Below are 57,671 nucleotides of genomic sequence, written 5' to 3'. Positions count from 1 at the left end.
TGTTAATTATTTCTTTTAAAGCAAATTACAACCTTAATAAAATAGCGATATTTAATATTGCAACATTGTAGCGTTATTATTTTTATGCTTATCCTCGAATCATTTCGATATGCTCAATGTCATCTTCAAGGTACATTTCACTTGATTGGACAAAACCATGACTTTCGTAAAATTTCTTTAAGTATAATTGTGCTCCAATTGTAATTTTATCTTTTCCAAAATTAGATTTTATTGCTGTAATTGCTTCACGCATTAGATCGTGTCCCCACTTTTTATCACGATAATTGGCATCTACGATTACTCTTCCAATTGAGGCATTGTCGAAACTAATTCCGGCATCAAATAAACGAGAATAGGCTACAACTTTCCCGTCATATTCTCCAATTAGGTGTAAAGCTTTCTTGTCTTTACCGTCAATATCCAAATAAACGCAGTTTTGCTCTACTACAAAGATTTCACTTCTTAGTTTAAGCATATCATATAGTTCGTTTACAGTTAATGCCTCAAATGGCTTTATTTTCCATTTTAATTCCATTTTGTATTTCTCTTTTAAATTTAATAATCAGAAAAGCAAAATTACATCAAATATTATCAAATAGAAATCCCGACTATAAAACTATAATCGGGATTTACTAAAGTTAGTCATTCTTTCTGCAAAATTTTAAAAACCTTACAGATCAAATATTGTATCATTTTTTCTTCATGACAATTTCCATGCTTTTATATTCAGAGCCTTCTTTGACATCGAACATTTCCATTTTACGGGTTGTGGCATCTACAATAGTATAAATTTCTCTGTAAGGTGCTTTCTTCCCAGTTACCGGATTTACTACTTCACCTTTAAATTCCATACTTTTTTTCCCTTCATCATATTTTCCTGTGGCAACCATCATTCCGGTTCCCATATTATCAATAAAAGTTGTGGTATATTCTTTACTCGCATTGTTATAGGCTAATGTGCTTTTTCCTTCAAATGGTGCTCCCATAATTTTTCCGACATAATTACCTTCTTGATAACGTCCGCCCAGAATCATTTTGATAGTGGCCACTGAAGTTGATTTTTCTGGTTTTCCATTTGGTTCATACCAAAACGTCATCTCACAATTCCATGTTCCTACTTCGTCTGTCATCAATTTGTGTGGTGCGCCAGGAGTTGCATAAGCTTGCCAGGCTTTCATTTCTGCTGCAGAATCTACTGGTGTTTCAGCTGCTGGTTCTTCAGTTTTAATACTGTCCGAATCTTTTGCCGTGACAACTTCGGTTTTTACATCTTTTTTACAAGAGATAAAACATAATGCAATAATTACTAATGTTGTGGTTACCTTTTTCATAAGTCTTTGTTTTTATGTTTGTTACAAAACAAAAGTAAGAAAAATAATAACTAGAGTTGTTTCTGGTCTCAAGTTTAAGGTTTATACTGGATGTATTTAACCGCAAAGTTCGCTAAAGGTTTTACGCAAGGCACGCTATTGAAGCCATATAAGTTATATAAGATAATTTCAGTTAACTTTAAAAAATAACTTTGCGTTTCTTTGCGTAAACCTTAGCGAACTTTGCGATTAAGAAAACTTGAAACCTGAAACTTAAAACAAATTAACGCTTATCTATTTTCACAGATTTTATGATGGCTTCAAGATCGAACATTAAATCTCGCTCCTGATTTGAAGGTGAATAGCAAAATCCTTCGATAACCAAGATTCGGTTATAAACGGGATCTACAATTGCGTAGTTAATGAAAGGTCCGGCCATGAAGTCGTTTTTTAGTTCCCAGGTTCCTTTGGTTTCAAAAGCTTCTTTTCCGTCTAATGATGTATTCGAAAAATAAGGCGCATAAGCTTCTCCGGTAATCATTCGGGTTTTTGGCTCTCTTCCCTTGATGTAATATCCAATTGAATCCCTCATTTTAATGATATTGCCAACTACATTTGCGCGGGTCTTGAAGTTGTGAAGCGGAATTTGATATATTAATAAACTGGTGTTTCCACTTATAATATCTTTTTTGAGCCAGATAAAATTCTTTTTGTGAAGCATATATTCATATCCTGTTGGAATCTGGATATCTATATGGAATTTGTTTTTTATAACAGCCGGGTTTAAAAGTGACTTACTGTTATCTTCCTGAATTTTCTCGATTTCTGCATCACGAATCATTTTGATGATTTGTGCCGAATTCAATTCGATACTGCAGATAATGTCATCAACCGACTTTCCATAAATACGAAAAGTGTTGTGCGGCAATGATTTATTGTGTGTTATTTCAAACTTATCTACAGCTGATTTTTTAACAACAATAATACTTCGGCTGTCGGTTACAAATCCTTCGAGAAGTTTAGCAGGATATTGATTGATTGTAAAAAGAGGTTCTTCCTGAGTTAAGCCCAGAACTGGCGATGCAAATTTGTTTCGGATACTGTCGCCAACTTCTCCATACCATAACTGATCGTCAATGATTATGGAGATTGTATTTGTTTTTCCGGAAACAGGCTGTTCTTGTTTATCTGTTTTTAAACAAGAAATTAGTAGAAACGGAAGTATTATAAACAAAAAATGGGTTTTATTCATTTTCTTAATTTATGAAATAAAACCCAAATTTAAATAAGATTTTTTATTATCCGTTTATTTTAAGTTTCATTCCGGGTTTAATATCTTCATCTTTAATACCATTCCATTTTTTAATATCTGAAATCGTTACTCCAGGATATTTTTTAGAAATACTGTATAAAGAATCACCTTTTTTAACGTAATAATCTTCCCCTGCATTTTTTGCTGAAGGTGCTTTCTTTTTGAAAGAATCAACAGAGTTAGATGCAATAGCAGTAGAAACCGGCTCACGTATCTCTGTAACTATTTTAGAAACTACTAATGTTTTTCCTAAACCAATATTATTAGAGCTAAGATCATTTAACTCTTTTAAGTCCGCAATAGTCGTACCGAATTTTTTTGCAATACTTCCTAAATTGTCTCCGGCCAATACAACGTACTCTACTGTTTGTATTGAAACTTTATCATTATCATCTGCAGAAGCAACTGCTTCCTCTGTGTTTTTCTCTATCGCTGGTATTGCTTTCGGCTCTTTAACAACTTTGGCAGAAGTATCAACATCTGATTTAATTTTTAAAGATCTTCCCAACGCAATTGCATTTGATTTAAGATTATTCCATTTTTTTAAATCGGAAATATTCACATTGTACTTGTCTGCAATAGCTCCTAAATTATCGCCTTTTTGAACTTTGTAGAACTGAATCTCTTTATCTTTAGATACTTCCAGAGATTGAGTGTTTCTAACCGGTCTTCCTTTTGGAGCAATTTTCATTGCTAAACGAGAAGGGATTGTTTTAAATTCTGATTCGTGTTTTACGTAAGCATAAATCTTGTCTTCATTTGAAACAAAGGCAGCGATTTTGTCTTTTGGTAACCTAAGGAAATTCTGTTCGCCATGGTAAGCCGGCACAACATTTAATTTATAAGATGGATTTAAAAGCTGCAGCTGCGATTGCGGCATGTCTAATAAATCGGCAATTTGTTTAAATGACATTTGATTTTTGATCGCCACTGTATCTGTCTCAAAGTTTTTAACGACTGCTCTTTCCGGATTGATTCCGTGTTCTTTGTGATATTCAAAAAGATACATTGTAGCATAAAATGCCGGAACATAACCTTGAGTTTCTTTTGGAAGGTAATTACGAATATCCCAGTACCCTGTTTTTCCGCCAGAACGACGAATTGCTTTTGTTACATTTCCCGGTCCTGAATTATAAGATGCTAAAACAAGTTCCCAGTCATTAAAAATGTTGAACATCCTGCTAAGATAATCGGAACATGCGGCTGTAGCTTTAAGAGGATCGCTTCTTTCATCAATATAAGAATCGATTTTTAAAGAGTATTGTTTTCCGGTTCCGTACATAAACTGCCAAAGTCCCGTAGCGCCCATTTTAGAAACTGCTTTAGGGTTTAAAGCAGATTCTACAACGGCTAAATATTTTATTTCCAATGGAACTTTTTCCTTAGCGAAAGTTTCCTCGAATATTGGAAAGTAGTATTCTGATAAAGCCATTAATCGAGAAAACGATTTTTTACGATTCTTAAGAAATGACTTTATTATGTTTTCTAATCCTTGATTGTATTCAATTTCAAAAGGCGATTTGGCATTCATTGCCGCCAAACGCTGCTTAAGCAATTCGGTTGGTAATTCTTCATCAACAGTAACGTCCTTGTTAATGGTTTGAATATCTTTTGTCAAATCATCGTAGATATCTAAACTTACTAACTCATTCATCCAAAGACTGTCAACTTTTGCTGCGAGGTCATCTTTTTTGAATGTGCTTTTAATAGAATCTAAGTAAGACAACTTTACTTCGGGCTTTAATTCCCTCGAGACTTCGGCAGTTTCCTGCGCAAACATCGAAAGAGAGAACAAAGCGGTTACCGCTAATGAAATTTTCTTTACAATCATATAACATTTTTTTAAAATTCTATAAATCAACCATTTATAGAATCATTATTTTTGCAAACTTAAAAAGTTTAAGGCTTAAATATACGCAAAAAAATGTTAATTGTGATTTTTTAGTCTAAAATTGCAGCAATTCCAGGTAAAACTCTTCCTTCTAACATTTCAAGCATTGCACCACCCCCAGTAGAAACATAGCTCATTTTGTCTTCAAAACCGAATTGTTTTACAGCCGCAACAGAATCACCACCTCCAACTAGAGAAAATGCACCTTTTTCTGTTGCTTCTGCAATAAAATCGCCTAAAGCAATTGTTCCTTTAGAGAATGTTTCCATTTCAAAAACACCTAATGGACCATTCCATAAAATAGTTTTTGATTCTAGAATCACTTTTTTGAAATTCTCTAATGATTTTGGACCTGCGTCAAGACCCTGCCATCCATCAGGAATTGCATTTACATCTACAACTTGTGTTTTTGCTGAATTTGAGAAATCATCTGCAGCAATTACATCAACAGGAATATGAATCTGAACATTCTTTTCTTTTGCTAATCTTAAGATTTCAAGTGCTAAATCCAATTTATCATCTTCACAGATTGAATCTCCCACTTTTCCGCCTTGAGCTTTAACAAATGTAAAAGTCATACCTCCACCAATAATCATGTGATCAACTTTGTCTAATATATTTTCGATAACTGTAATTTTAGAAGAAACTTTAGAACCTCCTAAAACTGCTGTTACTGGCTTTTCGCTGTTTTTTAATACTTTATTTAAGCTTTCTATTTCTTTTGCCAATAAAGTTCCGAAGGTTTTATCGTTTGGAAAAAATTGTGCAATAATTGTTGTTGAAGCGTGCGCTCTGTGTGCTGTTCCAAAAGCATCATTTACATAAATATCACCAAGTGAAGCTAATTCTTTTGCAAAAGCAACATCTCCAGCTTCTTCTTCTGCATGAAAACGTAAATTTTCAAGTAATAAAACTTCTCCAGGCTGTAGGTTTTTAGCAGCTGTTTGAGCTGGTTCCCCAACGCAGTTTTCAGCAAACTTAACTTGTACTCCTAAAATTTCTGAAGCTGTTTTTAAAATATGTTTTAAAGAATATTTTTCTTCAGCTCCTTTTGGTCTTCCTAAATGCGACATTAAGATTACACTTCCGCCTTGAGCTAAAATAGTATCGATAGTTGGTTTTGCAGCTTCAATACGTGTCGTATCAGTTACATTAAAATTCTCATCCAACGGCACATTAAAGTCTACACGGATGATTGCTTTTTTATTTTTAAAGTCGAAATCGTTTAAAGTTTTCATTTGATATTTTTTTAGTTTTTTTAGAAAGAAAAACAAATATAGGACTTTTAAAGTACTAATAAATTCGGATAAACTAAAAAAGAGACAACAAAAAGAACGAAAACGTTATAAATTCACAAATAAATTGGTTTATTAAGGATTAAAAACAATTATCGATAGTAATTTGATACCTGATGAAATGAAAAAAACTTTTTCTGTTAAGAGAAAAACAGAAAAGACAAAAAATGAATTAGATTATGAAACCTCGAAAATGTCTTTGACTTATTTGCTTTTTAGATATATTTGGATTAGCGCAAAGTCGGTCCCGAAAGCTTTCGGGACTGCGCAGCATTTATTCAAGGAATACCTTATAGTGAAGTGCCATATTTGAAAAAAAAATTATGAAAAATCAAATTTTAATATTCGTTTTGTTTACACTGATCTCTTGTAATAATCAGAAGCAAACATCTGAAAATATAAAGTTGGAATTGTTAAATCAGAAAGTTTTTTGCTCTTTAGATGATTTGAATAAAAATAAAAAATCGTTTACTAATAATGAAAAGGGTAAAAATGTAATTTTGTTCAAAATGACTAACAATTCTCAAAAAGATTATTTATTAGTTGTAAATGAAGACCAACTAGAAACCTTTTCTATTGAAACCTTGAATTCAACTTCTTTTTTTAGAAAAGCAAGAATGTGTTTTGTCATTGAAAGTTCTGATAATTCAAAAATTGAAAATTACACTATAAATGGTGATAGTTTTAAACGAGTTAATAAAGATTGTGTAAATTTTGATTCTGAAATTAATAGAATAACGGATATAAAATCTAAATTGAAAGAATTAGATTTTCCTGATATTGTTGATTTTGAATTTTCTAACTCCATAAGAAATAATTCATTTGTACTACATCCTGACGAAACTAAGTATTTTAAAGTAATTTTAAATTTACCTATTTATGATAATCAGCTTCAATCATATGGATTTCTATCCTATTATAAGTTTGATTCAAGGAAGAATTATAGTTTTAAACTAGAATATATATCTGATTCTAAAACAGTAAATAATAAATTACCTAAATATAAAAAGAATGAATTGGAAGAAAATCAAACAGAAATTTTTGATGGAATAATTGTTTCTAATAAAATTCCAGTTGTTTTTAGATAAGTTATATGAAATTCTGAAGTGGATTTGTACCCTCACTCCCTCCGAAATGTTCAAATGAAAAAGCTATCATCCATAAATAAAAAAACCTTTTCTGTCAACAGAAAAACAGAAAAGGCAAAAAATGAATTAGATTATTTTTTGTTTTTGGATCTTGAATTAGTCTTGTGTTTGAATGTAACAAATAGACAAATTGTTTTGAACTGGAAACATAATAGTTTCATATTCATTAGTGTTATCGATATTTTTTGAAATGAGATAATTCCCCTCAATAATTCCGAAGTAATTTAATAAAGGCGAATAAAAAGTAATGCCGATTCTGTGTTTGGATGCATCTGTAATGTCTGTATTGAAAATATCTAACTGATAATTGATAAAAGGAAAATAGTTGTTTCCTAAAACATCTGTTACACGATGGAAATTACCTTTTAACTGTTCAACATAACCGCTGGCAGCAATTCCGGTTAGAAAATGCAATTGATTTGCTTTTTCATTTTCGCTTAATAATTCTCTAAATGTATTTTTAGGATTCGATTCTGAATCAAACTGTTGAGACTGCATTTGGTATTCTTTGAAAGTGTCTTCAAAAACATATTTATCCCAAAGTAAAGCAGACGAGCTGTCTATCACTATACGATAGGCGAGTTTTATCTTCGTTATTTTCATTTAATTTGAATTTAGAGAAACTTCTATTACGAGCAGCATCGCATTTTGCGATAACGATTCCCATTCTATAGTTCCGGTTTTTTGGATTGCTAAACCATCTTTTGCTTCCAGAAGTCGGTTTTCGATTTCAAAAGCACCGTTAATTACGAAGACAAAAACGCCATTATTTGCATTCTTTAAAGTAAAGGTTCCTTCTTTTCTTCCGTCATAAATACCAATAAATCCAAAAGTATTTTCAAATTCAAATAAGGAATGCAGCTTATTATGTGAACTTAAGTCGAATTTATATTGTTGAAAATCGTTTTTAAAATGCTGTCTTTCCATTTGAAATTCAAATTCCAAATAACTCACATTTTCTTTTTCGTATGGATTAAAAATTTCAATGGTTAACTCCTCAACTGCAGCCAGAATCCCAATTTGCTCTACATGCAAAAATTCCTCATTACCAATATTATCCTTATATTCTATTCCGCCAAATAAAGGCAGGATGATAACATTTGTGTTTGAATTTATAAATCGAGTAATACTTTGTTGGGGAGCCAGAATTACTTCATTTAAAACTTTTAAGGATCCAAATGCATTTCGGAATAAATCTTGGTAATGTTCAAAATTAAAAGTTGAGAAGCAGTTGTGCTTTTCTGAATTGAAAAACCCTCTTGAATCTGACTTATAAATTTGTGCCGGAATTTGAGCTATCATAATGAATTATTTAAAATTAACCTGCAACGTTTATGGCGTGAGTCAAAACAAAACCTTCGCTTACGCTACCTGTTATTGCTGCTAATTCATTTGCCACAGAATCTGAAAAAACATTATCTGAAGAATTATAAGTGTAACCGGACATTCCTTTTGTATAACCGCTGGCACTAGAAGCGTTTACTAAAGCAACTGCACTATTTGTTCCTTCGGGAAAAGCAATTTGTGTTACAAGCAATGAAGTTCCGCTGGCGTTATAAATATGAACGTGAATATGAGTTGCTCTTCCAGAATACCAGCCCGGGAAAATGGAGGTAAAGTTAACCAGACCGTTTGCGTCGGTGGTTTGTCTTCCTCTTAAAAAGTGCACTGTAGTATAATTTACAGACTGCATTGAAGTTCCTCCGTATTCAGAATAATAGCCGTCTTTGTCACAATGCCAAATATCTACAATGGCATCTTTTAATACGGCGCAGCTTGCATTTGTATTTTTTATGGTAATTTTTATGGTGAAAGCTACGCCTGTTCTGTCCATAGTAATGTCTGATTTTACTAAAGAAGATGGTGTAATGGTTGGAAATGGCCCTGCAGTTTCTGATGGTGTAACTGAACAATCGCCTGAAGATGATCCTGAACCGGAAGATGAATCTGTGTTGGATGAAGAATCTGATGAACCATCATCATTATCCTGACTACATGAGTTTATGATTGGAATTGCTAATGAACCAATTCCTATTAAACCCAAACCTCTTAAAAACTCTTTTCTTTTCATTGCCTTTATGTTTAAATGTTATTTTAATTGAATGAATAACAGCTGTTTTCAAGTAAAATTATTCGAAATTAAAGCGTTGTAAAAAGTTTGAGGTAAAGGTGATTATTTATGAGGTAAACGGATGAATATTTATTTTTTGTAGTAAAAATCTCTAAACCAAAAAGGGTGTTATTTTTGGTCAAAAAGTTTCAAAAAGGATTCTTCGTAACTGACACTGAGTGGAATTTCGGCTTGACCGATAAAAATTATTTTATTTCTTATTTTAGAAATTTTAGAAATAGGAATAATAAAAGAACGATGGACTCTTATAAATTCTGTTTCAGGCAATTTTTGAAGAATTGCTTTTAAGGTCATTCGGGCTACAACTGTTTTTTGGTTTTGGATGTGAATTTTTAAATAATCGTCTAAACCTTCGATATATAAAATATCTGAAAACAAGATTTTAATCAAACTATAATCGGCACGAATAAAGAGATACTGCTGTTCGATGTTTTGGTTTTGCAGTTTCCATTGTGAAAAAGCTTTTTCGGCTGCTTGCTGAAATCTTGAAAGCGAAATTGGTTTTAACAGATAATCGGTTGCGCTAAGTGTAAAGCCTTCAACGGCAAATTCAGAATAAGCTGTTGTAAAGATTACCATTGTTTTATGGGACAGCTTTTTGTAAAAGTCTAAACCGGAAATCGACGGCATATTGATATCGAGAAATAATAAATCGACAGGATATTTTTTTAAGTATTTGAATGCTTCATCAGACTTCGTAAAGGTTTTATTCAGTTCTATGTACTCAATAGTATCACATAAACTCTGAAGAATTTCTAATGCCAATGGCTCGTCATCTAATGCTATTGCTTTTATCATCGTATTTTAACGCTCAAGTTTACAATGTATTTCTCTGCTGAATCTTCGATTTTCAAATGGTGCTTATTAGGATATACTAACTTCAATCTTTCGATTGTATTGTGAAGTCCAATTCCAGAATCTGATTGTATAGAAAATGTCTTTTTATTAGAAACGTATAAAGTCAGCATTTCATCTTCGATATCAATTTTGATACAAATTTCGGAAGTCTGATCTGGATTTACTCCGTGTTTGAATGCATTTTCGATAAATGAAATTAAAATGAGCGGCGTAATTACTTTTCCAAAAGTGTTTCCGGTTACATTATAATCTACGTTTACTGTGTTTCCTAAACGTGTTTTTTGAAGTGAAATGAAATTATTAATGTAATTGATTTCCTTGCTTAATTCAATAACCTCATCGTTTGAATTGGTCATTATATAACGCATTAACTCAGACAGCTGAACTACAGCGTCTGCCGTTTTATCGTCTTTTTTTAAGGCCAATGCATAAATGCTGTTTAGGGTATTAAATAAAAAATGCGGATTTATCTGGGCTTTTAAAAATGCCAGTTCCGATTTTACTTTTTCTTTTTCGACATTTTGCAATCTTCCTGAAATGGCAAAAAGCAAACTTGAAACTACACCAATTAAATAAACAAGTGTTGTATGTCCGTATTGTGTTGGCGGACCTCCAGTGAATCCAAAAGACATTGGTTCATTTCTATGTGGCGGGGGCGGAAATCTTCCTTCGAATGGTTTTGGATGAACCGGAAATTTTCCGGAATGGTACTCAAAATCCAAAAAGTTTCGGCTTGGATGATCTAAAACAGTAGATATCCAAAGAAAGAATAAAAGGAAAATGACTATTATGAAATAATACAGAAGCTTTTTATCTGAAAAATATAATCTGGGAATTAGATAATAATAATTAAAGTAAAAAAAACAAAGAAGTGTAAAATAGATAAACAAATAAATACGGTCGTGCGGGTTTGTGTACAAATGCGGTAATGAGAAAACGGTATTTGTAGACGTGAACGCATACGGGATAAATAAAAAAGCGAGGCACAGAATTATATGTTTCGCATAAAGTGAAAATTTTGCTTTCATGAATCAAATTTGATTTATACCGTTTTGACAACCAAAATGATATATTCAAATTTAATGTTATTGCATCTTTATTTCAAATTATTGCGGTAAAAACACATAATGTTGCGACTCGCTTTATAATTTTGGGCTTTTCAGCCTATATTAAAATAATCGTCTTTTGGCGATTAATCGTGTACCGGACTTTGTGTACAAGGACAGTTACTGATGGCTTGTAAGAAATCGAATCCGATTGTTACAACATGGGTTCCTGTATTGTAGTTTCCTAAATCGTTGAACATAACCTGATATGAATATCCAAAGTAAAATTTAGATTTCATAAAACCTGCCATTGGCCCAACTGATAATGGTTTAGGAAACTGGTCGTTTAAGAAACGATATGAAACTCCAACCCAATAATAATCTTCATAACGATTGTATCTTCTGTATTTAAAGTTAATATCGGTTGTTGAACGTTTATCACTTGCAAAGTACTGATAGAAAACTGATGGTTCGTATTCTATACGGCTGTTTTCAGCATCACGAAAAACATAACCAGTATAAACCTGATAGTTTGAAAGCAGGTTTGGTTCTACTCCACGATATTTATCGGTATTTTTCTTTAAAACGTTGTTTGCATTAAAGCTTACATAAAAATCTTTATTACGGTACAATGCACTAATGTCAAAGTTATTGTTTGCATTATAGCGATTGTCTGTAACTGTTGGATCTATAACAGGATGTTCTATGGTTGTATTGAATTCATCAGTATCAATTCTAAACGTATTGAAGTTATATGAAATACCAAAAGACAAGTACTGTTTAGAATAATAGTCTAAGATAATATGGTGCGCAAAAGATACTTTAGCACCGGTTTGTCTTGTATATCCGTTTTTATCGTTATAAAGCGATATTCCCACACCAGAGCGATCTAAAATTCTAAAATCGGCATAAAGCGACTGGTTTTGCGGTGCATCTTTAATTCCAACCCATTGTGTTAAACCATTGGCTCTAATTCTAAGGTTGTCACCAATACCTGCATAAGCAGGAGAAAGCACAAAAGGGTTATCAGCCAGATACTGAGTAAAAACTGGTAGGTTTAACTCTTGGCTGTAACTTGTTGTTACAGCCATGAGTACTAAGGATAAAATAAACTTTTTCATTGTAATAATTTTTTTAGATAACATCATAAGGGGCTATATTTTGTTATCTGTATAAAGTGAAATGTCCAACAAACTCTCTTGCATCATTCACGTCATTAAGTTTAAGAACATACCAGTAATCACCTGTTGGTAATTCCTCGCCATTGTATCTACCATCCCATTTTTGACCATAATGATATTTAGCAATCTGACGTCCGTATCTATCAAAGATCGCAAACTCAAGATTAGTGTAAATATTTGTACAACCAGGTCCCCAACCATCGTGAGTTCCGTTTGGTGTAAAGTAATTGTCAAGACAAACATCAATGTATGTCATTGGTACAATAATCTGATCTGTACATCCATTTTGATCTCTTACAGTAATCAGGTAATCACCAGATTGGTAGATTTTGAATTTACTTTCAGATGTAAATGGACCTCCATTGATACTGTATTCATAAGCAGGTCTTCCACCAATACCAACAACTGAAATTACGTTCATTTCTTGTTGTCCTGCAGCTAATTGAATTTGTAATTTAGCAAATGACTGGATTGTGAAACTTGTCGTTTCCTGAATACATCCATTAGTATGTCTAGCATAAATTATGTGTGGACCAGGTGCAACATTTACAAATTCATTTGCTAATTGATATGGACCAGCTTTAACATCTAAAGAGTAATCAACATCGGCAGGATCTACAGATGGATCTATAGTTACTGTCACTGTATTAGTTTCGCAACCATAAACAACTTCTGCTTCTGGATTAATATCGACTGGCATTGGTACAAGAACTGGAATTTCAAAATTACAGTTGTTTGCATCTCTTACGTAAGCGATATGGTTACCTCCTGCAAGATTCGCAAATGTATGCTGAGTTCCAGTAACTGGATCAAAAGGACCATTTGGTTTATCAAGACTTACTGTATATCCAGGAGTACCTCCAGTGATATCTATCGTAAATTGACCGTTTAACTCTCCTTTACATTGCTCACCAAATATTGAATCCGGTGTAATTGTAACTATAAGTGGTGCGGTTGGCTGCGTGATTGTTATATCTGTCATTACATAACATCCGTTTTCATCTTGCGCGATTACAGTATACAATCCTGGAGCAAGTTTCTCAAACACACTGATTGTATCAAACTGATTTAAATCTGGTGAGATTGCGTATTTAATAACTCCTGTTCCTCCTGTTGCTGTTACTACAATTTTACCATTGTTTTCACCGAAACATGTAACATTAGTTGGCGTAAACACAGCTTGTAAAGCAACTGGCGGCTCATTGATTGTAATTACAGCAGATGCATCATCACAATCTCCACTTACAACTTTCACAATGTAATCTCCAATTACTAAGTCTTCGAAGATTCCAGTAGCCTGAGGACCTTGGATAATAGTTCCTGCAGTATTTTCTAATGTATAGATATAGTTTCCTAAACCTCCTTTAGCTTCTGCTACGATAACTCCTGTAGCTTCACCTGTACATTTTACAACTGCATTTGTAACATCAACATCAATTTCTAGCGGTTCAAGAGGATCAATTAAGATTTCGTTAGAAACATAACCAACACATCCTAAAGCATCTTTTACATAGTAACTGTATTTACCAACAGCAACCGGGAAGGTAACTGATGCATTGAATGAACCAATAGTTGTTGCAAAATTAGCATCAGTACTATAAGTGTAAGGAGCTGTTCCGCCCACTGCGCTTAAAGTAAGTGTTGCCTGAGTTAAACATGTTTGTGAACTAGCTTCAACTAAAGTTGGAATAACTTCTGTTGGCTCATTGATCACAATGTTTGCTGAAGTTGCAGAACAACTAAATCCGTCAGTAACAGTAATACTGTAAGTTCCAGCACCTAAACCTGTGAATATTGGGCTAAGCTGTGGTCCAGAACTAATAACTGGAGTTGCTGAAAGAATATTTAAAGTATACTGATAGTTACTTCCTTGACCACCTGTTGGAGGGTCTACTGTAATTACTGCCGTTTTATCTCCAAAACATGTTAATGTTGTAGCACTTGCAGATGCTGTAACCACGATTGGTGCAGGAACAACTAATACTTCTGTTGCTGCAGCGATACATCCAACATTATCTCTAACGTTAATTGTATAGTTACCTGCTGATAATCCTGACCATACAAATTGATCTGAGTAGTCAACTAATGTTGTACCGTTCAATACCAATTGGTACTCGTATTTATTATCCCATCCACCAGCTGCTGAAGCAGTGATTTCTCCATCATTATTTCCTGTTACACAAGTAATATCAGATTTCGCTGTTGTTACTGTAAGAGCAGCTGTTGGCTGTTCTATTGTGAACAATGTAGAAACTGTACAGAATGGGTTGTTTACTAGTGTTGCAACAACTGTATATTGACCAGCAGTTAAGTTAGAAATTCTAACCGGACCTGCATTTGTTGTTGTTCCGTTGCTAGGAACTGGTCCTGTAATTACATAGTTGAATGCACCTGCATCATTTGTTGGGTTTAACTGATTATCAACAAAAGTTAAATCAACGCTTCCGGTTGCAGTACCATAACAGATTTGTCCGTTAACTGGTGTTACATTAATATCGAAAGTATTCGGATCATTAACATAATGTACTTGTACAATTGAACATCCTGTTGCAGGGTTTGTAACGGTAATTAAATAATTTCCGATAGTTAATCCTGTGAATACTCCACTTGTATTTGACTGATTGTATGTATTTCCATCAGTTCCGGCAACATTGTAATTCAATATCGCTGGTGTTCCTCCAATAGATGTTACAGTTACAGTAATATCTTCATTAGAAATACAAGTTACAGCAGTATTTACAGCAACATTTATTTGATCTAAACGAATGAAAGGATTTACTCTGATTATTCCTGTACTAGATCCCATACATCCTTTATCATCATAAACATTTACAGTATAGTCCCCACCTGTGAAGTCTGACTCGCTGTAAGCATTTGCAGGACCTCTTTGAACTACAACTCCACCTTTAATGAACTCATAGATTGTGTAAACTCCAGAACCACCAACAACATTATTTACTGTAATAACTGCATAGTTTGAAACGTTTGTTCCAGCTGTACAATTGTATTGTGTGATAACTGGTGCGTTAACAGTAATTACGTTTGGTTCGCTGATTCTAATATCTTCAGAATCCACACAACCTCTTCCAGAAGTTACTGTTACCGTATAATCTCCAGCCTGAAGGTTATCAAAAATATTTTGAGTCTGAGCTGGTCTGTTAACCGCTACTCCTAAAGCTGTAGTTCCTGTTAATGTATACGTATAAACCGGGTTATCGTTTACGCCTGGTGCACTTGGAGCTAAATTAGCCGTGATTGAACCATCTGAATTACCTCTACAAGAAACATTTGTTCCGTTTAAAGTAAATCCTGTAATAACAGTTGCAGGAGCAATTACAATCGTAACATTAAAGTCACAAGTCGTTAATACATCTCTCACTCTGATAACGTGTGTACCAGGAGCAACGTTGTTAAATACAGCTGGTGTAGTATTTATGCTTACACCTCCGTCTAAAGTATATCTATAATTAGCTGTTCCTGAACCTCCTGTTGCAGTAGCAGTAATTACACCATTATTAAATGTACAACTTGGTAATGTTGTAACTATAGTCTCTAACTGTAATCCCGGAGTGATCGTTACCGCAGCAGTTGCTGTTGCTGTACATCCGTTTGCATCTCTTACTGTTACATCGTATGTTCCTGCAGCGTTTACAGTAAATGTAGGGCTTGTTTGGAAACCAGCTCCAATACTGTATTCGTAAGGTGCAACACCAGAACCAACAGTAACTGTAAATGTATATTCACCTGCTGCCGTAGGACATTGGCTTGTAACATTAGCTGTTATTGCACTTGGTAATGGATCTACCGCAATTGTTATTGGGATAAATGTTTCACAACCTTTAGAATCTAAAACGTATGCTCTCCAGTTTAAGCTTACAGCCGGATCTAAAACAGCATTATTACTATTTGTATAATCTGCTGCTGCTGGAGTTCCTGCACCTGCAATGAAAGCATATTGATAATTTGGAGTTCCTCCTGCAGCTGTTACACTAACCTGAGCACCTGAATTACAATTAGCATTTACATTTGAAGCCACAGTCAATGTTAATACTGATGGTTCAACAACAGTTACTGAAGCCGAAGCTGTACATCCTGTTGTTGTGTCTGTAACTTCTACAGTATACGTACCGATTGGTAAGTTTGTTAAAGTTACTACTTTTCCAACTTGGGTTAGAGTTCCTGTAGTTGGTCCTCCAATTAAAGCAGCTGTGTAAGCTCCGCCAAAATTGTCAACATCAAATTTAACTGATCCGTTTGAACCTCCATTACAGCTCACATCATTTACTAACTGACCTGCAGCTGTAATATTTACTAACGGATCAACAGTGTAATAGATATCATCTTTACATCCGTTTGCATCAGTTACCTGGAATAAGTAAGTATCTGCTGTTAGACCTGTAAAGATTCCGTTTGCTGCACCTGAAACATTTGTAACAGCACTTGCTGGTGAAAGAATCTCGTAGTGTAATGCACCAACACCATGTGAAACAGTTACAGTAACTGTACTTGTTGTATTAGCAGCTGGTGTACACCAAATATCTGTTCCTGTTACAGAATCGATTGTTGGAGCATCTAGTGCTGGAATTGTAACACTTACCGGTACTGCAATTATACAGTTGTTAGCATCTTTTACATAAGCTGTAACTGTTCCTGCATTATAAGTAGTAAATGTGTTCGTTGCACTATAATTTGTTCCGCCATTGAAACTGTATTGGTAAGGTGCAGTTCCAGTTCCTGCAGTTACATTGATTGTAACCACTGCAGGCTGAGTAGCATTACCTGTACCACAAGTTAAACTTTGAGTCAATACTGCAGTTGCAGCAAGAGCAGCTGGTTCAGTAATTATAACTTGTACGCTTACTGAAGAACATTGTTTAGCATCACGAACTACAATATTGTAAGTTCCCGCAATTAATCCTGTGAAAACATTTGAAGCCTGGAAAGCTCCTCCATTGATACTGTACTCATATGGAACAACTCCATTAGCAGCAGTAACAATGATACTTCCGTTATTTCCTCCTACACAGCTTACGTTTGTTTGTGTAAATGTTGCTGATGGAGTTGTTGTTGGTGTTACTATTACCGGAATAGAAACTGCCTGACATCCCTGACTGTCTGTTACTCTGAAAGTATAAGTTCCAGCAGCTGTAGCCGTGTAAGGTGATGTTGCAGGGAAGTATCCTCCTGCATTAAAGTCAACTTCGAATCCTGTGTAAGTAAGAGTACCCTGAGTTGCCAATAATGTAATAACAGCTGATCCTGCACAAGTTAAATCTTGTGTTAAAGAAGCTTGTAATAATAATTCCTGATTTAATTTGTAAGGACTTGAAACGATACAACCATTTCCATCTTTAATATAGAATGTGTAGTTTCCTGGCGCATTCAATACAAAGTTAGGGCTAGATTGGTATCCGTTACCAATACTGTATGTTGGTGTACCAACATAAGTTCCTGTGATTGTAATTGGCACTGGTCCTCCTGTGTAACAATACAATCCAGCTGATGAATTGATTGTTGGTAATGCATCTGTAGCAATTGTTACATCTATTTTAGTTGTACATCCGTTTGCATCCATTGCATAAACATCCCATTGAGTGTTTACTGTTGGATCTAATACTGCATTTGCAACAGTGTCATAATCTAAAACGTTTGGAGCAACTCCATCCTGAACAAATACATATTTATAAACTGGAGTACCACCAGAAGCAATAACTTCAACTTTTGCACCGAAATTACAATTTGCATTTATGTTGCTTACTAAGTTAAGGTTTAGAACTGTTGGCTGAGCCACAATTACTGAAGCAGTTGCTGTACACCCTGTTGTTCCGTCAGTAATAAGAACCGTGTAAGTTCCTGGAACTAATCCTGTAACGTTTACTGTATTTCCTGTTATAGCTAATGTACCTGTACCTGCAGTTAATACTGCTGTATATGTACCTGCATAGTTCGCAACTGTGAATCTAACCGCTCCATCAGCATTTCCATTACAAGTAACATCACTAATCAACTGGCCAGAAACTGTAATGTTTGTTACCGGGTTAATAGTATATGATTCTTGGAATAAATAAGTATCAGGAGTTAATCCTGCAAATACCGCAGAAGTTTGTTTCGCTACAGCGATTGGAGAAAGAATCTCATATTGAAGCGTTCCTACACCATTAATTACATTACTAATTGTAACTGTACTTGTCGTACTAGCCGCTGGAGCACAATAAATAGGTGTTCCTGTAATATCCATATTTGTCGGCGCATTTAACGCTGGGATAGTGATAGTAACCGGCGTTGCAATGATACAGTTGTTAGCATCTTTTACATAAGCTGTAACTGTTCCTGCGTTATAAGTAGTCAACGTATTTGTTGTACTATAATTTACTCCTCCGTTGAAACTGTATTGGTAAGGCGCTGTTCCTGTTCCTGCAGTTACATTGATTGTAACAACTGCTGGCTGCGTTGAATTACCTGTACCACAAGTTAATCCTTGCGTTAACACAGCTGTAGCAGCAAGAGCTGTCGGCTCAGTAATTGTAGCTTGTACGCTCACTGAAGAACATTGTTTAGCATCACGCACTACAATATTGTAAGTTCCCGCAACTAATCCTGTGAATATATTTGAAGCCTGGAAAGCTCCTCCGTTGATACTGTACTCGTATGGTACAACACCATTTGCAGCAGTAACAATGATACTTCCGTTATTTCCTCCTATACAACTTACGTTTGTTTGTGTAAATGTTGCTGTTGGAGTTGTTGTAGGTGTTACTACTACCGGAATAGATATTGCCTGACATCCTTGGCTGTCTGTTACTCTGAAAGTATAAGTTCCAGCAGCAGTAGCCGTGTAAGGTGATGTTACAGCAGCATATGCACCTGCGTTAAACGATACTTCGAATGTTGTGTAAGTAAGAGTACCCTGAGTTGCCAATAATGTGATACTAGCTGATCCTGCACAAGTTAAATCTTGTGTTAAAGTAGCTTTTAACAACAATTCCTGACGTAATGTATAAGGGCTTGAAACGATACAGCCATTAGCATCTTTAATATAGAATACGTAGTTTCCTGGCGCATTCAATACAAAGTTAGGACTAGATTGGTATCCATTACCAATGCTGTATGTTAAAGGTGCAACACCTGTTCCTGTTATCGTAATTGGCACTGGACCACCTGTGTAGCAATATAATCCAGCTGATGAATTGATTGTTGGTAATGCATCTGTACCAATTGTTACATCAAGTTTTACTGTACATCCGTTTGCATCCTTAGCATAAACATCCCATTGAGTGTTTACTGTTGGTGCTAATACTGCATTTGCACTATTTGTGTAATCTCCAACTACTGGAGTAACACCATCCTGAACGAATGCATATGTATAATTTGGCGTTCCTCCATTTGCTAAAACAGTCACTTTTGCACCGAAATTACAATTTGCATTTATGTTGCTTACTAAGTTAAGTCCTAGAACTGTTGGCTGAGCCACAACTACAGAAGCAGTTGCTGTACATCCTGTCGTTCCATCAACAACCTGAACAGTGTATGTTCCAGGAACTAATCCTGTAACGTTTACAGTATTTCCTGTCTGAACTAATGTACCTGTTCCTGCTGTTAATGTTGCAGTATAAGAAGTTCCATAATTAGCAACTGTAAATCTAACTGCACCATTTGTGTTTCCGTTACAAGTAACGTTACTTATTAATTGACCTGCAACTGTAATGTTAGTTACCGGTAAAACAGTATATGATTTGGAATAAATAAGTATCAGGAGTTAATCCTGCAAATACCGCAGAAGTTTGTTTCGCTACAGCGATTGGAGAAAGAATCTCATATTGAAGCGTTCCTACTCCGTTAATTACGTTACTAATTGTAACTGTACTTGTTGTGTTAGCTGCTGGAGCACAATAAATTGGTGTTCCGTTAATATCCATATTTGTCGGCGCATTTAACGCTGGAATAGTGATAGTAACCGGCACTGCAATGATACAGTTATTTGCGTCTTTTACGTAAGCTGTAACTAATCCTGCATTATAAGTAGTCAACGTATTTGTTGGACTATAATTTGTTCCTCCGTTGAAACTATATTGATAAGGAGCTGTTCCTGTTCCCGCAGTTACATTGATTGTAACAACTGCCGGTTGAGTAGCATTACCTGTTCCACAAGTTAATCCTTGCGTTAACACAGCTGTTGCTGCAAGAGCTGTCGGCTCAGTAATTGTAGCTTGTACGCTTACTGAAGAACATTGTTTAGCATCACGAACAACGATGTTGTAAGTTCCTGCAATTAATCCTGTGAATATATTTGAAGCCTGGAAAGTTCCTCCATTAATACTGTACTGATATGGAGTAATTCCATTTGCAGCAGTAACAGTAATATTTCCATCATTTCCTCCTATACAGCTTACGTTTGTTTGTGCTAATGTTGCTGTTGGAGTTGTTGTTGGTGTAACTACTACCGGAATAGAAACTGCCTGACATCCCTGGCTGTCTGTAACTCTGAAAGTATAAGTTCCAGCAGCAGTAGCCGTGTAAGGCGATGTTGCAGCAACATATCCACCTCCATTAAAGTCAACTTCAAATCCTGTGTAAGTCGTAGTTCCCTGAGTTGCCAATAATGTGATACTAGCTGATCCTGCACAAGTTAAATCTTGTGTTAAAGTAGCATCTAATAATAATTGTTGACGCAATGTATAAGGGGCTGAAACAATACATCCGTTAACATCTTTAATATAGAATGTGTAGTTTCCTGGCGCATTCAATACAAAGTTAGGGCTAGATTGGTATCCGTTACCAATACTGTATTCAGCTGTAGCACCTACAAAAGTTCCAGTTATTGTAATTGGTACTGGACCTCCTGTATAACAGTAAACTGAAGCAGTTAAGTCAATTGTTGGCATTGCATCTGTAGCAATTGTAACATCTAATTTAACTGTACATCCGTTTGCATCTTTAGCATAAACATCCCATAGTGTGTTTGTAGCTGGAGCTAATACAGCGCTTGCACTATTTGTGTAATCTGCAGCTAGTGGAGTAACACCATCCTGAACGAATGCATAAGTATAGTTTGGTGTTGCACCTGAAGCAATAACTTCAACTTTAGCACCAGAATTACAATTTGCATTTACATTACTAACTAAGTTAATGTTCAGCACTGTTGGCTGAGTCACAACTACTGAAGCAGTTGCTGTACATTGTGTAACATCGTCTGTAACTTCAAGGGTGTATGTTCCAGGAACTAATCCTGTAACGTCAACTGTATTACCTGTCTGTGCTACTGTACCTGTTCCTGCTGTTAATACTGCTGTATAAGTACCTCCATAGTTTGCAACTGTAAATTTAACGGCACCGTTTAATTGTCCGTTACAAATTACATTACTTACTAATTGACCTGCAACTGTAATATTAGTTACCGGAGCAACTGTATATGATTTTTGATCTTTACATCCGTTAGCGTCAGTTACTTCAAACAAGTAAGTATCCGGAGCTAATAATGTGAATATTCCGTTAGCTGCACCTGAAACATTTGAAGTTGCACTAGCTGGTGATAAAATTGCGTAAGCTAAAGTACCAACACCATTTGTAGTGGTAATCGTAACTGTACTTGTAGTACTTGCAGCTGGAGCACAATAAATTGGTGTTCCCGCAATATTTGTAATTGTTGGCGGATTTAACGCTGGAATATTAACTCCATTTGTTAAAGTGAATATACATCCTTTAGCATCTTTAACTAAAACATTGAATGTTGTTCCTGCAAAAGCTTCGTATGTATTCGTACTTGTATAAGTTACACCGTTATCAAAACTGTATAAATATGGAGCAGTTCCATCTGCAGCAGTTACAGTAACTACTGCTTTTGTTGGTACATTTCCTGCAGCACATGTTAATCCTGTTGTTAAAACAGACGTAGCTGTTAAGGCTGCTGGTTGTGTAATTGTGATTGGTGTACCTGGGTAAAGACAAGATTTAGCATCTCTTACCGTAATAGTATATGCAGTACCTGCCGCTAATCCTGTAAATACATTTGATGTTTGGAAAGCTCCACCATCTAATTGATATTGATAAGGACCAACTCCTGAAGTAACATTTACAGTAATAGTTCCATCTGTACCTCCATTACAACTTACATGTGTTTCAACAGTAGCAAATAATGTAGGCTGGATAGGATCTAATGTTAAAGTAGTTGTAGCCTCACATGCTGTTGGCAATTTAGCATCATTTACTTTGAACATATAGTTTGCTAAAACACTAGTTGTTAAAACATTTGATGGCATCAAGGTATAGTTAAGACCTCCATCAGTAGAATAATAATAAGTGTAGGCAGTATTGTAACCTCCTGTGGCTGTTAATGTAATTTGAGCATCCGGAGTTCCTGTACAATCTAGTTCTTTTGTTAATGCAGCACTTAAGTGTAACTGTGGTTTAACTTCATAAGTTGTAGTCGCTGTACAACCGTTACCATCTTTAATTACTAAAGTATAAGTACCTGAAGCATTAAACGTAAAGCTTGGGCTTGTTTGGAAAGTACTTCCGTTTACGCTATAAGTAGCTCCTCCAACTGCCGGATCAACTGTTCCAGAAATTGCAAATGTGAATGGATTACCGTCATAACAAATTCCAGCTGGTGCTGTAATTGTTGGATCAGCATCTTTATTTAATGTAACAGCTGCGAATTTAATACAGCCATAAGCATCTTTTGCGTACGCAATATAGCTTCCTGCATTTCTATTAAATGTATTTGCAGCAGTCCATCCCGCAGTCGCTGCTGTTGGAGCAGGATCTGTAGACAATAATAATTGATATGTATATGGACCTGTTCCGTCTTTTGCAACAGCTGTAATTATACCAGAGTTTGGATTACAATTTGCATTTTTAGTAACTGAAGCTGTAACTGATAAATCAATAGCAGATTCAGTAATGTTAAATGTATTACTAGCAACACTACATCCCGCATTAGTTCCACCTGCAGTTTCTTTAATTACTACAACATAATTTCCAAAACCTAATGCACCTATGTTACTAAGTATAAGTGAACTATTAGCAGGAACTGTACCTGTTCCGGTAACTCCTGTTGTAACCATAGTTAAAGAATTAAATATCTCATAACTAATTGGTGTTGGTGTTGGATATGTACTATTAACAGTTAATGTAACATTTCCATTATTGCTTCCTTTACAAGTAACATTGTTAGCTGTTAAGCCGCTTACTGTTAAAGTAGAATTAGTTGGAATAGGGAATTGAGCTGTTTCATAGTAATAACAACCTGTAAATGCATCATGTACGATGAAAGTATATTTAACACCTGGTAATAAGTTTGGTATAGTTGTTTTTTTACTTCCTGGGTTTACTCCTGCAGGAACTCCTAAAACATCTTCATCATACCATGGTAAAGTAGTTGGAGAAGTATAAGTCATTCCCGGACCTGTATAAACAGCGAAGTGGAATGGACCGTTACCTGTAATATTAGTAGATGTTGCACCAATAGCCACAACTGCTGAACCTAATGAAGAACAATCAGCCGGCGGCGGTGTTACTGTAATATCAAGATCATTTGGCGGTGAAGCAACAAATATATTTTGCTCGATATTAGTACAACCATTTGCATCTGTAACTATAATTTGGTATAAACCAAAATCAACTACTTCGAAAACAACCAAAGCTCCTGTTTGATTTGTAATTTGTTTATTATAACCATTTACTCCTGTTACATGATAGATGTAATTTGGAGTACCTCCTGTAACAGAAGTAATTGTAATAGCTCCTAAAGAAACACCCAATGCACCACAAGTAATTGGAGTAATTGTTCTGTTTACAACAATTGGTGTTGGCTGTGCAATGTTAATATTAAATGTATCTGTACAACCTTTTGCGTCAGTTACAGTAATCACATAATTACCAGCAGCTAAGCCAGATGTTTGTGAACCGTAATTAACTCCTGTCGTTGTATTTAAAACAGTATATACAAATGGTGCTTGTCCTTTTGTATTATCAATTGTAATAGCAATTGCTGCAGTAGCATCACCATTACAGTTAATACTTTGAGTTTGTGCAACTAAAGTAATATCAGGTAACACTGGCGTAGTAACGATAACCGCAGCAGATGTAGCTGTACATCCTCTAGAATCAGTTACTGTAAAAGTATACGATCCTGCTGTGTTAGTTGTAAATACATTTCCGGCAAATGTTCCTGTGTTAGGAGAAGCTGTGTAAGTGAATGGTCCGCTTCCTCCCGCTGGTGTCAAAGTAATCTGAGCATCAGTTGGAACTGAACATGTAATATCTTTGTCTAATGTCGCATTTAATGTTAATGCGTTATTTACTAAAACAACATTGCTATCTGCTGTACATCCGTTACCGTCTTTAATTTTAACCGTATAGCTTCCTGGTGTAGTAACAACAAATGTGTTACCTGCCTGATATGAAGCTCCTCCATTAATACTGTAGCTCAATGGTGCTACTAAACCAGCTCCCGGAGTTGCAGTAATAGTATAACTTCCTACACCAAAACATTGACCCGCAGCAGAAGCTGTAACAGTTGGAACAACATCTTTAGCTATAGTAATATCTACTTTAGTTGTACATCCATTAGCATCAATTACATAGGCATCCCAGTTTAAGTTAACCGCTGGATCTAAGTTTGCTTTGTTATTGTTAGAATAAGCTCCTACCGCAGCACCATCCTGAACAAATGAATATCTGTATAATGGAGTTCCTCCAGTTGCTGTTACTGTTACTGCAGAAGTACTAACAAAACAGTTAGCATTTACTGCTGCATAAGCTGCAGATAAAGCAGCTGCCGGCTGATTAATAGTAATCGAAGCATTTGCTGTACAACCTGTTGCTTCATCAGTAACAATAATAGCGTAAGTATTTGCAGTTAAATTTGGTAAAGTTACAGTTCCAGTATTAACTCCTGTTACCGCTGTACCTCCATTAACTGTATAAGAATATGTAGAACCGAAACCAGCAACAGTTAATCTTATAGATCCTGTATTTCCTGCATTACATAATACATCACTTAATTTACTAGCTAAAACAGTAATTGGAGTTACCGGATTAACTGTATATGATTCTGTATAATAACATCCGTTTGCATCTGTAACTTTAAACATATAAGTACCCGGTGCAAGATTTGCAAAAGCATTAGATGTTTGTTTAGCAATAATAACCGGAGATGGAGCAATTGTTTCGTATTGTAAAGTTCCAACACCATTTACTGCTGTTAATGTAACAGTAGTTGTTGTAGACGTACAAGTAACTGCCGGAGCAGCAAATGTTAAATCTGTTGGAGAGTTTAATCTCAATAAAGTTCCTGAACCTGTAACCGGACAGCCTTTTGCATCTCTTACAGCATATGTATAAGGCTGATTTGCGCCGTTGTCATTTAATGTTAAAACATTATTTGAACTGTATCCGCTTCCGTTGAAACTGTATTCGTAAGGAGCCGTTCCTGTTCCTGCAGTAACATTGATTGTAACTGTTCCTGCTACTTTAGCATTTGAAGCATTACAAGAGAATGGAACTTCAACTACTGATGCCACTAATGTTAAAGGCTGAGTAATTGTAACTGCTACTGATCCAGAACAGTTTTTACTGTCTTTTACGTAGAAAGTATATGAACCTGCAGCTAATCCTGTAAATACCGGATTTGCAGCAAATGGTCCTGCAACATTGTTGCTGTATGTAAATCCGCCTGATCCTCCCGCACCTGTTAAAGTAACTGAACCATTTGAACTTCCATTACAGCTTGCATTTACCTGAACAGCTGTAACTGTTGGGTTTGTAATTGGAGCAACTGTAACAACTGCAGTTCTTGTACAGCTGTTAGAATCTGTAATTACAAATGTATAAGTGTCTGCGTTTGCAGGCGTTACTGTATAAGTAAATGTTGGCCCGGTAATAGGTGCACTTGCTGCACTTGGAGCACCGGCCCCTTTTTGTACTGTGTAAGTATATGTAGATCTACCGCCGCCAATTGTAACTGTAATTGTTGCGTTTGGAGTAGCTGTACAATCTAGTTCTTTTGTAACTGTACCAGCAGCTGTTAATTGCGGGTAAATCACTGTTGCAGCCGGAGCTGAAGCAATACAGCCGTTTTTATCTTTTACATAAACCGTATAACTTCCTGCAGCTACTGTAAAAGTATTACTTGTTTGGAAAGCTCCTGTTGGACCATTAATTCCATAAGTTAATGGTGCTAAACCTGTAGCAGTCGCTGTAATTGTAAATCCGCTTCCAGAAGCTGTACATTGATTGTTAACCGTTACNATCTTTTACATAAACCGTATAACTTCCTGCAGCTACTGTAAAAGTATACTTGTTTGGAAAGCTCCTGTTGGACCATTAATTCCATAAGTTAATGGTGCTAAACCTGTAGCAGTCGCTGTAATTGTAAATCCGCTTCCAGAAGCTGTACATTGATTGTTAACCGTTACATTAGTGATGGCTGGCATTGCATCCAGAATAACTGTAACTGTTGATTTAGCAATACACCCATTTGCATCTTTCACGTAAACATCCCAAACTAAATCAGCTCCAGAATTAGTATCTACTGTTAAAACAGCGCTATTTCCGTAAGTTGATGTTGGAACTGTTGATGGGCTTTTCGCGAAAGCGTATGTATAATTTGGAGTACCGCCTGTTGCAGTAACTGTAATTTGTGAATTATCGTTATTACAATTAACATTAGTTCCTACTGCTGTAGTAATTGCCAAAGCAGCCGCCGGCTGACCAATAACAATACTTGTAGAATTAGTACATCCTGTTGCAGTATCTGTTACCTGAACTGTATAAGTACCTGCTGCAACATTTGATAATGTTAGTGTATTTCCTGATTGTGTTAATGTTCCTGATCCTAAAGTTCCTGCTGTTAAAGTAAATGTATAAGCACCTACTACAGCATTACCAGAAACTGTATAAGTTCCAGATCCTGTTGAACCTCCTCTACATAAAACATCACTTGTTTTATTTCCTGTAATTGCAATTGGAGTAACCGGATTTACAATGTAAGGTTCTGTATAATAACATCCGTTTGCATCTGTAACCCTGAAAGTATAAGATCCAGGTGCAAGACTTGCGAATGCATTAGATGTTTGTTTAGCAATGATTACTGTTGATGGAGCAATAGTTTCATATTGTAAAGCTCCAACTCCATTTACTGCTGTTAAAGTAACAGTAGTTGTCGTAGCTGTACAAGTAACCGCTGGCGAAGCAAAAGTTAAATCTGTTGGAGGATTTAGTCTTAATAAAGTTCCATTACCTGTTACCGGACAACCTTTTGCATCTCTTACTGAGTAAGTATAAGCTTGATTAGCTCCATTATCATTTAATGTTAATACATTATTTGAGCTGTACCCGCTTCCGTTAAAGCTATATTCATAAGGAGCAGTTCCTGTTCCTGCTGTAACATTGATTGTAACTGTTCCTGCTACTTTAGCATTTGAAGTGTTACATGTAAATGGAACTACTGCAACAGTTGCTGCTAATGTTATAGGCTGGGTAATTGTAACTGCTACAGATCCAGAACAGTTTTTACTGTCTTTTACATAGAAAGTATAAGTACCAGCTGCTAATCCTGTAAATACCGGATTAGTTGTAAATCCTGTTGTTGGATTATTACTGTATGTGAAACTACCTGATCCTCCAGCACCTGTTAAAGTAACTGAACCATCAGCAGCACCATTACAGCTCGCATTTGTCTGAACAGCTGTAACTGTTGGGTTTGAAATTGGAGCAACTGTAACAACTGCAGTTCTTGTACAGCTGTTAGAATCTGTAATTACAAATGTATAAGTGTCTGCATTTGCTGGTGTTACTGTATAAGTAAATGTTGGCCCGGTAATAGGTGCGCTTGCTGCACTTGGAGCACCGGCCCCTTTTTGTACTGTGTAAGTATATGTAGATCTACCACCGCCAATTGTAACTGTAATTGTTGCGTTTGGAGTAGCTGTACAATCTAATTCTTTTGTAACTGTACCAGCAGCTGTTAATTGCGGGTAAACCACTGTTGCAGCCGGAGCTGAAGCAATACAGCCGTTTTTATCTTTTACATAAACTGTATAAGTTCCTGCAGCTATTGTAAAAATATTACTTGTTTGGAATGCTCCGGTTGGACCATTAATTCCATAAGTTAATGGTGCTAAACCTGTAGCAGTCGCTGTAATTGTAAATCCGCTTCCAGAAGCTGTACATTGATTGTTAACCGTTACTATTCGAANGTTGGACCATTAATTCCATAAGTTAATGGTGCTAAACCTGTAGCAGTCGCTGTAATTGTAAATCCGCTTCCAGAAGCTGTACATTGATTGTTAACCGTTACGTTAGTGATGGCTGGCATTCCATCCAAAATAACTGTAGCTGTTGATTTAGCAATACAGCCATTTGCATCTTTCACGTAAACATCCCAAACTAAATCAGCTCCAGAATTAGTATCTACTGTTAAAACATTACTAGCGCCATAAGTAGATGATGGTACTGTTGACGGGCTTTTCGCGAAAGCGTAAGTATAATTTGGTGTACCGCCTGCAGCAGTAACCGTAATTTGTGAATTATCGTTATTACAATTAACATTAGTTCCTACTGCTGTAGTAATTACTAAAGCAGCCGCTGGCTGGCCAATAACAATACTTGCAGAATTAGTACATCCTGTTGCAGTATCTGTTACCTGAACTGTATAAGTACCTGCTGCAACATTTGATAATGTTAATGTATTTCCTGATTGTGTTAATGTTCCTGATCCTAAAGTTCCTGCTGTTAAAGTAAATGTATATGCACCTACTACAGCATTACCAGAAACGGTATAAGTACCAGATCCTGTGCTTCCTCCTCTACATAAAACATCACTTGTTTTATTTCCAGTGATTGCAATTGGAGTAACCGGATTTACAATGTAAGGTTCTGTATAATAACATCCGTTTGCATCTGTAACTCTGAAAGTATAAGATCCAGGTGCAAGGTTTGTGAATGCATTTGATGTTTGTTTTGCTCTAATTACTGTCGATGGAGCAATTGTTTCGTATTGTAAAGTTCCTACTCCATTTACTGCTGTTAAAGTAACAGTCGTACTTGTAGCTGTACAAGTAACCGCTGGCGAAGCAAAAGTTAAATCTGTTGGAGGGTTTAGTCTTAATAAAGTTCCATTACCTGTTACCGGACAGCCTTTTGCATCTCTTACTGAGTAAGTATAAGCTTGATTAGCTCCATTATCATTTAATGTTAATACATTATTTGAGCTGTATCCGCTTCCGTTGAAACTATATTCATAAGGAGCAGTTCCTGTTCCTGCAGTAACATTGATAGTAACTGTTCCTGCTACTTTAGCATTTGAAGTGTTACATGTAAAGGGAACTACGGCAACTGTTACTGCTAAAGTACTTGGCTGTGTAATTGTAACTGCTACTGATCCTGTACATCCTTTACTGTCTTTTACATAGAAAGTATAAGAACCTGCAGCTAATCCATTAAAAACTGGATTAGTTGTAAATCCTGTTGTTGCATTATTACTGTATGTGAAACTACCTGATCCTCCGGCACCTGTTAAAGTAACTGAACCATCTGCAGCTCCATTACAGCTTGAATTTGTCTGAGCAGCTGTAACTGTTGGGTTTGAAATTGGGTCTACTGTAGTTACTGCCGTAGCCTGACATCCATTAGCATCTGTAATTACAAATGTATAAGTGTCTGCATTTCCAGGAGTAACTGAGAAAGTAAATGTTGTTCCGGCAATAGAAGCACTTGGTGCACTTGGAGTACCTGAACCTTTTCTAGATGTATATGTAAATGGAGATCTTCCACCGCCAATTGTAACTGTAATTGTTGCGTTTGGAGTAACTGTACAATCTAATTCTTTTGTAACAGAACCTACAGCTGTTAACTGTGGATAAACTACTGTGGCAGCAGGAGCTGAAGCAATACAGCCGTTTTTATCTTTTACACTTACAGTATAAGTTCCTGCAGCTACGTTAAAAATATTTGAAGTTTGGTAAGAAGTTCCATCTATACTATATGTCAACGGAGCTAAACCTGTTCCTGTTGCAGTAATAGTAAACGAATTACCTGAACCTGTACATTGGTTGTTGATTGCTGCAGTTACGCTTGGTAAATTATCTGTAGCAATAGTAACTGTATTTTTTGTTGTACAGCCATTTGCATCTTTCACGTAAACATCCCAAACTAAATCAGCTCCAGAATTAGTATCTACTGTTAAAACAGCACTATTCCCGTAAGTCGATGATGGTACTGTTGACGGGCTTTTCGCGAAAGCGTAAGTATAATTTGGTGTACCGCCTGCAGCAGTAACCGTAATTTGTGAATTATCATTGTTACAATTTACATTAGTAGATGTTGCTGTAAATGTTAATGCATTTGCAGGTTCAGCAATAATAATACTTGCTGTATTTGTACAACCTGTTGCGTTATCTCTAACCTGTACAGAATATGTTCCTGCAGCAACGTTTGATAATGTTAATGTATTTCCTGATTTTGTTATAGAGCCTGCTGCAGCTGCAGGTGTTACTGTATAAGTATAAGCACCCACTGTTGCATTACCAGAAACTGTAAACGTTCCCGCACCTGTTGCTCCACCTTTACAAAGAGCATCATTTGTTTTGTTACCAGCAACTGAAATTGGACTTACAGCATTGATAATATATGGCTCTTCATAATAACATCCGTTAGCATCAGTAACTTTAAAGTTATAAGTTCCCGCTGCTAATCCGGCAAATACTCCTGTAGTATTTGTAGCTACAGATGCTGCTGGTGATGTAATTGCATAAGTTAAAGTACCTACCCCATTTGTAGCAGTAGCAGTAACTGTTGTTGTAGTTGCTGTACAAGTAACTGCAGCATTACTAAATGCTAGATCTGTTGGAGGGTTTAATCTGTTAATTGTAACCGTTTGAACTGGAGTTTTACAACCCTGAGCATCACTAACTACATAAGAAATAGTTTGGTTTGTTCCATTATCTGTAACAGATAATGTACGTGTACTTGTAAAAGTTGTTCCTCCATCAAAACTATATTGATAAGGAGCTGTCCCAGTTGTTGGAACTGCAATTGTTACAATAGCTGCTTGTTTTACATTTGAAGCATCACATGAAAATGCAGTTGCACTTGCAGTAGCTGTTAATGTTGTTGGTTGTGTAATAGTAATATTTCCTACTGCAGATTTACAACCTTTACTATCCATTACCTGGAATGTATAAGTTCCTGCAGCTAATCCTGTATAATCTGATTGAGCAATAAATGTTGCACTTCCGTTGAAACTGTAAGTATAACCTCCAGATCCGCCTGCTCCAACTAATTGAATAGAGCCTGTAGAAGCTCCGTTACATGTTGCATTTACTTTCGTAGCTGTAACTGTTGGATTTGAAATTGGATTTACAACTGCACTAGTTGTAGTAACACAACCTTTTGAGTCTGTGATTTGGAAAGTATAGGTATTAGCGGTTGTAGCCGTGTATACAAATGAATTACCTGTTACATTATTACTACCACTCAAAGTTCCAGAGCCTATTCTGACTCTGTATGTAAATGCACTTGTTCCTCCGTTAATCGAAACTGTGATAGTAGCATTTGGAGATGTAGTACAATCTAAAGTTTTAGAGATTGTTGCAGTTCCTTCTAATTCTGGTGCAATTACAATGTTGCTAACTGTAGCTATACAGTTATTACTGTCAGTTACAACAACATTATGTGTACCAGGACCTACATTCGTAAATGTATTTGAAGTTTGTGCAGCTCCACCGTCTAAACTATACGTTAAAGTTCCTGTTCCTGTAGCTGTTACTACAAGTGTTGCCTGATTAGTAGAATCATAACATAAATCTGAACTCGCAGCTAATGAAGCTGTTGGAGCTGTTGGATTATTAATATTTACAGTAGCTGAAGCTGGAGAAGTACAAGAATTTGCATCTCTAACAACTATTCTATATGTTCCTGAAGCAACGTTTGTAAATATATTCGAAGTTTGGAATGGTACTACAACTGTAGTTCCATTAGATTGTCTTAACTCATATTGGTAAGCCGGTGTCCCTCCTGTTACTGTTGCAGTAATAGATGCGCCAGTTGTACAAGTAGGCTGAGCCGTAACCTGAGCTGTAACTGCTAATGCTGCTGGTGCAGTAATAGGTTGAGAGAATGGGAAAGTACAAGTCGATGCACTATTATTGAAACGAACTCGAATTGAATAAGTTTGGCTTGTTAAACCTGTTACAGTTACAGGAGATACTTTAGAGTTTACCCAAGTAGTTCCATTATTCATAGAATAATCGAATCCGTATGGAAGATTAAAGTTTTCTGCTGCTAATGTAATTTCTCCATTATTTCCTCCATTACAAGTAACATTTTTAACTCCTGTTATAGAAGCAGTAAATGCTTTATTACTGTCGATTACAATAGGGAAATCTTTTTGAGTGATACATGATTTTGGAATCTGACGTACCCAGATATCATCAATTACTAAGTCATTACCGCCATATTCAGTACTTCCTGAACGAATTCTGAAAGTAAGGTTTGTATTATTTCCAGGGTTTAACGAGATGTTTATCGGAACCCATTTTGTTCTGTTAGCATCGTTTGCTGCTTCAGCAATTTTACCCGTATCTTCTGTTGCAACAACGTTACCAGAACCATCAACTAATTCAAATCTTACAATTGGAGCTGCTCCGGTTACACCTGTATTTAATAAGTTACCCACATATAAAGAAACCATTACAGGTTGATTTGGGATAACATCAATAATTGGTTTGCTGTATAAAACTCCATAAGGTCCAGCTGCACCACCAATATTTACTAATAAATATCTTCCGTTTGCATCTGATCCATTTGTAGTATGGTCAGTAAAGTGATACCAAGCTGTGTCGCCTCTCCAGAAGAAACTTGTAACTGAATATTGGTTATCTTCAACCGAACGAGTTGGAGTTCCGTTTAAAGAACAAGTATATGGAGGGTTAACTCTTTGATCATTGAAACAGTAAGCTGATGCAATACCAGGAGTTGTTGTAGTTCCTCCAGAACCAAAATCTTCTTGTAATAAATTACTATAAGTTGGTACAGAAACCAAGTTATATTTTACACTTACCGTGTGAGATCCAGATGGAACGTTTACAAAAACGTTCGAAGGAGTATTTGTGTTTAGTACATTATCTAAATAATATTCATAACTATAATTTGCTCCACCACCATTTGTTACCGTTACAGTACTTGTTGCAGTTCCGTTACAGTTAAATACCGGAGCTCCAACTGAAATTGTAGGGTCTGCTGGTTTTGGATCTAAGATCACGCCAGGCATTGCATACGTACAGCCTTTTGAATCTCTAACATAAAGTGTATAAGTTCCCGGTGCTACGTAAGCTTCATTTGAAGTACCGTAAGTTGTACCTCCGTTAAAGCTATATGTATAAGGAGGAGTTCCACCTTGAGGGTTTGTAATACGTACTTTACCAAAACCATTTCCTGATGGATCACAACCTGCTAATTCAGAAACACCCGCAGAAGCACTTAATGCATTTGCAGGAGCTGTAATTGTTATAGTGCTTGCTGGATCAGTACATGTAGTTCCAGATAAAGTATATCTAACTACAACATTGTAAGTTCCGCCTGTTAAGTTAGAGAAAACAGGAGTACTGCTAAATGTCGCACCATTGTCAATACTATATTGTAAAGTATATCCGTTTGCGTTTGTAACATTAATATTGATTTGAGCTGTACCGCCGTTACAATTGATTTCAGTATTTGTTATATTGTAAACAGGCTTAGGATTTCCTGTAACTGTAATTGATGTTGTTGCCTCACAGTTATTAGAATCAACTAAACGAATATTGTATGTTCCAGCTGTTGTAAAAGTAATTTCGTTTGAAGTAAGGAAAGTAGTCGATCCATTTACAAAGAAGAAATACGGTGCTGTACCTCCAGAACCCGATAATGTAATTTTACCATCGCTACAAGCCGTAAGAGGAGTTGTCAAAGCTGCAGTAGCCACTAAAGGAGCTGCAATGTTATTTATAGCAATAACGCTAGACACATTACAAGTTGGCGCTGGTGTACCACCAATTGGCGCATTTGTAACTCTTACTCTATAAGTAGTTCCAGGATTTAAATTAGCAAAAGTATAATCTGAAGCTGCAATAGGACCAACACTGTTTACAAGTGCATTTGTAGCATTATTATATAAGTAATAATAATATTGCGGGTCTATATTTAAAGCACCTACTTTTATACTTCCTTTATCTCCGTAACAAGTTGGTTGAGTTACTGCTGTAGTAATCTGTAAATCTCTGCTTCTGATAAGTATACCTGGAACAGTAAAAATACATGGATTAGTAGCAACACCAATTTGTCTGATATAAACAGTATAAGAGTTTGGAGTTGTAATATTGAATGTATTACTTGTTTGATATGCTCCAACTGCACCACTAGGGTCCGTTCTGATAGCATATTCGTATCCTGCTGGTACTCCACCAATTGTAATACTTCCAGGAACACCACAAATAATATCTTTGTGAGTTTCTGTTGGAGTTAACAAATTTGTATAAACATTAAAGTAGAAACGGTTGAAACATCCTCCCGCATAATTTAATGTTACTCGAAATTGTCCTGCCTGATTTGCTGTATAATTTGGTCCAGATCCTACACTAGTCCAAGCACAGGCCTCATTTTGGTTTGCACAATTCTGGTTTGTAACTGCTGGACAGCTTGCTGTATCTAACTTTTCCCAAACAATACTTGTTGCATCAGAAATACTTGTAGTAATTTGTCTGACAGCATTTGAACCACACAAGAAAATATTTGGTAATTTTTTTCCATCATTAGCACAAGTTACTACCTGATCTGCAAATGGTATTACCGGATTTTCTACTGTTGTTCCAAATCTTGTTACAACAAATGACTGATAGATTGATCTACAAGGTGCAGCAGCAAGATTGTAAACATAATAAGTTCCAGGATCTTTTACATTAAATACTTGTCCTTTTCCTATTTCAATAGTTCTTGCTTCATCGCTATACCAAGTATAATCTGTATAACCGTTAGCAGCTGTTAAATTAATATTTGCTCCACAAAGCGTAACATTCGTGGTGTATTTACAACCATCAACTCCAACTAAAAAGTTTGTCGCTTTTGGAACTAAAATACATCCCGTATTGGTGTTAACACTCGGGTCATCAGAAATTGTAAACGATGTGTTTTGTTGTCCTTTGTATGTAGCATAAGCCGAGTTGTCGATACTGTTAGAACAAGCTTCACTCAAACTTTGACAATCAGGAACAACTCTAACTTTAAAACTGATGATTTTTTCAGGGTCATCAACTTTTACAATATTACTGTTTATTGCAAAAACAATATTTCTTGTGGCTGCGTTATAACTTTGTATCGTTACACCTGTTGGTAACGAAACGATATCTGCAGGATAATTAAAAATAATATTAATAGGCAGCTGATCTCGAATCGTAAATGAGGTAGCATTATCATTACCCGTATTTTTAAAACCAATTTCGTAGTTTAACTGCTGTCCTAAAGTAACGTTTTGTCCACCAATATTTGCTCCGGCGTTATTTTTTACAATTTTAGTTAAAACAATTTTGGGCTCAATAATCTCGACGTTAAAAGCATTAAAGAAGAGTCCATAACCATCTCCTCCCGTACTAAGCTTTAATTGTGCCGAAGTATCGTTGTTTTTTATAATTGCATTTGCGGCATTATTAAGATTTATAATCCCGGCTTCAAACCCCAGCGTATTACCACTGCTTGGTGTTCGGTCTGTATAAGGACCATTAACATCATTAAACGTACTATTAAAGAAGTTATTTACATTACGTTCAGTAGTAAAAATATCAGTATTATTGATAGAGTATTTATCCCCTGTAAGGTTAACGTCTCCCTCTAAAGCAGCAAAAGCTAGTTTTGCTTTTACAACTCCTGTTGGAATTGTTTTAAAACCTGTTAAGTCATAAGTTACTGGTCCACTAGATGCTTGTATCCAACGAAGACCGTCGAAAGAAGTAATATACTTTGCAGATGATTTTGGATCTTCATAAACAACAAATAAATTCCACCCTGCAGAAAAACCTCCATTGATTCCACCTCTTCCAGAAATAATATTAGCAACTGTATACGTTCCTTCAGGATTTGCTAATCCTTGTACCATCGTTGTTAGATCATAATAGTATGCATAAGGCATCTGATCACCATTTGACGTCGTTGGATAGTAATCATAAATTAATGATCCTGAAATATTAGTATAAGCTGTTTGATTTGGAAGTTTAATCTTAATTGACCCTAGATTGGCACGCGTAACTGTACCATTGTCAACAGTACCTTTACTGTAAATACCAGCCCAATAAAGACCTGCATATACTATTTTATAACATTCTCTACTAGATTGCGGAACAGTTAAATTAGCCGAACTAGAACTAAACGTAGTATTGTCACTATCAATATCGATATATTGCATAGTAAGGTCGTTGTTGTTCTGGCTCGTTGAGTTGAACGCATTATTTGGCCGCTCACCATTCTTGTTGTTATCTCTATTCAAAATATTATTACCTATCAAGAGCATATCACCTTTCAAACTTTGGTCAAAGCGAGGGGTGAAATCCTTTTGAGAGAACATAATAAAACTCTGTATAAAAAATAATACAGTTAAAACTAATTTTAAAGTAGTAGGTTTCTTCATGTTACTATGGTTTCAGTTTAACTGTTGTTCTTTGAAGGGGCATTCAAAGAACAACATTCAATCTTAATTTAAATTTATGTTTTTACTTTCCTTCTTTTTTCAAAGAAGCCGCCGTCTATATCCTATTATTAATTCTCGACTTTTACGATAGCCATTTTCCCGTTGTATGGTGATTTACCTTTAGCTTCTAATGCCTTAGTTGCTTCTTGCAGACCATCGAATTTCTCGTAATAGATATAATATTTACTTGTTGTTATATTGTAAAAGAAATTAATATTTGAAAGCCCTGATGCTACAGCTTTAGTTAAGAACTCATCTCGTTTTTCAATACTGCTGTGTACTGCAAGAATCATATAATAACCACTTTCAGAATTTTTAATATTCTTAATAATCTGCATGTTTGACTGATCTTCACCAAAATCAAAATCAGCTGCTGTGAACGGTGTACTGCTTACTTTCGTTGTTTCCTTAATACGTTTAAGAGCAGCTACATCCTGAGCATATCTTCCTTGATCATTTTCGTATGCCGCACGCTTAATTCTACGTTTTTTCTCAATTTCAGTTTCAGCTTTAATACGCTCTAAATCGGCTAATAATGCTGCTCCTTCAAGTTCCATTTTTAACTGTGCTGCTTTCAATTCGTTTATCTTCTCAAGATAAGCTTTGTTTAAAGCATCATTTTTATTAGGAACTTTTTTAAGTCTTTCGTTATATAAATTCGTCAGCTTCGCAATCTCATCTTTTTGAACTCTACTTGCATCAGCAAGCTGTGATTTTAAAGCTTCTATCTGACTGTTTTCTGCCGCTACACTTTTGAAAGGTTTTGGTTCTTTGTAAATACCTTTTTCACTTAAATCATTCTCTTCTTTTAAATCATTAAGGTCTTTTTGTTTATTAGCTACTGTTGATTTAAACTGATCTAATAAATCATTTTGTGTTTTACCTGAACTTTCAATAGTTTGAGTTAAGCTTTCAATAGCTTTTGCTGTTTCATCTTTTGCTGCCGCTGCTGCTCTGGCCGCTGCCGCTTCTGCATCAGCTTTTGCTTTCTCCGCAGCTAATCTTGCCTGACGCTCTTCTTCTTCTTTTAATTTTCTTGTTTCTTCGTCAGCTTTTTGTTTTTCTAAAGCTTCTGCATCTGCCTTAGCTTTTGCATCTGCTGCTAACTTAGCTTGTAATGCTTCTGCATCAGCCTTAGCTTTTGCGTCTGCTGCTAACTTAGCTTGTAAGGCTTCTGCGTCGGCTTTTGCTTTTGCGTCTGCTGCTAATTTTGCTTTAAGTGCTTCTGCATCAGCTTTTGCTTTTGCGTCTGCAGCTAATTTCGCTTGTAATGCTTCTGCGTCAGCTTTTGCTTTTGCATCTGCTGCTAACTTAGCTTGTAATGCTTCTGCATCTGCCTTAGCTTTTGCGTCTGCTGCTAATTTCACTTGTAGTGCTTCTGCATCAGCTTTTGCTTTTGCATCAGCTGCTAACTTAGCTTGTAATGCTTCTGCATCAGCCTTAGCTTTTGCGTCTGCTGCTAATTTCACTTGTAGTGCTTCTGCATCAGCCTTAGCTTTTGCGTCTGCTGCTAATTTCACTCGTAGTGCTTCTGCATCAGCCTTAGCTTTTGCATCCGCTGCTAATTTAGCCTGTAGTGCTTCTGCATCAGCCTTAGCTTTTGCGTCTGCTGCTAATTTAGCCTGTAATGCTTCTGCATCAGCTTTTGCTTTTGCATCCGCTGCTAATTTAGCCTGTAGTGCTTCTGCATCAGCCTTAGCTTTTGCGTCTGCTGCTAATTTAGCCTGTAATGCTTCTGCATCAGCCTTAGCTTTTGCGTCTGCTGCTAATTTAGCCTGTAATGCTTCTGCATCAGCCTTAGCTTTTGCATCCGCTGCTAATTTAGCCTGTAATGCTTCTGCATCAGCCTTAGCTTTTGCATCCGCTGCAAGTTTAGCTTGTAATGCTTCTGCATCCGCTTTTGCTTTTGCATCCGCTGCAAGTTTAGCTTGTAATGCTTCTGCATCAGCCTTAGCTTTTGCATCTGCTGCCAACTTAGCTTGTAGTGCTTCTGCATCCGCTTTTGCTTTTGCATCGGCAGCTAATTTTGCCTGACGTGCTTCTTCAGCTTCTTTTAATTGTTTTTCTTCTGCTTCCGCTTTAGCTTTTGCGGTTGCTTCTGCATCAGCCTTAACTCGTGCATCAGCAATTAATTTAGCTTGTAAAGCTTCCATATCTGCTTTTGCTTTCGCTTCTGCAGCTAATCTTGTTTTTTCTGCTTCAGCATCTGCTTTCGCCTTTGCATCCGTTGCTAATTTGGCCTGACGTGCTTCTTCATCGGCTTTTGCTTTTGCATCGGCAGCTTGTTTTGCTTGTAGAGCTTCTGCATCAGCCTTAGCTTTTGCATCTGCTGCAAGTTTCGCTTTTAATGCTTCTGCATCTGCTTTTGCTTTAGCATCGGCTACTAATTTTGCTTGTAATGCTTCCGCATCTGCTTTCGCTTTTGCTTCTGCATCAAGTTTTGCCTGAGCTTCAGCATCGGCTTTTGCTTTTGCATCTGCTGCTAATTTTGCCTGAAGTGCTTCTGCATCAGCTTTCGCTTTTGCTTCCGCATCTAATTTTGCCTGAGCCTCAGCATCGGCTTTCGCTTTTGCATCTGCTGCTAATTTTATTTTTAATGCTTCTGCATCTGCTTTTGCTTTTGCTTCTGCAGCTATAATTGCTTGTCTGGCTTCTGCATCTGCTTTTGCTTTTGCATCAGCTGCTAATTTTTCTTTTAGAGCTGCTTCTTCAGCTGCTTTTGCTTTTGCGGCAGCGGCGGCTTTTGCTCTGTTTGCAGCATCAATCGAAGCTTTTGTTTTTGCTTCAGAAGCGGCTTTTGCTTTAGCTTCTGCAGCTAATCTAGCCTGAAGTGCATCAGAGTCAGCTTTTGCTTTTGCATCTGCAGCTAGAATGGATTGTAAATCTGCTTCTTCAGCTTTTGCTTTTGCATCTGCTTTACGTTTTGCTTCTGCGGCATCTGCTTTAGCTTTCGCGTCTGCAGCAAGTTTTATTTTAAGTGCTTCTGCATCCGCTTTTGCTTTTTCAGCAGTTAATTGTGCTTGTGTTTTTTGCGGAGCCTGTGCTGGAGCTGGCGGCGTTGCAGCAGCTGTTTGTTTCGCTTTAGCTTCTGCATCTGCCTTAGCTTTTGCATCAGCAGCAAGTTTTATTTTTAATGCTTCAGCATCCGCTTTTGATTTGTCTGCTGCTAATTGTGCGACTGTTTTCTGTGCAGCTGTTGCAGATGGTTTGCTTGCTTGTGCTTGTGCTCTCGCAGCAGCAGCGGCATCTACTCTGGCTTTATTATCTGCAGCTAATTTTATTCTTCTTGCCTCAGCATCAGCTCTTGCTTTATCTGCAGCTAATTGTGCGGCTGTTTTTTGTTCTGCTGCAACGGCTCTGTTTGCTGTTGCTGTCTGCGCTCTTGCTGCAGCTGCGGCATCTGCCTTAGCTTTAGCATCGGCGGCTAATTTTATCTTAAGAGCTTCTGCATCTGCTTTAGCTTTATTGTCTGCGTCTAATTTTGCTTTTGCCGCAGCATCGGCATCAGCCTTAACTTTTTCTGCAGCAGCAAGTCTTGCTTGTTTTGCTTCGGCATCAGCTTTTGCTTTTGCTTCAGCAGCTAATCTTGCTTTCTCGGCTCCATCTACTCTTGTTACAGGAGCTGCATTTGTTTTTGGTTTAGCAATTACTGGTTTAGATGTCGTTCTCGAAGGGTCTATTAATGATCCTTCTTCGTCATCTCCGTAATAGTAATTTCTGTTTTTGAATTTATAAGCAATTGCAAATTCATGAGAACCTCCCATGTTTGTAAAATTGCCCATTCCTCTTTCGTAGTTATATTCGATTGCAATGCTAGGTGAAATGTTAACACCTAAACCTGCAGAAACTCCGTATAATGTATTGTAACCTGCCTGTGCCCAAACTCCTTGTTTCAGCGAAAGCATGGCAAGTCCTGAAAGAACTGTTTTATCTTTTTTAATTTCTGTTTTTACGATTCCTGAGAATTTACTTTGCTCAAAAAAACCATAACTGTCAATGTATCCGGTGTACATTGCATGCAATTCAATCGCTCTTTCCGGATCTTCTTTTACAACGCCTGAACCAAAATTGTAAAGAATTAAGTTGTTTACCGATAATCCGAAATCAAGAAAAGCGGTTCCGTAATTAATCCCCGGATTTACAGTAAGCATTGTGTTTGAAGGATAGTCACCGTTTAAAATATCCGGATCATCAGATATAATTTTTCCTTTGTCTAAACCACTTTGATAAGCACCTACGTTTAAACCAAAAGTAAGGTTACTGTCTTCCTGCAAAACGATATTGTGAGCGAAATTGACAACTCCGCCAAACACGGTCATTAAACCATAATTTTGTTGAAACAAACCAATTGCAAAAGCTTCATTTTCTCTAAATCGGCCGGAATAATTAGCTAAATAAGTCTGTGGTGCATTGTCAAACTGCACCCATTGTCTTTTGTTATAAAAGCTTGCATAAGCATTTGTTTCGCGAACAAAGCTAAATGCAGGGTTTATTAAATATCTATTAAACTTTAATGAATTTCTGATAGGTAATGAAAACGAAACAACTCCATTCTCAACTTTGTCCTGAGAATAGAGTACATTAGAAAAACCGTAAAATAAAGTTATGAATAGTAAAATTTTCTTCATTATTTAATCACAGTTATTGATCCCTTTTTTTCACCTGTGTCTGATTGAATGACATAGTAATAAACTGGATTTACATTTTTAAAATCTTTTATAAAAGAGTTAAGTTCCGGATCGTAATTGCTGCCGACATCATCATACATTACTTCTCCGTTTGAACTTAAAATTATTAGCTTCGTCGATGGCGTTTTATAAGCATCTGGGATATTCCAGTACGGATAAGCGCCGCTCAGTTTAACAATATTTGGAATTACAGTAGTAACAGCATCTGTTTCTGAAGTAACTCTAAATGTAAATTCTCTTGAAGCTATACAACCTGATTCCTGTGATATTTTAACTCTATATAAACCTCTTACGGCTACCAGATAGCTTGAACTGCTAGCGCCGTTTATTGCAATATTATTTAAAAACCATTCGTATTTTGGAGTTGTAGCATCAGTCGTTATTGATACGTTTAATGTTTCTCCTTCTTTAAGCTGATACGTTTCCGGAACATCTATACTCGCCGTGAAACCATTAATTTTTAAATCGATACTTCCTGTAGCTTTACAACCGCCAAAATCAACCTCAACAGAATAAAGACCAGATTCACTTACAGTAATACTGCGAGTATTTGGAGCGATCACTACACCATCTTTTTTCCAAACATAACTGTTACCTGATGTTGCTGTTAAAATAGTTCCTGCACCGTTTAAACAGAAAGGATTTCCTAAGCTGGAATCAACCGTTACTGCAGATCCTCCGCCAGAAGATACTACCGTAACACGATTAGAACTAAAGTTATCATCATCACAACCGCCATAATTGATTTGGGCATAATAAACACCCGGAGCATTTGCTACTAACGTTGTACCGCTTTGTCCTGCAATTAATACATCATCTTTGTACCATTTATAGGTTAGATTTGGATAATTGGCAGGAGAAGATGGGGTGTCTGCAGGAGTTGGATTATCAACAGAAAGACTTAAACTTCCGCCTGAACAAATAGTAGCCGAGGATTCATTATTATTGATAAAAAATTTCTCTGCATAGATTCTGTAATAAGCCGGAAACGAAGTCTGGTCTTGAAAATTCTTAACCCTCTGGCTGTAAGTAGGCGTCGCCGTATTACTTTTAATACGAAGACTGTATGTATTTGATCCTTTTAAATTCGTAGGAATAGCAAACTTAATTGTTTGCTGCTGCGCCACAGGATCATCTACAAATGAAATTTTTGTTGTAGCAGTAGGAGTTGTGAAGCTTCCCAAATCGTCTGAAAGTTCTACTTCAAAAGTAGTTCCTGCCGGAAAATTTAAATAGCTGAATGTTGCGAAGTATTCATTAAATGGTGTTCCATTTACATCTAAACCAGCACAAATTCTTTCAAAAGGAAGCTGTTGTCCAACTATTGCTGGTGTTTGGGCATAGGTATTCGATTTAGTAAACAGAATTATACTAAATAAAATGAAAACTTTAAAAAAAGATAAAGTAGTTTTTTGAATCATATAGTACGTGTTCTTGCTAAGTCTATACGCTCAAAAAACAAGATATCAATGAATGTTTCAGAAAAATCATATTTGTAGTTCTCTATAATATCTTTTGCAAGAATTGAAGTAGAACCAATCAATGAGTTTTCTTCACAATCTGAAGATTGATCTTTCGTATCAGCCGGCATAGTAAGGCTGTCCTTGGGGGTGGACAGCCCTACTATTAACTGATTAGAATTATCTAATTTGCTGATGCATTGATCAGCTGATTCGTTATTTTGATTTATCTCAATTGAAGCTAATTTGCAGTCAGAAACAGCAGAAACCGTAGGCTTTTCTATTGCTGCACTTTGTGCATACAGACTTAACGAAATAGGAGAAACCAAAAAGAATATATATAAATACTTTTTTGTAGATAGAGCCATTATGTTTTGATCTTTATTTGGTCCTTTTAAGACGGATACATAAATTGTGTCTGGGGACTTTATTAATAAAATTTACGCTTTGAAATAAAAATCGAAATCTATTTATCTATTGCCGCTTGAAGCTGTAATTTTTCCTAATTGTAATCTAAAGTCTGGCTTTTTAGGGTTGAAAATATCAATGAATGTTTCTTTGTTGTCACTTTGAGAGTAAACATTAAAGAACACACTGTTTCCATACCAGCTCTCTAAATCTTCGTTGTTTGAGTTGTATTCAGTAAAGATGTTTCCTTTACATAAGTTGAAATACATTTCCTCAAATTTGATTTTTTTAAGGTTGGCATCATTGATTTCTGTTTTGCTGTCTAATAACACTGCAGGGTTAAATCCAGATATCACACTTCTTTTCATTTCAAGAGAAGCAGTTTCAGCTACGTAAACAGCCTCTTTTACTAAACCTGATTGAATGTCAGCATTGATGTTTTCACTGTCATTAAGCATTGTAATGTTAGTCGCAACAACTAAAGTAGTTTTTTTAGTAAAATCTGTTTCGCTTTTCTTTTCGAATGATTTTACCTCCATACAACGAGATCCGTCTTTGTTACTAGATAAATAAGAAGATCTAACTGCTAAAGAGTTATATAAACGACATTGTACACCTTGTGTAAATTTGTAATCGTCGTTGATTGATTTATAAGAAACAAATTTTGTAGCGTTAACATCTCCACCGAAGAAAGCAAATGAATCTCCTCCAGAGTAGCTAACCATAACGTTTTCAAGAATTGTTTTGTTACCAACACCTGCAATAGTTAAACCGTTGAAAGTATCAACTCCTTTCACTTTTTTACCAGCAAATTCGATTCTAACATATCTTAAAATTCCAGAGTTTGAAGCAACATTATCACCACCATAAGTAGTTAAAGTTGGATCAAGATCCATATTATAAGATCCTACGTTACCGAATTTGTTAATTGGAGCATCACCAAGAATTACAACTCCACCCCAGTCTCCAGCTTTTTTCTGGCTGCGGTTAGATGTAAATACGATTGGGTCAGTTTCTAAACCATCTGCAACAAGTTGTGCACCTTTTGTAACTACCAATGTTCCTTTTGTTTCGAAATCACCAATAATTAAAGTTCCAGGTTCGATTGTTAAAACCGCATTGTTTGTAACATAAACGTTACCTTGTAAAACATAGATATTCCTTTTAAGCAATTTAGTATTAACAGAAATGTTTCCTGCTAAAATTTGATTTGCTTCTCCATACTCTACTTTGTTAGGCTTAAATTCTGTCCAGTTATTTAACCAGTTAGTGTAGCCCATAATTCCTTTCTCTTGTTGAGCACTCATACTCGTAACTGTCAAAAGAACGCAGATAATTTGAGTAATTTTTTTCATGATAAAGGTGTGTATTAGGTTAATAATAAATTTGGGTATGCTTTAAATAATTTGGGTATGCGTAAATGAAAAAAACTGTTCTCGGTTTTTCTAATATGTTTCAGAATAAATCGAGAACGAGTTGTTTTGTTTACTTTTTCAAAGTGACGCAGAAATCTAATCCATCTACGTAAACACTTCAAAAAAGGTTTTAAAATATTTTTTAAATTTTACATTTCATTCAATTCATTGAACTCATGTAAAGATTTTAATGTGTTTTCGTAAAATAAAATTGCCGCGATAAGATTTCCTTTATCTGAGTAAGGCATCATTTTTCTTTGAAACTCAACTGTAGTATCTAAGAAAGTAGTTGTACCAATTGCCTGAGCATCCAAAACTTTTTTGTGTTCACTATCGTCTGGAATACCTAAGTCTGCCATAGTAACACCCGGTTTTGTAACCAACGCAATGTAAGGGAGAGTTTTTACTAATACTTTAATTCGCTCAATATACAATTCCAAAAGTTCCCCTTTTTGCATACCACTCAATTCTTTTTGATCATGGTATTTACGAATAAGAGCCGTTGTACTGATAATACTTCTTGGAGCGTTTTTTGCCTGCGCAGAAACTGCAGCAGTTGTCATGATAAAAAATGCACTAAATAAAATAATTTTCCCTTTCATAAATTCTTATTTATATTGGTTGTTGATGAAAACAAAAATATAGAAATTAACTTAAATTGCAACTTTATTGAATTCTTTTTTCAAAAAAAAAGCTTAAAAAAAGCTTAAAAACCCGCTGTATGTCGAGAAAATGTGCGTTTTAACGGGCTTTTTGTTAAAATTGTTAAAACAAAAAACGTAAGATATTATCTATAAAAACGCTGTAAATTTTTACTTTAAATAGCCAAAAAAACTATACGTTTATCGTTTTGAACAAAAAAATATTAACAAAAAAGTCTTGATATCTGCTCGTGTGAAGTAATTTATTAACAAAAGTTAGCGGCGAGGGAACAAAATTTTTAGCAAAAAACAATCATATTCTCATAAATGAAATCCAGCTCAATAATCTTTAATCGAAAATTTTTGACTACATCATTTTCTTCTATCTTTGCTTCATGCAATTTTCTCAAATTTTAGGTCAGGATTACATCAAAAGTCACTTGATAAAAAGTGCATCTTCCGGGCGAATTCCTCATGCGCAATTATTCATTGGGCCTGAAGGAAGCGGTACTTTATCTGCAGCAATTGCTTATGCACAGTACATTTTGTGCAGTAATACGGGAAATGAAAACGAAAATGGAAATGATTCCTGTAATCTGAAATTTCAAAATATTTCGCATCCGGATCTGCATTTTATTTACCCAACCGTTACTACAGAAGATGTCAAAACCAAACCAAAAAGTTTAGACTTTATTCAGGATTGGCGAAACTTTATTCAGGAAATGCCTTATGGTGGATTATTTGACTGGTATAAAACTTTAGGCGTTCAAAATAAACAGGGCGAAATCAGGGTCGAAGATGCACAGGAAGTTTTAAAATCGCTTGCACTGAAATCATACGAAGGCGGCTACAAAATCATGATTATCTGGATGGCCGACAAGATGAATATTGCGGCTTCGAATAAACTTTTAAAACTGCTGGAAGAACCTTCAGATAAAACAATTTTTATTCTTATTTCTGAAAACGAAGAAGATATAATTCAAACCATACGTTCTCGCTGTCAGGTAATTCACTTTAACGGACTTCCGGAAAATGTAATTGCCGAAGCACTGGTTTCTAAAGAAAATATAGATTCTAATTTAGCCAAAAAAATTGCGCATCAGGCACAAGGAAATTTTAATAAAGCATTGCATTTATTGAAAGAAGATGATGCTGAATATCCATTTGAACAATGGTTCGTCAATTGGGTTCGTGCTGCTTTTAGGGCAAAAGGAAATGCCGCTGCGATTCAGGATTTAATTTCCTGGAGTGAAGAAATCGCCGGACTTGGCCGCGAAAGCCAGAAAAAGTTTATTCAGTTTTGTATCGAAATGTTTAGACAGGCGCTTTTACTGAATTATCAAACGCCAAGTTTAGTTTACATTGAGCCAAAAGTTGACAAATTTAAACTCGAGAATTTTGCACCTTTTGTAAACGGAAATAATATTCACGAAATTTTCAAAGAACTTTCAGATGCCATGTATCACATTGAAAGAAACGGAAATGCAAAAATAATCTTAACCGATTTATCTATAAAACTGACTCGTTTAATTCATAAAAAATAGTCCTCAAATGAACAATGTTGCCTCTATTTTAATATTAGCATTTTTAGCCTTAACTTTTTTACAGTCAGGCTATGAAAAATTTTTTTACTGGAAAGATAATGTCATCTGGCTTAAAGAACATTTTGCCAAAACGCCATTAAAAAATCAAGTCCCGCTTGCTCTTTTACATTTGTTAATTTTAGAATTAATTTCTGGAATTTTAAGTGTTGTCGGAGCAATTCAATTACTAACAAACAGCGGACGCGAATACGGTTTTTACGGTGCTGTTTTTTCGTGTATATCTTTGTTAATGATGCTTTTCGGACAACGATTAGCCAAAGATTACGATGGAGCAAGAACCATTGTTATTTATTTTATTCCTGCTGTAATGGCAGTTTACTGGTTGAATTAATCAGCCTGAATTTTTAAAAACGTAAGCCACTCCTGATAGCTATCGGGATTCACAAATTCTCAAAGATTCTTTAATCCTTTTAATTAGTGAAATCAATGGCAAAAAAATGAATTTTATTATCAAAAAAATGAACCCAAAACACCCTTCAGAATCCCTAACAATATTAACCGATTTAGTTTTGCCAAGCGAAACAAATCCTTTAAACAATCTTTTTGGCGGCGAATTATTAGCCCGAATGGATCGTGCAGCAAGTATTGCCGCCCGCAGACATTCACGCCGAATTGTAGTTACGGCATCTGTAAATCACGTTGCTTTTAACAGAGCAATTTCTCTTGGAAGCGTTGTTACCGTAGAGGCAAAAGTTTCAAGATCATTCAAAAGTTCTATGGAAGTTTTCATAGACGTTTGGGTAGAAGACCGCGAATCCGGAAACAGAACCAAGGCAAACGAAGCTATTTATACATTTGTAGCTGTTGACGATACCGGAAGACCTGTTGAAGTACCGGCAATTGTTCCTGAAACAGAATTAGAAATACAGCGTTTTGAAGCTGCATTACGCCGTAAACAATTAAGTTTATTATTGGCAGGGAAAATAAAACCTTCTGAAGCCACAGAATTAAAGGCTTTGTTTTTGTAATACAATTTGTTACAATTTGAAACAATTTGAAGCGATGAAACTTCAAAAAAAGAAGTATTTTTACACATTCTAGTCAGTGAAATAAAAATGCAGGAAGTTATTTCCTCCTTTTGATTTTTGTTTTGAAAACTAAAAATAACAATTTAGATAATTTAAGAAAGATGAGTTCAGACAAAGAAGCCAAATTAAAAGCGTTACAGCTTACGCTTGATAAACTTGACAAAACCTACGGAAAAGGAACCGTAATGAAAATGGGCGACAAAGCCATTGTAGAGGTAGAAACGATTTCTTCGGGTTCGCTTGGCGTTGATTTAGCTCTTGGGGTAAATGGATATCCAAAAGGAAGAATTATTGAAATATACGGGCCAGAATCGTCTGGTAAAACCACATTAACGCTGCACGCAATTGCAGAAGCTCAAAAAGCCGGCGGAATTGCTGCTTTTATTGATGCGGAACATGCTTTTGATAGAAATTATGCTGAAAAATTGGGTGTTGATATCGAAAACCTAATTATCTCTCAGCCAGACAATGGTGAACAGGCATTGGAAATTGCCGAAAACTTAATTCGTTCTGGAGCTATAGACATTGTTGTAATTGACTCTGTTGCGGCCTTAACTCCAAAAAGTGAGATTGAAGGTGAAATGGGAGATTCTAAAATGGGTCTTCATGCACGTTTGATGTCTCAGGCTTTAAGAAAATTAACCGGAACGATCAGCAAAACAAATTGTACTGTTTTCTTTATTAACCAGCTGCGTGAAAAAATTGGTGTTATGTTCGGGAATCCTGAAACAACAACCGGTGGTAACGCATTAAAATTCTACGCTTCTGTACGTTTAGATATTCGTCGTTCATCTCAAATTAAAGATGGTGAAAACGTGATTGGAAACAGAACTAAAGTTAAAATTGTAAAAAACAAAGTTGCACCGCCCTTTAAAACTGCCGAATTCGACATTATGTACGGAGAAGGAGTTTCTAAAACAGGTGAAATTCTTGACTTAGCAGTTGAATTTGAAATCGTTAAAAAAGCAGGATCTTGGTTTAGCTACGGAGATACTAAATTAGGTCAGGGTCGTGATGCTGTAAAAGCATTAATTAAAGACAATCCAGAATTGGCCGATGAATTAGAAGCTAAAATTAAAGCTCATATAAAAGAATTAGCAAATGCTTAAAACTTTTAAAAGTATTTAAAAATCAACACTTTACACTCTAAACCCGGAAGCTTTTAAGCATTCCGGGTTTTTTATTTAAAAAAAAATAAAAAAAGACGCAACCTTTTTAAAACTATTTCATCTATAAAAATAGACATAATGTTTAATTGGTATTGCCATAAATACACAGTTCAACATTTTTTTATAATAAATTTGGTTGGTTGATTCACTAAAAGTCCGTTAGTTTCGCTCATGGTTCTAACGGGTTTTTACTGTTTTTGAAAAAAAATTAGCAGCTCATACAACCTTTTTACTTTTTTTCGATCTAATATATTATGCCGTTAACTTGAGTTTTAGCTAAACTCCTTATTACCAAGCCATAAATATATTTAACCATGAAAGAAAAAAGGGAAATACTGAAGAGTAGAAGACGAAAAAAAACCAAATTAAAAATTAAAAAAGTATTGCGTTTTATCTCAGAGAAAATAATTCATCGATAAGCTTTTTGAATATAAACGGGGGTTTTTATTTCGAAAGAAAACCCGGCAAGTGTAAAATCTTGCCGGGTTTGTTTATTTTGACTATTCTTTTAAATCTTTCTTCTTGAGTTCGAGTAAGCTTTTATAAATCACTTGTCTCACATTTTCTCTCAGTTCTTTTCTGTGATCAAGTGTTAAGCCGCTTGTTTCTACAAAAGGAAGGATTTTACCTCGCATTTTTCCGGGACTTCCGCTTAAAAAAGTATACGAGAAGCGTTCTTTATTGTCTGCAAAAACAATTGGCACTATAGGAATTTGATGTTCAATTGCTAATCTGAAAGCGCCGTCTTTAAACTCGTCCAGTAAAATAGATTCATCATCAGGAACTCCGCCCTCAGGAAAAATACAAATACTTAAACCCTGGCTTAAACGATCTTGTGCACGCTTGAAAACTTCATTTTTGCTTTTTGAAGAATTTCGGTCTACCAAAATACAAGTTCTTTTATAGAAAAATCCAAATAGCGGAATCTTTACGAGTTCTTTCTTTCCAACAAAAACAAACGGGTTTCTTATAATGGCAAGCATAAGCATAATATCTGTCATTGAAGTATGATTTGCTACAATCATATAACTTTTATTCCTGATAAGCTTTTGTTCACGTTTTACTTTGTAGTAAAAACCCATCCCGAAAAGGATGAATTTAGCCCAAATGCGGGCCATTTTAAAAAAATAAGGGTATCCGCTCTCTGAGATAATAGAAATCAGTAAAAACGGCAGCATAATCAATATTGGAATCGCCATTAAAACGTAAAACCAAATGCGCCAAATAATCCAAAAAACAATCTTTAATCCTTTCATGGTTTCAAATGTAAGAAAACCGAAATGAATTTTTATAAAGATTTTATTTTACAGATAATTTTACCGCAAAGCACGAAGGATTTACGCAAAGTTTAAAGCCACAAATTAAAATGATTAAATGGATTTTAAAATCTTTTAATTTGTGGTTATTTCTTTTAATTTTTTAATAAAACCTTTGCGAACTTTGCGTAAATCCTTTGCGTGCTTTGCGGTTAAAAAAAACATCACGACCTTTGTGGTTAAAGAATAAGAAAAAACTAGAATGGCAAAAATACTTACTGGTGTTCAGAGTACTGGAACGCCACACTTAGGCAATCTATTGGGAGCTATTATCCCTGCAATTGAATTATCGAATAATCCGGCCAATGAATCTTTTTTGTTTATTGCTGATTTACATTCGATTACACAAATTAAAGATGGTAAAACATTAAGAGAAAACACGTATAGCACGGCTGCGGCTTGGCTTGCTTGTGGTTTAAATCCTGATAAAGTTACCTTCTACAGACAATCTGATGTGGTTCAAACTGCTGAATTGACCTGGTATTTAAGCTGTTTTTTTCCGTTTCAGCGTTTAACTTTAGCGCATTCTTTCAAAGATAAAGCAGATCGTTTAGACGATGTTAACGCCGGACTTTTTACTTATCCGATGTTAATGGCTGCCGATATTTTACTTTATGACGCAGAGTTTGTTCCTGTTGGAAAAGACCAATTGCAGCATTTAGAGATAACACGCGATGTGGCTTCAAGATTTAATCATCAAATGGGAGAAACTTTTGTAATTCCAGAAGCTAAAATTCAGGAAGACAGTATGCTGATTCCGGGAACAAACGGTGGAAAAATGAGTAAATCTGCGAATAATATTATCAATATTTTTCTTGATGATAAAATATTGCGCAAGCAGGTTATGAGTATCGAAACAGACAGCACGCCCTTGGAAGAACCAAAAAATCCTGATACCTGCAACGCTTTTGCCATATATTCTTTGTTAGCAAATGAAACTCAAATTGCTGAAATGAGAGCGAATTATCTTGGTGGAAATTACGGTTATGGTCATGCAAAACAAGCTCTTTTTGAATTGATTACAGAAAAATTCAAAACCGAAAGAGAAAAATATAATTACTACATGAACAACCTTGACGAAGTGGATGCTCTTTTGAAAAAAGGTGCTGCAAAAGCTTCCATCGTTGCGGATGGCGTTTTAGCAAAAGTTCGGGAAGTTCTTGGATTTGGGAATTAAATTTTTCTTATTTGACATTTAATTTATGACGAAGGAAGAAGCAATAGAAGAATTAATGTACCAAAGCGCCCACCATGAAAACATAGAAAGTGATCGTTGGAAAAATGGTTTTCTTGGTCAATTACGCCCTTTTAGAAGAGTTTTACATGAAGAAAATTACCATCTAATTATGCAGGCTTTAAAAGCCCTTGCGCCAGAATTAGAAAAGGATTTTGTAGATAAAAGAATAATCTCTTGTGTTTGGGGAATTTGTCATTATGGAAGAATGTGGTCACTTTATCCAGAAGGAATGTTACAAAGCAATAATTTGATTACCAAGGAACAAGTATCACAAATTGATGAGTGGTTAATTGATACTTCATATGCAGCTTCCTGCCTTCTTGAAGGTGCTGTAGAAGAAGCTTTTTGGAATTATAATGAAGAAAACAAAGAGTAGATTAAAATTTAAAAATAAAAGCCTGCTAATAGATTTTTAGCAGGCTTTTATTATTATTCTAAAAATGCTCTTAAGCTCTTCCAAGTCTTGCCATTAGCATAATTAATCTGATAACAACTATAACAATAGCAATTATAGACCAGGTTGACATACCTCCAGATGATGAACTGCTGCTATATTCTTTATCATTCTCAGCATCAATTCGGTCTTTGTGAGATCTTATTGAATTGCTTAATTCATAATCTAGTGGTTTATAATTAACCATTGAAGATACCATTGGATTTAAAAACTCATTTCGTACACCTGCATTAACAATTGAACCCGACATTTTGCTGTAAATTGCCCTGACTTTCTTATCGTTTTCTGCAGATCTAAAATGAGAAAGCAAGCTATAAAAACTTCTGTATTTAATAAATTCAATTGTTTCAGTACCCGATGATAAAGAAGGGTTTTCATCAAATTTATTTACAATAAAATCAAGTTTTGCACTCAGTTTTTGGTCTAAGCTGTCTAATGAATTTTGAGGCAGATATTCTTTAACATTCAGAAGATCATCAATAATATCAAACTTATTTTGTGCTATGCTTTGATCGAAAAAGGCATCTAAATCCCTAGATAAAAAACTGTCTATAAATGATTTAACATTTTCTTCACTAACAGAAATGGAGTAATCCGTAATAAATCTGTTTCGGGAGTAATTTTTTTTCGAAAAGAAGTTGTAAAGGATTCGATTATTCGAAATAAACAAAAGCTCTTTTGGAAATTGGTTAATGGCAGAAATTAAATTATCTGCTACATTTTGATCTAAATTTAGGTTTTGTGATCGCTCAATTTCAAATTGCTTCTTGACTTTTTCTGAGTCTTCAATGCTGAATCCGCTTAGGTTTTCTCTATAAATTCCCGCGTTTTCAAATAGTTCAATTATGTTCATTTTTAAGATTTTTGGGTTAAAACAAAAGTATAGTTTTATTATGTTTTCCCTAATTTATTTTGATAAAAATGTTAAATGGCTGAATATAATTTACAAGTAATGTTTGTTTTTTGAATTTCAAAATAAATAATACTTACTAAATCGCCTCAAATAATTTGCCCGGCAAAGGTCTTATAAATCCTTTAAGTTCCATGTTTAAAAGGATACCGGAAATTTTAAAAACTGGAAAATCACATTCGAGTGCAATAATATCAAGCAACTCTTTTCCGTTTTTTAAGAGAAAATCATAAATCTTTTGTTCATCAGGTTCCAGGTCAATAAACAACTGTTTTTGAATTACTTTGGGTTTCTTTTCAATATCCCAATTCAAAACATAAATTAAATCTGCTGCGCTGGTAAGAACATTTGCTTTTTGTGTTTTAATTAAATCATTACAACCCTGACTATATCGATCTGTTACTCTGCCCGGTACAGCAAAAACATCCCGATTATAATCATTGGCTAAATTGGCGGTGATAAGTGATCCTCCTTTATCTGCAGATTCAATGACAATTGTGGCCTCGCTGATTCCGGCAACAATACGATTTCGGCGAACAAAATTCTCTTTATCCGGATTTGAAGTACTCCAAAATTCGGTAATGAAACCTCCGTTTTCTTCCATTTTTGCCATGTACTTTTTATGCGTTCGGGGATAAACCTGATTTAGTCCATGAGCTAAAACACCTATAGTCTGTAATTTACAATCTATTGCAAATTGATGCGCCACTATGTCAACTCCATATGCAAAACCACTTATAATTACCGGATCAAGCGGTGCCACGTCTTCAATAAATTTTCGACAAAATTCGGTTCCGTAACACGTGATTTGCCGGGTGCCAACAATACTAATAACCTTTTTGTTTTTCAGGTTTATATTTCCACCAGTAAAAATTAAAACAGGTGAATCTATGCAATGTTTTAAGCGATCTGGATATGTTTCATCCTGAAAGAAAGCAACATTGATATTGTTTTTTTTAACAAATTCAAGTTCCTGATTTGCTTTTTCAAAAATAGTTTTGTCTTTTATGTTTTTCAGCAATGCTGAACCAATTCCGTCAATTGCAGCAATTTGATTAGTTTTCAATTTAAAAACTGCTTCTGCGTTACCGCAATGATTCAATAGCTTTTTTGCTATAATATCTCCAACTCCATCCACTTTCATTAAAGCTAATAAATAAAACAAATCCTGATCTGACATTTTGCAAAATATTATGTAAAATAGAAATAAAAACTGCACTCAAATAATCTGCAAATATGCTAAAAACAAAGTAAATTCTTAATAAAAAATAAATTTTATAGTATGGTTGAAATATTGATGCTGATAAAATTGATTTTAAAATACTGAAAATTAATTGTATATAAAAATCTTGCAATTGTTAATAAAAATTGTGAATAAAATTTTGATAACTATATTCATTACATAACTTTGTTGCTATGAAAATCGAAACTTATATCGCGCAATTATTATATCGTTATCAGTGTGTAACGGTTCCCGGATTTGGGGCATTTTTAACCGAAATACAATCGGCTCAGCTGAATGAAAGTACTAATTCGTTTTTTCCACCCAAGAAAACAGTCTTTTTCAACAGCCGTTTAAAAAATAACGACGGACTGCTCGCAAATCATGTTGCTCAAGCAGAAAATACATCTTACGGAACTGCTGTAAATGCTATTGCTTTTGAGGTACAAAACTGGAGACAGACCCTTGAAGAAAATGGCGTTATAAGCCTGAAAAATATTGGAGATCTTCGTCTTAATTCCGAAAATAATATCATTTTCTCACCAAATGATCAAATAAACTATTTATCAACTTCATTTGGATTAAGTCCGTTTGTTTCTCCAATGGTGAAAAGAGAAATTTTCGAAAAGAAAATCGAACAAATCGCAGAAAGAGAAACTGCTGCATTATATGAAGATGAAGAAGTAAGGCAGTCAAGATCTTATTTGAGATATGCTGCCATTTTTGTTCTTGGTTTAGGAGTTACCGGAAGCATAGGTTATCCTTTATACCAAAATCAAATTGCAGCACAAACACTTGTTGTAGAAGGTAATGTTCAGAAAAAAGTGCAAAACAAAATTCAGGAAGCAACATTCGTAATTCAAAATCCGCTGCCAGCCGTAACATTAGCCGTTGATTCTGCAAAAGTAGAAACTGCAGAAGTGAAAGTTATGCCTTATCATATCATGGCTGGTGCTTTTAGAAGCGAGGCAAATGCAAAGAAAGCTTATAATCAATTAATTAAAGATGGTTATAATGCCCGAATGCTTGGCGAAAACAAACATGGTTTATTTCCGGTTTTATACGGAAGTTATGCCACTATGGGAGAAGCTGAAAAAGCACAGAAAGAAATTCAAAAAGGCGAAAATCCGGATGCCTGGATTCTAGTCGAAAACTTATAAAATCCTCAAAATCCTATTCTTATCGAATAGGATTTTTTTTGTCTTATTCTGTCGTTTTAAAAAATTTAAACGGCAGTTTTTAATCTTTTCATCATTTAATTTCGTGCCCGATAAATTAAAAAATGATGAATAAGATATTTAAAACATTTGCAGTTGTGCTGTTTATAATGAACTCACAATACTTTATGGCGCAACAAACAATTCAGGGTCAAAAAGCTTATGAAATCGAATGGCAAAGAGCTGAAAACGATGCCAGAAAAACCTCTGTTGAAAATCATAAAAAACTTGACGATAAAATTTCTGAATTAAAAAAGCAGCAAAAGGATATTGAAAAGCAAATGAAAGAGGTGGAATCAAAGAAAAAAACATTGATTAAATCTGAAAATAATTTAAAATCGACAAAAGAAAAGATCAGTAAACTAGAGCTTGCCAATCAAAAAATTGAAAATAAAATAACAACATCTTCGATATCTGACGAAGAAATTCAAAAACAGAGGCTGAAAACTAAAGAAAACGAGGTTAGTGTTCAAAAACTCAAATTAACGCAAATAACGCAGCAAAAAGAGCTTGAAAAAGCCATTTCGTCTCTATAAGCAAAAACAAAAAGCCCGATTCAAAATGAATCGGGCTTTTTGTTTATCGTGAAACAATTTTGGCGTCCTGCGAAAGAATTTCTTTTCCACTTTGAGTAATAACCAGTTGTGCCGGCGGAGAACCTTTTTCTCCCAAAACAATGATATAACAAGTGTAGATATAATTGCCTTTTTTGAACTTAAAATTATGATTGCCACCACTACCATCGGCAAACCATTTTCCGTTATTGATAATTAAATCCGGTTTCTCACTCATTTTCTGTTTTACAGACCAAGAAGCATATCTGTAAGTATCATTTCCCATATCATCAATTCTAATCCTGAATTTAGACGTTTCTAAAACATACTCCGGATTTTTAAACTTTGCTATACTGGAATGAATGCCTTTTTTCTGGGATGAAATCAGTTTTGCTTTTAGATCTTTCTCCATTTTTGACTGATAATTAATTGACGTCAATTTTCCATCAGTATCCATCCAAATAGTTCCATTATTGAGCATAATTCCGCGCCAGCCCACTTCCGACCAATCTTTATCGGCTTTTGACGATGTTATTTCTTTCTTTAAATCAGCATCAAAAATCTCTGAATATCGCTTTATAAATTCCGTTTTATTTTTGATTGAAGGAATCGGATTTTCTCTTTTTAATGGATAAGAAATGATGTTTGCAATTGCTTCTTTCTTATCCCCTTTTACATTATCAATAAAGGCCTGAATGAATTTTTGATATTCTTTTTTTAGTTCCTGTCCGCTCATACTCTTGACAGAAAAAATAACTAATGTGATGTATATAAGCTTTTTCATGACTTTCTATTTTACATAATGTTTTTATAATAAATTCTAAAATTTAGAATTCTAACCACAAGTTACAAAATCTAAAATCAATTTATACTAGCTTTGAACATCTTAAGTTCATCCCAAGTAAATTCATCTCCGTATTTTTCCTTTAGAGGACTTAAAGATTCTTCTGCATAAAATTCAAATGCTTCACGAAGAGCAAGAATTTTATCGTACGGCAGCACATCCGTGATATCAACTTTCTTGGCCTGAATCAATTTTATTAAATGCGATTCGACCGTATGAACTGTCAGCTTTCTCATGCGGGCAATGTCTTCAACAGAGTTTTTTGCCAGCCAAAGTTCGTAAGTCTCTTCGACAGTTGTCTTTTTTTCTGCTTTTTCTGCCGTTTTATCCACTTTTTTAGAAGAATAACGAATAACAGGCTCGTCAACCTGAAACATGTCTGTATTCGTCATTTTATACTCTTCTTTCGTTCTCGAAATCTTTTCGGTTTTATAATTTTTTATTGCTGGAGAAGTCAGGCTTTCTTTGCTGATTGTTTCACGGGAAACCACAATTTCAACAAGCAGTTTCGCTTTCATCAAACGTAAAACAGCTTTTGTCTGCAAATCATCCAGAAAAACCAATTCTTCATAAAACTCTTTTACTTTTTTAAATTTCTGAATTTCAGCCATTTTACTCAA

The 57,671-nt window shown here is 35.4% G+C and carries 34 protein-coding genes (1 of these 34 only partly in view); 9 read left to right on the top strand and 25 right to left on the bottom strand.

The window, feature by feature from the left end:
• Nucleotides 1–88: 88 nt before the first annotated feature.
• From ASD98_RS18845 to pgk, 5 genes are all read right to left on the bottom strand, one after another.
• The gene (locus ASD98_RS18845) at nucleotides 89–535 is read right to left on the bottom strand and encodes a GNAT family N-acetyltransferase (protein WP_056207328.1); all 447 of its coding nucleotides are present in this window, start codon (nucleotides 533–535) and stop codon (nucleotides 89–91) included.
• 154 nt (nucleotides 536–689) lie between these two features.
• On the bottom strand, nucleotides 690–1,331 hold the full coding sequence (locus ASD98_RS18840) for a DUF1579 domain-containing protein (RefSeq protein ID WP_056207327.1): 642 nt from the start codon (nucleotides 1,329–1,331) through the stop codon (nucleotides 690–692).
• A gap of 262 nt (nucleotides 1,332–1,593) precedes the next feature.
• Nucleotides 1,594–2,562 carry a DUF4837 family protein gene (locus ASD98_RS18835; protein WP_056207323.1) on the bottom strand — a complete coding sequence of 323 codons (969 nt, stop codon included), beginning with the start codon at nucleotides 2,560–2,562 and terminating at the stop codon, nucleotides 1,594–1,596.
• 46 nt (nucleotides 2,563–2,608) lie between these two features.
• A complete protein-coding gene (locus ASD98_RS18830) occupies nucleotides 2,609–4,453 on the bottom strand; it encodes a LysM peptidoglycan-binding domain-containing protein (RefSeq protein WP_056207451.1) in 1,845 nt (614 codons plus the stop codon).
• A 110-nt stretch (nucleotides 4,454–4,563) separates the two neighbouring features.
• A complete protein-coding gene (gene pgk, locus ASD98_RS18825; RefSeq protein WP_056207321.1) occupies nucleotides 4,564–5,751 on the bottom strand; it encodes a phosphoglycerate kinase in 1,188 nt (395 codons plus the stop codon).
• A gap of 380 nt (nucleotides 5,752–6,131) precedes the next feature.
• On the opposite strand from pgk, the gene ASD98_RS18815 reads away from it, so the two are divergent.
• The gene (locus ASD98_RS18815) at nucleotides 6,132–6,896 is read left to right on the top strand and encodes a hypothetical protein (protein ID WP_056207316.1); all 765 of its coding nucleotides are present in this window, start codon (nucleotides 6,132–6,134) and stop codon (nucleotides 6,894–6,896) included.
• Nucleotides 6,897–7,052: 156 nt separating this feature from the next.
• On the opposite strand, the gene ASD98_RS18810 is transcribed toward ASD98_RS18815, so the two are convergent.
• The 15 genes from ASD98_RS18810 to ASD98_RS18740 all read right to left on the bottom strand — a co-directional run bounded on the left by ASD98_RS18810 (nucleotide 7,053) and on the right by ASD98_RS18740 (nucleotide 45,457).
• Nucleotides 7,053–7,559 carry a hypothetical protein gene (locus tag ASD98_RS18810; RefSeq protein WP_128414858.1) on the bottom strand — a complete coding sequence of 169 codons (507 nt, stop codon included), beginning with the start codon at nucleotides 7,557–7,559 and terminating at the stop codon, nucleotides 7,053–7,055.
• Nucleotides 7,560–8,258 (bottom strand): hypothetical protein, encoded by a 699-nt coding sequence (locus ASD98_RS18805; protein ID WP_056207313.1) that lies wholly within the window; start codon nucleotides 8,256–8,258, stop codon nucleotides 7,560–7,562. It lies immediately after the preceding gene.
• A gap of 16 nt (nucleotides 8,259–8,274) precedes the next feature.
• Nucleotides 8,275–9,027, bottom strand: coding sequence for an intradiol ring-cleavage dioxygenase (locus ASD98_RS18800; protein WP_056207311.1), 753 nt, complete (start codon nucleotides 9,025–9,027; stop codon nucleotides 8,275–8,277).
• 168 nt (nucleotides 9,028–9,195) lie between these two features.
• A complete protein-coding gene (locus ASD98_RS18795; RefSeq protein ID WP_056207309.1) occupies nucleotides 9,196–9,885 on the bottom strand; it encodes a LytTR family DNA-binding domain-containing protein in 690 nt (229 codons plus the stop codon).
• Complete coding sequence (locus ASD98_RS18790; protein WP_056207307.1) at nucleotides 9,882–10,667, bottom strand: sensor histidine kinase; 786 nt, start codon at nucleotides 10,665–10,667, stop codon at nucleotides 9,882–9,884. Before ASD98_RS18790 ends, ASD98_RS18795 begins: the two co-directional genes overlap by 4 nt.
• Nucleotides 10,668–11,137: 470 nt before the next feature.
• Nucleotides 11,138–12,112, bottom strand: coding sequence for a type IX secretion system membrane protein PorP/SprF (locus tag ASD98_RS18785; RefSeq protein ID WP_056207449.1), 975 nt, complete (start codon nucleotides 12,110–12,112; stop codon nucleotides 11,138–11,140).
• A 43-nt stretch (nucleotides 12,113–12,155) separates the two neighbouring features.
• Entirely contained in the window at nucleotides 12,156–19,643 is a 7,488-nt protein-coding gene (locus ASD98_RS18780; protein WP_056207305.1) for a T9SS type B sorting domain-containing protein, read from the bottom strand.
• A 235-nt stretch (nucleotides 19,644–19,878) separates the two neighbouring features.
• Nucleotides 19,879–26,217: a SprB repeat-containing protein gene (locus tag ASD98_RS24605; RefSeq protein WP_056207303.1), complete on the bottom strand. Its 6,339-nt coding sequence runs from the start codon at nucleotides 26,215–26,217 to the stop codon at nucleotides 19,879–19,881.
• A gap of 237 nt (nucleotides 26,218–26,454) precedes the next feature.
• Entirely contained in the window at nucleotides 26,455–28,158 is a 1,704-nt protein-coding gene (locus ASD98_RS24600; RefSeq protein ID WP_056207300.1) for a SprB repeat-containing protein, read from the bottom strand.
• Between the two features lie 213 nt (nucleotides 28,159–28,371).
• Nucleotides 28,372–36,296 (bottom strand): beta strand repeat-containing protein (locus ASD98_RS24595; RefSeq protein WP_369814788.1); only part of this gene is annotated, 7,925 nt, incomplete at its 3' end.
• A 656-nt stretch (nucleotides 36,297–36,952) separates the two neighbouring features.
• Nucleotides 36,953–41,512, bottom strand: coding sequence for a type IX secretion system membrane protein PorP/SprF (locus tag ASD98_RS18760; protein WP_056207296.1), 4,560 nt, complete (start codon nucleotides 41,510–41,512; stop codon nucleotides 36,953–36,955).
• Nucleotides 41,512–42,993 carry a gliding motility protein SprC gene (gene sprC, locus ASD98_RS18755; protein ID WP_056207294.1) on the bottom strand — a complete coding sequence of 494 codons (1,482 nt, stop codon included), beginning with the start codon at nucleotides 42,991–42,993 and terminating at the stop codon, nucleotides 41,512–41,514. The genes ASD98_RS18760 and sprC overlap by 1 nt, the downstream gene beginning before the upstream one ends.
• Nucleotides 42,990–43,400: a hypothetical protein gene (locus ASD98_RS18750; RefSeq protein WP_056207293.1), complete on the bottom strand. Its 411-nt coding sequence runs from the start codon at nucleotides 43,398–43,400 to the stop codon at nucleotides 42,990–42,992. The genes sprC and ASD98_RS18750 overlap by 4 nt, the downstream gene beginning before the upstream one ends.
• A 102-nt stretch (nucleotides 43,401–43,502) precedes the next feature.
• Nucleotides 43,503–44,795 carry a hypothetical protein gene (locus ASD98_RS18745; protein WP_056207290.1) on the bottom strand — a complete coding sequence of 431 codons (1,293 nt, stop codon included), beginning with the start codon at nucleotides 44,793–44,795 and terminating at the stop codon, nucleotides 43,503–43,505.
• 209 nt (nucleotides 44,796–45,004) lie between these two features.
• Nucleotides 45,005–45,457 (bottom strand): hypothetical protein, encoded by a 453-nt coding sequence (locus ASD98_RS18740; RefSeq protein ID WP_056207289.1) that lies wholly within the window; start codon nucleotides 45,455–45,457, stop codon nucleotides 45,005–45,007.
• 434 nt (nucleotides 45,458–45,891) lie between these two features.
• Between ASD98_RS18740 and ASD98_RS18735 the strand changes: the two genes are divergently transcribed.
• The 4 genes from ASD98_RS18735 (at nucleotide 45,892) to recA (ending at nucleotide 49,237) form a co-directional block, all read left to right on the top strand.
• A complete protein-coding gene (locus ASD98_RS18735; protein WP_056207287.1) occupies nucleotides 45,892–47,040 on the top strand; it encodes a DNA polymerase III subunit delta' in 1,149 nt (382 codons plus the stop codon).
• 7 nt (nucleotides 47,041–47,047) lie between these two features.
• Nucleotides 47,048–47,431, top strand: coding sequence for a hypothetical protein (locus ASD98_RS18730; protein ID WP_056207284.1), 384 nt, complete (start codon nucleotides 47,048–47,050; stop codon nucleotides 47,429–47,431).
• Between the two features lie 127 nt (nucleotides 47,432–47,558).
• Complete coding sequence (locus tag ASD98_RS18725) at nucleotides 47,559–48,068, top strand: acyl-CoA thioesterase (RefSeq protein WP_056207446.1); 510 nt, start codon at nucleotides 47,559–47,561, stop codon at nucleotides 48,066–48,068.
• Between the two features lie 161 nt (nucleotides 48,069–48,229).
• The gene (recA, locus tag ASD98_RS18720; protein ID WP_056207282.1) at nucleotides 48,230–49,237 is read left to right on the top strand and encodes a recombinase RecA; all 1,008 of its coding nucleotides are present in this window, start codon (nucleotides 48,230–48,232) and stop codon (nucleotides 49,235–49,237) included.
• 560 nt (nucleotides 49,238–49,797) lie between these two features.
• On the opposite strand, the gene ASD98_RS18715 is transcribed toward recA, so the two are convergent.
• Nucleotides 49,798–50,553 carry a 1-acyl-sn-glycerol-3-phosphate acyltransferase gene (locus ASD98_RS18715; RefSeq protein WP_056207280.1) on the bottom strand — a complete coding sequence of 252 codons (756 nt, stop codon included), beginning with the start codon at nucleotides 50,551–50,553 and terminating at the stop codon, nucleotides 49,798–49,800.
• 262 nt (nucleotides 50,554–50,815) lie between these two features.
• Between ASD98_RS18715 and trpS the strand changes: the two genes are divergently transcribed.
• Nucleotides 50,816–51,790, top strand: coding sequence for a tryptophan--tRNA ligase (gene trpS / locus ASD98_RS18710; protein ID WP_056207278.1), 975 nt, complete (start codon nucleotides 50,816–50,818; stop codon nucleotides 51,788–51,790).
• Nucleotides 51,791–51,815: 25 nt separating this feature from the next.
• Nucleotides 51,816–52,226: a hypothetical protein gene (locus ASD98_RS18705; protein WP_056207276.1), complete on the top strand. Its 411-nt coding sequence runs from the start codon at nucleotides 51,816–51,818 to the stop codon at nucleotides 52,224–52,226.
• A gap of 70 nt (nucleotides 52,227–52,296) precedes the next feature.
• Here ASD98_RS18705 and ASD98_RS18700 read toward each other — a convergent pair whose 3' ends face one another.
• Nucleotides 52,297–53,157 carry a hypothetical protein gene (locus ASD98_RS18700; protein ID WP_056207274.1) on the bottom strand — a complete coding sequence of 287 codons (861 nt, stop codon included), beginning with the start codon at nucleotides 53,155–53,157 and terminating at the stop codon, nucleotides 52,297–52,299.
• 136 nt (nucleotides 53,158–53,293) lie between these two features.
• Nucleotides 53,294–54,394, bottom strand: coding sequence for a DNA-processing protein DprA (dprA, locus tag ASD98_RS18695; protein ID WP_056207272.1), 1,101 nt, complete (start codon nucleotides 54,392–54,394; stop codon nucleotides 53,294–53,296).
• A 236-nt stretch (nucleotides 54,395–54,630) separates the two neighbouring features.
• Between dprA and ASD98_RS18690 the strand changes: the two genes are divergently transcribed.
• Together ASD98_RS18690 and ASD98_RS18685 are read left to right on the top strand one after the other, a co-directional pair.
• Entirely contained in the window at nucleotides 54,631–55,596 is a 966-nt protein-coding gene (locus ASD98_RS18690) for an SPOR domain-containing protein (RefSeq protein ID WP_056207270.1), read from the top strand.
• A 122-nt stretch (nucleotides 55,597–55,718) separates the two neighbouring features.
• Nucleotides 55,719–56,189, top strand: coding sequence for a hypothetical protein (locus ASD98_RS18685; protein ID WP_128414857.1), 471 nt, complete (start codon nucleotides 55,719–55,721; stop codon nucleotides 56,187–56,189).
• 43 nt (nucleotides 56,190–56,232) lie between these two features.
• On the opposite strand, the gene ASD98_RS18680 is transcribed toward ASD98_RS18685, so the two are convergent.
• Together ASD98_RS18680 and ASD98_RS18675 are read right to left on the bottom strand one after the other, a co-directional pair.
• Nucleotides 56,233–56,991, bottom strand: coding sequence for a hypothetical protein (locus ASD98_RS18680; RefSeq protein ID WP_056207266.1), 759 nt, complete (start codon nucleotides 56,989–56,991; stop codon nucleotides 56,233–56,235).
• A gap of 77 nt (nucleotides 56,992–57,068) precedes the next feature.
• Nucleotides 57,069–57,671 carry the 3' end of a helix-turn-helix domain-containing protein gene (locus ASD98_RS18675; protein ID WP_056207263.1) on the bottom strand. The gene runs 1,677 nt beyond the window's last position, so the window shows 603 of its 2,280 coding nt (coding positions 1,678–2,280); the start codon falls outside the window, past its right edge; it ends in the stop codon at nucleotides 57,069–57,071.

This window comes from Flavobacterium sp. Root186 (assembly GCF_001428525.1).
In the GTDB taxonomy this organism is placed as follows: domain Bacteria; phylum Bacteroidota; class Bacteroidia; order Flavobacteriales; family Flavobacteriaceae; genus Flavobacterium.
Note: the sequence above shows the minus strand (reverse complement) of the source record. Positions and strands in the feature narration are given on the sequence as shown.

What these genes read in the sequence shown, in the direction of transcription:
- ASD98_RS18750 (WP_056207293.1), bottom strand. Translation starts at nt 43,400, where the DNA reads ATGGCTCTATCTACAAAAAAGTATTTATATATATTCTTTTTGGTTTCT.
- ASD98_RS18805 (WP_056207313.1), bottom strand. Translation starts at nt 8,258, where the DNA reads ATGATAGCTCAAATTCCGGCACAAATTTATAAGTCAGATTCAAGAGGG.
- pgk (WP_056207321.1), bottom strand. Translation starts at nt 5,751, where the DNA reads ATGAAAACTTTAAACGATTTCGACTTTAAAAATAAAAAAGCAATCATC.
- ASD98_RS18835 (WP_056207323.1), bottom strand. Translation starts at nt 2,562, where the DNA reads ATGAATAAAACCCATTTTTTGTTTATAATACTTCCGTTTCTACTAATT.
- ASD98_RS18745 (WP_056207290.1), bottom strand. Translation starts at nt 44,795, where the DNA reads ATGAAAAAAATTACTCAAATTATCTGCGTTCTTTTGACAGTTACGAGT.
- ASD98_RS18730 (WP_056207284.1), top strand. Translation starts at nt 47,048, where the DNA reads ATGAACAATGTTGCCTCTATTTTAATATTAGCATTTTTAGCCTTAACT.
- ASD98_RS18840 (WP_056207327.1), bottom strand. Translation starts at nt 1,331, where the DNA reads ATGAAAAAGGTAACCACAACATTAGTAATTATTGCATTATGTTTTATC.
- ASD98_RS18815 (WP_056207316.1), top strand. Translation starts at nt 6,132, where the DNA reads ATGAAAAATCAAATTTTAATATTCGTTTTGTTTACACTGATCTCTTGT.
- ASD98_RS18700 (WP_056207274.1), bottom strand. Translation starts at nt 53,157, where the DNA reads ATGAACATAATTGAACTATTTGAAAACGCGGGAATTTATAGAGAAAAC.
- ASD98_RS18760 (WP_056207296.1), bottom strand. Translation starts at nt 41,512, where the DNA reads ATGAAGAAAATTTTACTATTCATAACTTTATTTTACGGTTTTTCTAAT.
- ASD98_RS18800 (WP_056207311.1), bottom strand. Translation starts at nt 9,027, where the DNA reads ATGAAAAGAAAAGAGTTTTTAAGAGGTTTGGGTTTAATAGGAATTGGT.
- ASD98_RS18795 (WP_056207309.1), bottom strand. Translation starts at nt 9,885, where the DNA reads ATGATAAAAGCAATAGCATTAGATGACGAGCCATTGGCATTAGAAATT.
- ASD98_RS18705 (WP_056207276.1), top strand. Translation starts at nt 51,816, where the DNA reads ATGACGAAGGAAGAAGCAATAGAAGAATTAATGTACCAAAGCGCCCAC.
- ASD98_RS18715 (WP_056207280.1), bottom strand. Translation starts at nt 50,553, where the DNA reads ATGAAAGGATTAAAGATTGTTTTTTGGATTATTTGGCGCATTTGGTTT.
- trpS (WP_056207278.1), top strand. Translation starts at nt 50,816, where the DNA reads ATGGCAAAAATACTTACTGGTGTTCAGAGTACTGGAACGCCACACTTA.
- ASD98_RS18810 (WP_128414858.1), bottom strand. Translation starts at nt 7,559, where the DNA reads ATGAAAATAACGAAGATAAAACTCGCCTATCGTATAGTGATAGACAGC.
- sprC (WP_056207294.1), bottom strand. Translation starts at nt 42,993, where the DNA reads ATGATTCAAAAAACTACTTTATCTTTTTTTAAAGTTTTCATTTTATTT.
- ASD98_RS18785 (WP_056207449.1), bottom strand. Translation starts at nt 12,112, where the DNA reads ATGAAAAAGTTTATTTTATCCTTAGTACTCATGGCTGTAACAACAAGT.
- dprA (WP_056207272.1), bottom strand. Translation starts at nt 54,394, where the DNA reads ATGTCAGATCAGGATTTGTTTTATTTATTAGCTTTAATGAAAGTGGAT.
- ASD98_RS18735 (WP_056207287.1), top strand. Translation starts at nt 45,892, where the DNA reads ATGCAATTTTCTCAAATTTTAGGTCAGGATTACATCAAAAGTCACTTG.
- ASD98_RS18690 (WP_056207270.1), top strand. Translation starts at nt 54,631, where the DNA reads ATGAAAATCGAAACTTATATCGCGCAATTATTATATCGTTATCAGTGT.
- ASD98_RS18740 (WP_056207289.1), bottom strand. Translation starts at nt 45,457, where the DNA reads ATGAAAGGGAAAATTATTTTATTTAGTGCATTTTTTATCATGACAACT.
- recA (WP_056207282.1), top strand. Translation starts at nt 48,230, where the DNA reads ATGAGTTCAGACAAAGAAGCCAAATTAAAAGCGTTACAGCTTACGCTT.
- ASD98_RS18685 (WP_128414857.1), top strand. Translation starts at nt 55,719, where the DNA reads ATGATGAATAAGATATTTAAAACATTTGCAGTTGTGCTGTTTATAATG.
- ASD98_RS18830 (WP_056207451.1), bottom strand. Translation starts at nt 4,453, where the DNA reads ATGATTGTAAAGAAAATTTCATTAGCGGTAACCGCTTTGTTCTCTCTT.
- ASD98_RS18680 (WP_056207266.1), bottom strand. Translation starts at nt 56,991, where the DNA reads ATGAAAAAGCTTATATACATCACATTAGTTATTTTTTCTGTCAAGAGT.
- ASD98_RS18845 (WP_056207328.1), bottom strand. Translation starts at nt 535, where the DNA reads ATGGAATTAAAATGGAAAATAAAGCCATTTGAGGCATTAACTGTAAAC.
- ASD98_RS18725 (WP_056207446.1), top strand. Translation starts at nt 47,559, where the DNA reads ATGAACCCAAAACACCCTTCAGAATCCCTAACAATATTAACCGATTTA.